We start from the raw sequence: 57,671 nt of genomic DNA, 5'->3' as shown, positions 1-57,671 counted from the left end.
TGGTAACCCAGGGCCAGGCCGTAGGCGCCGATGGCGTAGAACGCCACGTAACCCAGGTCCAGCAGGCCCGCCAGCCCCACCACGATGTTCAGCCCCAGGCCCAACAGTACGTAGATCAACCCGAGAATGACCACGGTCAGCAGGTACTTGTTGGCGAAGAACGGAAACACGATGGCGATCACGATCAGGGCCGGGATGATCCAGCGCAGCCGCGACTTGTAGTCCGGCGCCAGCACATGCACGCCGGAGCCGGTGCTTTCAAAGCCCTGGAGAATCTTCAGGCCCTTGGGGGTTTGCAGGAACAGGCTCAGGGCCAGCCGGCCGGCCATGACAATGGCTACCAACCAGGCCACGCGAGTCGGCTGCAGGTTGAAACTGTAGCCATCGAGCACCACACCCACGATGGGGCCAAACACGATCAGCGAGATCAGCCCGGCCAGCACGGCGTCGATGACGCTCTTTTTGATATCAATCGGTTTATTGGCAGCAGACATACTTACACCTTCGCCACGAGTGGGCGACCCAGCAGGCCTTGGGGACGGAAGATCAGGATCAGCACCAGCAGCGAGAAACTGAACACGTCTTTGTAGTCGGAGTTGATCAAGCCGGAGAACAGCGACTCGGAGATGCCGAGGATGATCCCGCCGAGCATCGCCCCAGGCAGCGAGCCGATGCCGCCGAGTACCGCCGCGGTGAACGCCTTGATGCCGATGACGAAGCCGGCATAGAAGTCGAACGTGCCGTAGTTCATGGTGATCAGCACACCGGCCAGGGCCGCCATGGCCGCGCCGATGACGAACACGTAGGAGATCACCCGGTCAGTGTTGATGCCGAGGATCGAGGCCATCTTGCGGTCTTGCTGAGTGGCCCGGCACATGCGCCCGAGCTTGGTGTACTTGATGATGTAGGTCAGCAGTGCCATGCCGGCGAACGCCGCCACCAGGATGAAGATCTTGGTGTAGGTGAGCTGCACGAAGCCTGTGCCGATATCGACTTTCCAGGCTCCGGCCAGCAGGGTCGGAACTCCTTGCTGCTTGGCGCCTTGGCTGATCTGCGCGTAGTTCTGCAGGATCAGCGAGATACCGATGGCGCTGATCAGCGGTGCCAGGCGGGTGGAGTTGCGCAGGGGTTTGTAGGCCACGCGCTCGATGACCCAGCCATAGATCCCCGTCACCACCACGGTGAAGATCAAGGTGCCGAGAATGAGTAGCGGGAAGGATTCAATGCCGAAATAGGCCAGCAGAGCCAGACTGATTGCCGCGAGGTAGGCGGAAATCATGTAAACCTCGCCGTGGGCGAAGTTGATCATGCCGATGATGCCATAGACCATTGTGTAGCCGATGGCGATCAGACCGTAGACGGACCCGAGGGTCAGCCCATTGATCAGTTGCTGCAGGAAAATACCATCCATAACGCAATCTCACGGACTTGAGAGACTGCACAGGCCGTCGACGCCGGACAGGGATCACCCGTCTGCGCAACACGTCCGTTGTGCAGCTCTACGAGAAAAGGCAAGTACTGCACGAGCAGGGACCGGTACCAGGGGGTGGTACCGGCCCGTTCGGACTCATGTCACTTCTGTTTTTCCAGCTGGTGGTACTTGCCGTCCTTGTCCCACTGATAGACCACGTAGTCGGAAACCTTGAGGTCACCCTTGGCGTCCCAGGACTTCTCGCCCATCACGGTTTTCACCGGATTGGCCTTGAGCCATTTGGCCGCATCTTCGCCCTTGTTGGACTTGGCGCCGCCGAAGCCGGCCGCCAGGGCCTGGATCGAGGCATAAGCGTACAGGGTATAGCCCTCGGGCTCGGTGCCGGCCTTGCGGAAGGCATCCACCACGGCCTTGCTGTCTGGCAGCAGGCGCGGGTCGGCGCCGAAGGTCATGTACACGCCGTCAACGTATTGCGGGCCACCGGCGGTGGTCACCAATTCGTCGGTAACGATGCCGTCGTCGGACATGAACTTGACGTCCTTCAGGCCCTGCTCGCGCAGTTGGCGTACCAGCGGACCGGCTTCCGGATGCAAGCCGCCGAAGTACACCACGTCGGCGCCGGCGGCGCGGATCTTGGTCACCACGGCGCTGAAGTCTTTCTCGCCACGGGTCAGGCCCTCGTACAGCACCGGGGTCACGCCGCGCTTGGTCAACTGTGCCTTGGTGGCATCCGCCAGGCCCTGGCCGTAGGTGTCCTTGTCGTGCAGCACCACGACTTTCTTGCCCTTGAGCACATCGATGATGTAGTCACCGGCGACGATGCCCTGCTGGTCGTCACGCCCGCACATGCGGAACATCGCGGAGAGGCCACGCTCGGTGACCTGGGGGTTGGTGGAGCCCGGGGTGATGGCAATCACACCGGCGTCGCTGTACACCTCGGAAGCCGGAATGGTCGACGAGGAGCAGAAGTGCCCGACCACGCCGGCCACCTTGTCCTGGTCCACCAGGCGGTTGGCCACTGCCACCGCCTGCTTGGGTTCACAGGCGTCATCGCCCTTGACCAGGACGATCTTCTCGCCGTTGACCCCGCCCTTGGCGTTGATCTCGTCAGCCGCTGCCTGTGCACCCTTCATGTACTGCTCGCCAAATGCCGCGTTGGCGCCTGTCATGGGACCCGCTACACCGATCTTCAGGTCGGCTTGAGCAAACGCAGAAACACCCAGCGCAGTTGCCACTGCGAGGGCCAGAAAGCCTTTCTTGTAAAACGTCTGGGACATGAGGTGGTGCTCCAAGGTTTTTTTAGTTGGCACTGCGACTTCACTAAGGTTGCTCAGAGCAAGCGCCGTGCCAGTGGTTTTTTATTCTGAAAAAAGTCGCTGTCTTATTGTTATTTCGACTGTTTCGAGCCCTTTTTCATTGGGCGTGCAACCGTCTAAACCGCGGAAGGTAAAACCCTGCTTTTTAATGGGCGCAACCCATGCGTGCCATCATTGCAACCGCGACACAATTCAACGTGCAACCCTGCTGTAACAGCTCGCGTCACCGAACTGCACACTGCTGGTGCGAGACTGCTACGAGCCGCACCATTACAGGCTAGTCGCTGCATCGAAAAGCGTCGTCGGCCGCCCACTATTTCCTTGTTCAGATCACAATTCGCAGGCACTGGCCCGCGTGGTAGAGGGAGAAGCCGGCTTCGTACAGGCAACTGCGCAAGCCCACGCCGGCCAGGGGCTGCATGGCTGCGAAGGGGATCGGCAGGGCCTGGGGATCGCCGTTGCACAGGTAGTCGGCGAAGGCCTTGCCCACCACGGTTCCGGTGGTCACGCCCCGGCCGTTGTAACCGGTGACAGCCACCAGGCCCGGGGCTGGCTCGAACAGGCGCATCAGGTGATCGGGGGTGAAGGCGATGCAGCCGGTCCAGGTGCATTCCCACTCCACCGGCTTGAGGTACGGGAAGTAATGCTGCTGTACGCGGTCGGCCCAGGCCTTGAGGAACCACAAGGGCTTCTGGCTGCCATTGCCCAGGCTGCCCAGCAACAGGCGGCCCTCGGCATCCCGGCGGATGCTGCTGAGCACCTGTCGGGTATCCCAGGAGCCCTGGCCCCCGGGCAGGATCTGCTGCGCCGCTTCTTCGGTCAGGGGCGCGGAAGCCACCTGGTAGTAGTAGCCGGGGAAGAAGTTGCGCCGCAGCTCGGTCCAGTCGCCCTCGGTGTAAGCGTTGGAGGCGATCACCACCTGCTCGGCCAGCACCGAGCCCTGCTCGGTCTGCACCGACCAGCGCTGGCCCTGGCGCTCCAGGCGGGTGACCGGGGAATGGTCGAACAGACGCCCGCCCAATTCCGTCGCCGCCCTGGCCAGGCCGCTGACGTAAGCCATGGGGTTGAGGGTTCCCGCCCGCCGGTCGAGCAGGGCCGCGGCAATCTTGCGAGTGCCGGTGGCCGCTTCGCACGCCACGCCGGTCAGCAACTCCACGGGGGCCCCGCGACGTTTCCACTGTTCTTCACGGCTGCGCAGATCGGCCTCGCCCCGGGCGTTGTGGGCCATGTGCAAAGTGCCTTCGCGGCGCAGCTGGCAATCGATGTGGTACTTGTCCACCAGGCTGAACACCAATGACGGCGCCGCGCCGAGCATGCGGTTGAGCTGGCTGCCCACCTGCTCGCCGAAACCGGCCTCGATCTCGTCCGGCGGGATCCACATGCCGGCGTTCACCAGCCCGACGTTGCGCCCTGAACCGCCGTGCCCCGCGCGGTGGGCTTCGACCACACAGACCCGCTTGCCCTGCTCCAGCAAATGCACGGCGGCCGACAGCCCGGTGAAGCCGGCGCCGATGATGCACACATCCGCCGTCAGCTCGCCCTTGAGCGGCGCTCTGTCAGGCCGTTGCGGGGTGAGTGTTTCCCACAGACATTGTTCTTGTAGCGCCATTGCCAGACTCCGAAATCAACGAACCACAGACGCTGAAACGCACTTGCCGCTGTTCGCCAGCAAGCTGGCTCCTACAAACCTCCCCGTAGGAGCGAGCGTGCTCGCGAAAAGACTCAATCGAAGGTGATGCCCTGGGCCAGCGGCAGCTCCCGGGAGTAGTTGACGGTGTTGGTCTGGCGCCGCATGTAGCCGCGCCAGGCATCGGAGCCGGATTCGCGACCGCCACCGGTTTCCTTCTCGCCGCCGAAGGCGCCGCCGATCTCTGCGCCGCTGGGGCCGATGTTGACGTTGGCGATGCCGCAGTCGCTGCCCACCGCCGACATGAACTGCTCGGCCTCACGCACGTCGGTGGTGAAGATGCAGGACGACAGGCCCTGAGGCACGGCGTTGTTCAGGCGCAGCGCTTCTTCGAAGTCGTTGTAGCCGATCACATAGAGGATCGGCGCGAAGGTTTCGCTGCACACCACCTCGCTCTGCTCGGGCATTTCGACGATGGCCGGCGACACGTAGTAGGCGTTGGGGAACTGGTCCTGCAACTGGCGCTGGCCGCCGAAGACCCGGCCGCCCTCGCTCAGAGCCTGCTCCAGGGCATCCTGCATGGCCTCGAAACTGTGCTTGTCGATCAGCGGGCCGATCAGGTTGCCTTCCAGCGGGTGGCCGATGCGCACCTTGGAATAGGCCGTCTTGAGGCGGCTGATGATTTCCTCTTTCACCGACTCGTGGGCAATCAGGCGACGCAGGGTGGTGCAACGCTGGCCGGCGGTACCCACGGCGCTGAACAGGATGGCGCGCACCGCCATGTCCAGATCGGCGCTGGGGCCGAGGATCATGGCATTGTTGCCGCCCAGTTCGAGGATGCTGCGGGCAAAACGTGCGGCCACTTTCGGCGCCACTTCGCGGCCCATACGGGTGCTGCCGGTAGCGCTGATCAGGGCCACCCGCGGATCGTCCACCAGGGCGGCACCGGCATCACGGCCGCCGATGATCACCTGGCTCAGGTATTCGGGAGCATCCTGGAAGTTCTTCAACACGCGCTCCAGCAGCGCCTGGCAGGCCAGGGCGGTGAGCGGGGTCTTTTCCGAGGGTTTCCAGATCACCGGGTTGCCGCAGACCAGCGCCAGGGTGGTGTTCCAGGCCCAGACCGCTACCGGGAAGTTGAAGGCGCTGATCACCCCAACAACCCCCAGGGGATGCCAGGTTTCACGCATGTGATGGCCCGGGCGCTCGGAGGCGATGGTCAGGCCGTAGAGCTGGCGCGACAGGCCGACGGCGAAGTCGCAGATGTCGATCATTTCCTGCACTTCCCCCAGGCCTTCCTGGGTGATCTTGCCGGCTTCCCAGGACACCAGCTCCCCCAGGTCGGCCTTGTACTCGCGCAGCACCTCGCCGAATTGCCGCACCAGCTCGCCGCGACGGGGTGCCGGCACCTTGCGCCACAGGGCGAATGCATGCTCTGCGCGACTGACCTGCTGCTCCACCTCGGCGGCGCCCTGCCAGTTCACCGCGGCGATCCGGCTGCCGTCGATGGGCGAGTGCACAGGCTGGGTGCCCGACTGGTACAGGGCCGGGTTGACACCCAGACGATCAAGCAATGCGGCAACCATGGGGTTACTCCTTACAGATGAAAGCGAAAGAACCAGGCCGCTGCGACGGCCATCAAGGCTAGTAGTTGTAGCTGGCCCGAGACTTGCCAACAAACGACCTTTAAGCGAGATATCATTCCGTTTATTCATGCTGAGCCGCTCGCTGGCACCCATAAGAACAAGGACCACCCATGCTCAACAAACGCTACTTGCCGTCGATCACCGCCCTGCAGTGCTTCGAGGCCGTGACCCGGCACCTGAGCTTCACCCGTGCGGCCGAAGAGCTCAACCTGACCCAGAGCGCGGTGAGCAAGCAAGTGGCGCAACTGGAAGAGCTGCTGCAACACCTGCTGTTTCGTCGGGTACGGCGGCGCCTGCAACTGACTCCGGCCGGCGACCTGTACCTGGTGGAGGTGCGCAAGATCCTCACCCAGGTGGAGATGTCTACCCATTACCTGCGTTCCTACGGCGGCGAGACCGAAGTCCTACGAGTCTCCACGCCTTACACTTTTGGCGCCCGCTGGCTGGTGCCGCGCCTCAAGGGCTGGCGACTGCGCCACCCGCACATCCACCTGGACCTGTGCAATGAGCAAGAGCCTGACGAACTGCTCCAGGGCCATGCCGACCTGGCCTTCTACTTTGGCCAGGGTTCACGCCCCGGCACCGAGAGCCTGAAGCTGTTCAGCGAAGAGCTGGTGGCGGTCTGCGCCCCTGACAGCCTGCCCGCCGAGCACTTGACCGACCCCAGGCAACTCACTGAACTGGTGCTGTTGCAGAACGCTTCACGGCCCCAGGGCTGGCACGAATGGTTCGACCAACAGGGCTACCAGACCGAGCACAGCTACCACGGCCCACGCTTCGAAACCTTCTATATGTGCATTCGTGCGGCCCAGGTCGGCTGCGGGGTCGCCCTGCTGCCACGTTTTCTGGTGGAAGAAGAACTGGCTGAAGGCAAGCTGGTGATCGCCTGGGAATACGCCATGCCCAGCCAGGACGCCTATTACCTGGCCTACCCCGAACACTCGGCGGAAGTGCCCAAGGTCCGGGACTTCGTGCGCTGGATGCTCGAACACAACGACTCGCCCCTCCCGTAGGAGCCGGCTTGCCGGCGATGGGGCCCTTGAGCCCTGCTCAAGACAGAAGATCCGTTCGCTGGCAAGCCAGCTCCTACGACCGGAGAATGGCCCGCCACAAAAAACACTGGCAAAGCGCTGCGCGTCTATGCGCCACTAGCGCCTTCATTGAAAGAGCTGAATGCCGCACTTGTCCGTCGCGGCCAGCATGGAGATTCCCGTTATGAGCGAGAGTGTGTTTGCCGATCGCATCGTGCAGAACCTGCTCGACACCGACTTCTACAAACTGACCATGATGCAGGCGGTGCTGCACAACTACCCCAACGTCGAGGTGGAATGGGAGTTTCGTTGCCGTAACAGCGAGGACCTGCGGCCCTATCTGGCAGAGATCCGCTACCAGTTCGAGCGCCTGGCGGAACTGAGCCTGAGCGCCGACCAGTTGGGCTTTCTCGAACGAATCAGCTTCCTCAAGCCGGATTTCCTGCGCTTTCTCGGGCTGTTTCGCTTCAACCTGCGCTACGTGCATACCGGCATCGAGGACGGCGAGCTGTTTATCCGCCTGCGCGGCCCCTGGCTGCACGTGATCCTGTTCGAAGTGCCGATGCTGGCCATCATCAGCGAGGTGCGCAACCGCTACCGCTATCGCGAGATCCAGCTGGTCCAGGCCCGCGAGCAGCTGTACCGCAAGTTCGACTGGCTGACCGCCAACGCCAGCAGCGAAGAACTTTCCGAGCTGCAAGTGGCGGATTTCGGCACCCGCCGACGCTTTTCCTACCGAGTCCAGGAAGAAGTAGTGAACGTGCTCAAGCACGATTTCCCCGGACGTTTTGTCGGCACCAGCAACGTGCACCTGTCCCGGGAACTGAACATGAAACCCCTGGGCACCATGGCCCACGAATGGATCATGGCCCACCAGCAACTGGGGCCGCGGCTGATCGACAGCCAGATCGCCGCCCTCGACTGCTGGGTCCGCGAATACCGTGGCTTGCTGGGCATCGCCCTGACGGATTGCATCACCACCGATGCCTTCCTCGGCGATTTCGACCTGTTCTTCGCCAAGCTGTTCGACGGCCTGCGCCACGACTCCGGCGACCCGATCCTCTGGGCAGAAAAGGCCATCGCCCACTACCACAAGCTGGGCATCGATCCGATGAGCAAGACACTGGTGTTCTCCGACAGCCTGAGCCTGCCGCGCGCCCTGGAAATATTCCGTGCGCTGCGGGGGCGGATCAATGTCAGCTTCGGCATCGGCACCAACCTGACCTGTGACATTCCCGGTGTCGAGCCGATGAGCATCGTGCTTAAAATGGCTGCCTGCAATGGCCAGCCCGTCGCCAAGATCTCCGATGAAGCGGGCAAGACCCATTGCAAGGATCCGAACTTCGTCGCTTACTTGCGCCACGTTTTCCAAGTACCTGCCCAACCTGGCAAGGAGTGAATCATGCAAGCCGTACAGCGTGAGATTGCGCAGCAGCTCAAGGTCCAAGCACCTTTTCCCGACCACGCCGCCCTTGAGGCAGAAATCGCCCGGCGCATCCGCTTCATCCAGGACTGCCTGGTCAATTCCGGGCTCAAGTCCCTGGTGCTGGGTATCAGCGGCGGCGTCGACTCCCTGACCGCCGGCCTGCTGGCCCAACGGGCGATGCGTGAATTGCGCGAACGCAGCGGGGACGATGGCTACCGCTTCATTGCCGTGCGCCTGCCCTATGAGACCCAGTTCGACGAGCACGATGCCCAGGCCTCGGTGGACTTCATCAACCCTGACGAACGCCACACCGTGAACATCGGCCCGGCGGTCAGGGCCCTGGCCAACGAAGTGGCGGCCTTCGAGGGGCAGCACGCGGTGTCCCGGGATTTCGTCCTCGGCAACACCAAGGCGCGGATGCGCATGGTGGCCCAGTACACCATCGCCGGCGCCGCCCATGGCCTGGTGATAGGTACCGACCACGCCGCCGAAGCGGTGATGGGTTTCTTTACCAAGTTCGGTGACGGCGCCTGCGACCTGGCGCCCCTGAGCGGCCTGGTGAAAAACCAGGTGCGCTCCATTGCCCGCTATTTCGGCGCGCCGGAGTCCCTGGTGGAAAAAGTCCCTACCGCCGACCTCGAAGACCTGTCGCCGGGCAAGCCGGACGAAGCGTCCCACGGCGTCACCTACGCCGAGATCGACGCCTTCCTGCATGGCCAGCCGGTACGTGAGGAAGCCTTCAAGATCATCTGCGACACCTACCGCAAGACCCATCACAAACGCGTCATGCCCTTCGCCCCATGACCCGCCTCGCTCTGTAGGAGCCGGCTTGCCGGCGAATGGGCCGCTTGTGCTGCACGAGGCTCGAGGGCCTCTTCGCGGGCAAGCCCGCTCCTACGGATGCACACAAAAAAAGCGCCCCTGGGGGCGCTTTCTTGTTGCAGCCGGGCCTGATGCTTACTTCAGGACCACAGCGCCTTTCATCATCGAGTTGTGGCCCGGGAACGAGCAGAAGAACTGGTAACTTTCGCCAGCGGTCAGCTTCGATACGTCGAAGGTCACCGAATCTTTCTCGCCGGCACCGATGATCTTGGTGTGGGCGATGACACGGGTGTCGCCTTCCTTCAGGTAGCTCTTGTCGATGCCGGCGGCCATGCCGTCGGTGGCGATGCCAGCCATGTCTGCGGTCTTGCTCAGTACCCAGTTGTGGCCCATGACGTTCTTCGGCAGGCTGCCGGAGTGGGTCAGGTTCACGGTGAAGGTCTTGCAGCTCTTGTCGATGGTGATTTCCTTAGTGTTGAAGGACATCTGGTCGGTAGAGTCGACATCGACCTTGCATTCGGCGGCCATCAGTTGGCTGCTGGCCAGTGTCAACAGGGATACCGCAACGAGTTTGGCAAACATGGTGAATCTCCAAGGCAGGGTTAACAAAATCCATCTGAATCCATGGGACGGAAGACTGCCTGAATTTCTCGCAAGTTCCTATGATTTGCATCAAAAAATTGTATACAACTCTCTGCTATCGACCTGATCAAGACAATCAACCGGCCAGCGGCATGGCACGCTTCTAGAATCACGCCATCGTCCCTGATCGGAGTCACCCTCATGCCGTTGAACAGCCTGTTTCGCAGCTTGCTCGCCGCCTACGCCTGTGGCGCCAGCGGTACCCATGAAACCCCGCAACGGGAGGTTTAATACTTGGAGCGAGGCCGGCGAGCCTTTACTCTGAGGCCATCAATGACCTCGGAGTAAGGCATGTCGTTAACTTCTGTCTGTGTATTCTGTGGCGCCAGCACCGGCGCCAACCCTCTCTATCGTGAAGCCGCCCAGGCCCTGGGCCGGGCCATCGCCGAGCGCAAGCTGACCCTGGTGTATGGCGGCGGCGCGGTAGGGCTGATGGGCATCGTCGCCGACGCGGCCCTGGCGGCCGGGGGCGAAGTCATCGGGATCATTCCGCAAAGCCTGAAGGACAAGGAAATCGGCCATCGCGGCCTGACCCGTCTGGAAGTGGTGGACGGCATGCACGCCCGCAAGGCGCGCATGGCCGAGCTCAGCGACGCCTTCATCGCCCTGCCCGGCGGCCTGGGAACCCTGGAAGAACTGTTCGAAGTCTGGACCTGGGGCCAGTTGGGCTACCACCACAAGCCGCTCGGACTGCTGGAAGTGAATGGCTTCTACGAAAAACTCAGCGGTTTTCTCGATCATATCGTCGGCGAAGGCTTCGTCCGTGCCCCGCACCGTGACATGCTGCAAATGAGCGAGTCGCCGGCCGGCCTGCTGGATGCGCTGGACGCCTGGCAACCGACGGTCCCGGACAAATGGGCCGAAGGCAAACCCAGCTAACCACCCGGCCCCGATAACAGGCAGAATACGCGCCGCTCAACCTCACCTTCGACCCCAGAGGATCGCCCATGGCCAAACCCAACTACTCCTTCGCCAAACGTCAACGTGACTTGGCCAAGGAACAGAAGAAAGAGGAAAAGCTGCAACGCAAGAAAGCCGCCGCTGAAGAAACCAGCGCACTGAACCCGGATGCAGAAGGTGAAGTGAGCGTCGACGACGCCGAGCCCGAGGCCCCCCAGGCCTGACCTGCCCCGTAGGAGCTGGCTGGCCAGCGAAAGCGCTCTCCAGCCCTACGCAATATCCGCAGGCCCCATCGCTGGCAAGCCGGCTCCTGCAAGGTCGGAGATGGCAGTGTCATGCCAGGGGCATGACGGTGACCCGAACATCCGGGTCATGGCTGCCCCCTCCCAGAATCACCCCACGTAACGGCGACACATCGGAAAAATCCCGGCCCCAGGCCAGGGTGATGTGCTCCAGCGCCGGCTGCACGTTGTTGGTCGGGTCGAAATCCACCCAGCCCAGCACCGGGCAAAACACTGAAACCCAGGCATGGGAAGCATCGGCGCCGATCAGCCGCGGCTGCCCCGGCGGTGGCTGGGTCAGCAGGTAGCCACTGACATAGCGCGCCGCCAGCCCTCGCGAGCGCAGGCAGGCCAGCATCAGGTGGGCGAAGTCCTGGCACACCCCGCGCCGGCGTTCCAGCACCTCCACCAGCGGCGTCGCCACCTGGGTGGCTTCGGCGTCGAAAGTGAACTCACTGAAGATCTTCTCCATCAACGCCTGGGCGCCCTGCAACAGCGGCCGCCCCGGTACGAAGCAACTGGCGCAGAACTCGACAAAACTCTGCTTCAGATGCACATAAGGCGATTCGAAACGGTAGCGACAGGCTTCCAGCAACGCCTCGGACAAGGGCTGGCCGCTGTAGGTCAGGGCGCCGCGGGCGGCATCCCAGGGCAGTGACGCGGCAAAATCCAGCGCCGGCCGCTCCAGCACCTCGACACTGAGCTGGGCATTGACCAGCAATTCGTAATGGGGCCGCTCGAAGGCCAGGCGGGTCAGCGGGTTGCCGAATACATCCTGCTCGTCACGACGGCTGGTAGGGTCGGGGCTGATCAGCAATTGCCGCTCGCTGCACAGTTGCCAGGCACAGGCCCGGGGCCACAGGTGCGCCAGTTGCTGGGCCAGGGACACCGGGCTGTCGTAGCGGTAGTGGGTGTCGTGGAACACCTGGTAGCGCGCGCTCATCAGACCGACACCGTTTGCTGGCTGACATCATCCACATGGGCGAAATGCCGCAGCGCCAGGCGGTCCGAAACCTGCCCGCTGACCTCGGCGATCTCCTGCAGCAGGTCCGCCAGGCCCTCCACTGCGGCGCGCACACTGGCCTCGCCGAACAGCGAGTTCTCCAGGCAGCCCAGGTCGAAATGCGCCAGGCGCTCCACCAGCCGCGGCAGCGCCAGCTCGCGGGGCACGCCGAAATCATCGTTGAGGCGCTTGAGGGTGCGGGTCACCAGCTTGAGCTGGAACAACACGGCGTGGGGGTTCTGTTCATCCAGCAGCAACAGGTCGAGGACCGGAATCAACTGCGCCACCGCCAGGTAGCGCGACCGGTAGGTGATGCTGCTGTTACCCAGCTCCAGCAGCCAGTCCAAGCCGGCCTGGTCGAAGGCCGCGGTGCCCCGCAGGAAGGCCGCGAGGCTGCTGCTGAGGAACTGCAGGCGCTCGATGCGCCGGCCAATCATCAGGAAGCGCCAGCCTTCGTCACGGGTCATGTCGTCCAGGGCGAACCCGGAGAGCGCCGCCAGGGACATCACCAGGCGGTTGAGAAAATCCAGCAGTTCGGCGAAATCCGGCTCCGGAGTGTCCAGCTCCTGGGCCTCGCGCTGCAGCTCCACCAGGGCCTGCCAGTTTTCCCGGGACAGCTTGCCGCGTACCTGGGAAGCCGCCCACTGCAAGCGTTGCAGGTTGGAGCGCAGGCTGAAGGACCAGTCCTCACCCAACAGGGCCGCCAGCAGGCGTTCGGGCAGCTCGCCCTCATCCGGCAGCAGCATCAGGCTTTCTCCCAGGTCCACCGCGGCCAGCAAGGCTTGCGGGTCATCGCCATCGACATAGCGCGCCAGCATGATCCGCAGCAGCCGCGCACTGTCGTCACAGCGCTCGCAATAACGGCCGAACCAGAACAGGTTTTCCACCACCCGCGACGGCAGGTAGGGATCGCGGCGCACCAGGTCATACACGCCGATGGTGCGCTGGGCCTTCCACTGCTCGCCGCTGGGCGCCCGCTCCCCGAGCACCCAGGTGTCCTTGCTGGCGCCACCGCGCTGCATCGACACCACTTCGGCACCGGCCTGGGCAGCGACCCGGGTCAGGCCTCCGGGCAGCACCCGGTAGCCGTCCTCGCTGGCCACCGCATACACCCGCATGCCGATGGCACGGGGCTGCAACTGCCCGTTCTCGGCCTGCCAGACCGGCGCCTGGGACAGTTGCGGCAATTCCTGGGCGACATAGGCATAGGGCCGCGCCCGCATGCGCTCAGCCAATCGCCGGCGTTGCTCGGGGTCCAGGTCGCGGCCCAGCACCGGGGTGAAGCTCTGGGAGGCGAAGGCCGGCTTGACCAGCAGATCCGGGAGTTTTTCCAGGGCCTGCTGCAGCACCGGGGCCTCGCCGCACCACCAGGTAGCGATGGACGGCAGAAGCAGTTCCTCGCCCAGCAGAAACTGGCTGATCTTCGGCAGGAAGCCCAGCAGGCCGGGGGACTCCAGCACCCCGCTGCCCAGGGCGTTGGCCACCAGCACCCGGCCCTGGCGCACCGCGTCCAGCAGCCCGGGAACCCCCAGGGCCGAGTCGGTGCGCAACTCCAGCGGATCGCAGAAATCGTCGTCCAGGCGACGCATGATGGCGTGCACCCGGCGCAGGCCGCTGAGAGTCTTGAGGTACACCGTGGCATCACGCACGGTCAGGTCGCCGCCCTCCACCAGCGGGTAGCCAAGCTGTCGCGCCAGGTACAGGTGCTCGAAATAGCTCTCGTTGAACCGCCCTGGCGTCAGCAGCACCACCAGCGGCGCTTCGCTGTCCCGGGGTGCCTGGCGGGCCAGGGTTTCCTGCAGGGTGCGGAAGAACCCGGCCAGGTGCTGCACTTGCAGGTCGCGGTACAGGTCGGGGAACGCCCGGGACACGCTCATGCGGTTCTCCAGGGCATAGCCGGCCCCGGAGGGCGCCTGGGTACGGTCGGCGGTGACCCACCAGCGCCCGTCCGGGCTGCGTGCCAGGTCCACGGCATACAGGTGCAGGAAGGTCTGTTCCGGCGGGCAGATGCCCTGGCACGGCCAGAGGAAATTGTTGTGGCCGAACACCAGTTCCGCCGGCAACAGCCCTTCACGGATCAACCGCTGCGGGCCATACAGGTCCGCCAGCACGGCATTGAGCAGGCGAGCGCGCTGGGCGATTCCGGTGGACAGCAACTGCCATTCATCCGCCGCGATCACATGGGGCAACAGGTCCAGTTCCCAGGGCCGGTCGGCGCCCTTGGGGTCGGCATAGACGTTGTAGGTGACGCCGTTCTCGTGGATCTGCCGGGTCAGCAGCGCCTGGCGCTGGGCCAGTTGACCGGGGCTGCTGCGCTGCAACTGTTCCAGCAGCCGCTGCCAGTGCGCCCGAACCTGGCCCTGGTCATCCAGCAACTCGTGGTAGGTACCCGCCGTCAGCGGGTAACGGTCTAGCAAGTCAGGCATGGAACACTCGGCAGACGGCAGGGAAAGTCAGATTAACGCACCGCCATGACGCCCGGATATGGCTATCTCACAGGCGTCGCAGGTGGATTAGAAACGTCGCAAATCCAGGGTCAGCGGCAGCTCGGCATTGATCACCACTGGCGGCACCTCCAGGCTTCCCGGGCTATGGCCCAGGCGGAAGAAGCGCGCCATGCGCCGGCTTTCCGCCTCGTTGGCATTCACCGGCAGGCTGTCGTAATTACGCCCGCCGGGGTGGGCCACATGGTATTGGCAGCCGCCCAGGGAGCGCTGCATCCAGGTATCGAGCAGGTCGAACACCAGCGGTGCATGCACCGGGATAGTGGGTTGCAGGCAATTGGCCGGCTGCCAGGCGCGGTAACGTACCCCGGCGACAAACTCGCCGACCCGCCCGGTGGGATGCAGGGGCAGCGCCACGCCATTGCAGGTCAGCACGTGGCGCTCGGGTACCAGGCCGCCGACCTTGACCTGCAGGCGCTCCAGGGAAGAGTCGACATAACGCACCGTGCCACCCGCCACGCCCTCCTCCCCCAGCACATGCCAGGGCTCCAGGGCCTGGCGCAGTTCCAGCTCGATGCCACTGACGGCGTAATCGCCGACCTTGGGAAAGCGGAACTCCAGGTGCGCGGCAAACCATTCGGCCCGCAGCGGGTAGCCGGCGGCATTCAGCTCCACCAATACATCAGCGAAATCCTGTTCGATAAAGTGCGGCAACAGAAAACGATCGTGCAGTTCGGTGCCCCAGCGCGCCAACCGGGCCGGCGCGTAAGGCTCGCGCCAGAAGCGCGCCACCAGCGCCCGCAACAGCAGCTGCTGGGCCAGGCTCATGCGCGCATGGGGCGGCATTTCAAAGGCTCGCAGCTCCAGCAGGCCAAGGCGCCCGGTGGCGCCATCCGGCGAATACAGCTTGTCGATGCAGAACTCGGCGCGATGGGTGTTGCCGGTGACATCGATCAGCAGGTTGCGCAGCAGGCGGTCCACCAACCAGGGCGCGCACTCCTGGCCGGGAGCCGGCATCTGCGCGAAGGCAATCTCCAGCTCGTACAGCGCGTCATTGCGTGCCTCGTCGACCCTCGGTGCCTGGGACGTGGGGCCGATGAACAACCCGGAAAACAGGTAGGACAGCGACGGGTGGTTGTGCCAGTAACTGATCAGGCTGCGCAGCAGGTCGGGGCGCCGCAGGAACGGCGAGTCGGCCGGGGTGGCTCCGCCAAGGACAAAATGGTTGCCGCCACCGGTGCCGGTGTGGCGCCCATCGATCATGAACTTCTCGCTGGTCAGGCGCGTCTGCCGGGCCTGCTCATAGAGAAACTCGGTGCGCTCCACCAACTCGTCCCAACTGACCGAGGGCTGCACGTTGACTTCAATCACCCCCGGGTCCGGGGTCACCCGGAAGTTGCACAGGCGCGGGTCCGCCGGCGGCTCGTAGCCCTCCAGCAAGACCGGGCAGCGCAGTTCCTCGGCCGTGGCCTCGATCACGCTGACCAGTTGCAGGTAATCCTCCAGACGCTCCAGGGGCGGCATGAACAGGTACAACCGCCCCTCGCGCGCCTCGGCGCAGAGTGCGGTACGGGTCAGCCAGTCGGCGGACTCGTCCACCTGGGGCACCCGCTCGTCCGCCACTGCCGACTCATCAATCGCTGCCAGCTGAGCCGCGCCCGCCAGTTCGGGAAAATCCTGGTTCGGATCGGTGGCATGAATGAACGGATACTCCGCCGCGGTCACCCAGGGCTGGGACGCCAGGGGCAAGCGATAGCCCAGGGGCGAATCACCCGGTACCAGCCGGCAATGGCTATCGCGCAGGTACCAGCGCCCGCTCTGCCACTGGTCGCCCTTGGCGGTACGGGCCAAGGGCAGGACCTGGCCGATGACCTTGGCCAGCCCCTGGCTGAAAACCTTGCGCAGGCGCTCCCGCTCCAGGGCATCCTCCAGCCGCGAATCCTCGGCGCTGACATTCAGCGGCAGGCTGCCTTCGCGCCACAGGTAGTAGAAATTGTCCTCGTAGGCGGGAAACACAAAACGCGCAGGCAGCTTCAGACGCTCGGCGACACTGGCCAGAAAACGTCCGGCCAACAGTGCATCGGCGGCGTAATCTTCATGCTCGTCGGCAATCAGCGCGTTGTTGCGCCACACCGGTACACCGTCACGACGCCAGTGGCAATTCAGCGACCAGCGCGGCAGTTGCTCTCCCGGGTACCACTTGCCCTGGCCGAAGTGCACCAGGCCCTGGGGCGCATAGTGCTGGCGCAGGCGCTGGAACAGCTCGCCGGCCAGGCGGCGCTTGTTCGCCCCCAGGGCTGCCGTGTTCCACTCCGGGCCATCGGGATCGTCGATGGCGACGAAAGTCGGTTCGCCGCCCATGGTCAGGCGCACATCCGCCTCCAGCAGGTCGACATCGATCTGCCGGCCCAGGGCCTGGATCGCCAGCCATTGCTCGTCGGTGTAGGGCTTGGTCACCCGGGGCGCTTCCCAGATGCGCTCCACACTCATCTCATGGCTGAATTCGCATTCACAGGGCTCCACCAGCCCGGTGATGGGCGCCGCTGAAGAGGGGTCGGGGCTGCAGGCCAGGGGAATATGCCCTTCCCCGGCGAACAGCCCGGACGTGGCATCCAGGCCGATCCAGCCGGCGCCCGGCAGGTAAACCTCGCACCAGGCATGCAGGTCGGTGAAGTCCACCTCGGTGCCGGAGGGGCCATCCAGGGATTTGACGTCCGCCGTCAGCTGGATCAGGTAGCCGGAGACAAAGCGCGCCGCCAACCCCAGGTTGCGCAGCAATTGCACCAGCAGCCAGGCCGAGTCCCGGCAGGAGCCGGAGGCGTTGAGCAGGGTCTGCTCCGGAGTCTGCACCCCGGGCTCCATGCGGATCAGGTAGGCGATGTCGGCACTCAACCGCTGGTTCAGGCCCACCAGGAAATCCACCGCCGGCAGCGGTGAGCGCGAAATGGCGTCCAGGTAAGCCTGGAACCTCGGCGTCAGGGGCAGGGTTTCCAGGTAGGGCGCCAGCTCGCGCTGTTCATCGGCGGCATAAGCGAAGGGAATCTGCTCGGCGTAGGGTTCGAGGAAGAAATCGAACGGGTTGAACACCGCCATTTCCGCCAGCAGGTCGACTTCGATCCGCAGCTCGCTGGTTTTTTCAGGGAACACCAGACGCGCCAGGTAATTGCCCTGCGGGTCCTGCTGCCAATTGATGAAATGCTGCTCGGGCTGGACCTTCAGCGCATAGGAAAGAATTCGCGTGCGGCTGTGGGCCGCCGGGCGCAGGCGAACGATCTGCGGGCCCAGTTCGACGGCGCGGTCGTAGCGATAGTGCGTGACATGGTGCAATGCGACATGAATCGACACGGCGTGCCTCCTGCGAGCCTGAACGGTGGGAGAACCTGCGCAAGACTTATGCCAGCGCGCAAGCCCATGGGGTTGTTCAGCGACCCTGGGCAGTACAGCACCAAAACCGCGCAATCGATGCATCCCGGTGCAGGCAATTGCACATAAATGCGCCAGAAGGCAGGCGACGAATCAGCCGCGCTTGCGCTGCTGCTTGAAGCGCTGGCGCTGCTGGCGGATCTGCAGCAGCCGTTCGCGCATTTCCCGGTGCCGCTTGCTGTTGAGCAGCAACAGCCCGAGCAGCGGCAGCAACACGCCGAACAGGTACACCCCCTGGTGCGGGTGATACTGAAACATCGGCACCACCCCAAGCAGGCAGGCGACAAAGTAGCCGGCCACCAACCATACCGCGCGGGAAATGCCACGCACTATCAGCAGGTTGCCCAGCACCAGCAGCGGGATCAGTACCAACAGGCCAAACAGCAGGTATTCGTCGCGCTGGGGCGGTGCCATGGCGCGCCAATAAGTGGTGCCGGCCAGGGACAGCAGGAGCGAGGCACTGAAGCAGCCCAGCAGCACGGTGAGCATGAAGGTCGGGAAATAACGTACCAGGAAGTCTCTCATGCGGCCGCCATCTATCACTCGTCGAACTCCTCGTAGAGCCCCACCGCAAGGGTTTTCACCTGGCCAAGAATGCCGGAGCTGATACTCCCGCTGGTACTCAGGGCAGCGCCCAGAGCATCCTGCATCTGGGTCAGGGTGGCGTGGCGGATCTGCGTCGACGAATAGCGCCTGGGCAACGCACCGGCACGCTGTTGCAGCTTCAGCAGCTTGGAGGTCAGGCTCGGGTCCCGCAGGGTCAACAGTTCCTTGGTCAGCTTGGCCCGTTCCTGGCGGTTGAGGCCCTTGAGCAACTGCATCCAGCTTTTGCCGGTGTTCGCCGCCTTGCTGGCCTTGAGCAGCCTGAGCGTGGTCAGCGCCGAACCGCCGACACCCACCAGGGAAATGCCATCGAGAATCGGCGTGACTATGTTGTACCACTCGGCATCGTCCATGCGGTCGTTGGCCGCCGGGTCCTGGATCTCGTTGATCACCCGCGCGCCGCCAATCACGCACTGAGCGGTGCCGGCCATCGCCGCCGAGGCCCCAAGCGCTACCACCCAGACACTGGCACCGGCGGTGAAGGGCACGGCGATGCTGCCGCTAAACACCACCAGCCAGCCGATCACTGCGGCCGTGCAGGCCAGGGTGGTGTTGAAGGATTCAGTGGCCAGCCGCGATTCGCGCGGGTTGTTCTTCACCTGGTCGACGAACTGCTGGGGCGCGATGTAGCGCTTGGCTTCGCGCAAGATCACCCGCTTGGGCACAATGCTGCAGATCGGCCTGAATTCGCGCAGGGTCACGACATTGAAGTCGGCATCGATGTACACCACCCCGGCACCGGCAATCGAGGGATCGGTGTCGATGGCGGCAAACAGACGCGGCAGGTTGATCTGGCTTTCGATTCGTTGGCGAGCAAGAACCTGGGTCAGGCTGAGGTCCCTGATCACTCCATCTAGTGGGCTGGTCACGCGATTCATCCTTGGTCTGACGATGTGAATCTGCCTGGTAGCCATGAGCCAGCCAGGCATCGCGGCAATGCAAGCCCGGCAACCTTAACAAAGCCCTGACCGTTTTTTGCTCGCCCGCCGGTAAAAAAATCGATCTCCATAAAAGCAAAACGCCAGCTCGGTGGCTGGCGTTTTGTGGGGTTTAGCGCGGCACTACCGGCTTGCGGGTCGGCTTCTTGCCCTTGCCCTTGGCCGCGTCGGCGCGTTCCTTGGCCGCCTGCTTGTTGCGGGCAAACGCTGCGGCCTTGGCCTGTTCGCGCTTGTCCCAGGCATTGCCGCCGTCGCTGCCGCGAGGAGGTAGCCCGGTGTGCTGGGTAAGGATCTTGGTTTCCTTGGCCACCTTGTGGCTGCCGGCCGGTGTCGAATTCTTACGACGGGCACTCTGGTAGCTGTCGGTAGCCGGCTGGTGGGTCGGAATCAGCTGGTTCTTGCCCGGACCGATCAGGTCGCCACGGCCCATGCGCAGCAGAGCCTCGCGCAGCATCGGCCAGCCCTTCGGATCGTGGTAGCGCAGGAACGCCTTGTGCAGGCGGCGCTGCTCCTCGCTCTTGACGATGGTCACGCCGTCGCTCTTGTAGGTGACCTTGCGCAGCGGGTTCTTGCCCGAGTGGTACATGGCCGTGGCGGTGGCCATCGGCGACGGGTAGAACGCCTGCACCTGGTCCGCGCGAAAGCCGTTGCCCTTGAGCCACAGGGCCAGGTTCATCATGTCTTCATCGGTGGTGCCCGGGTGGGCGGCGATGAAGTACGGAATCAGGTACTGCTCCTTGCCCGCTTCCTTGGAGTATTTCTCGAACATCCGCTTGAACTTGTCATAGCTGCCAATGCCCGGTTTCATCATCTGGTTGAGCGGACCTTCCTCGGTGTGTTCCGGGGCGATCTTCAGGTAGCCACCAACGTGGTGGGTCACCAGCTCCTTCACGTATTCCGGCGACTCGACCGCGAGGTCGTAGCGCAGGCCGGAAGCGATGAGGATCTTCTTCACACCCGGCAACGCACGGGCGCTGCGATACAGCTGGATCAGCGACGAGTGGTCGGTGTTCAGGTTCGGGCAGATGCCCGGGAACACGCAGGATGGCTTGCGGCACGCGGATTCGATTTCCGGGCTCTTGCAGGCGATGCGGTACATGTTCGCGGTCGGGCCGCCGAGGTCGGAAATGACCCCGGTAAAGCCGGGAACCTTGTCGCGAATTTCTTCGATCTCGCGAATGATCGACTCTTCGGAACGATTCTGGATGATCCGCCCTTCGTGCTCGGTGATGGAGCAGAAAGTACAACCGCCGAAGCAGCCGCGCATGATGTTCACCGAGAAGCGGATCATGTCGTAGGCCGGGATTTTTTCCTTGCCATAGGCCGGGTGCGGAATGCGCTGATAAGGCATGCCGAACACGTAGTCCATTTCCTCGGTGGTCATGGGAATGGGCGGCGGGTTGAACCACACGTCCACGTCGCCATGCTTCTGCACCAGGGCGCGGGCGTTGCCCGGGTTGGTTTCCAGGTGCAGCACGCGGTTGGCGTGGGCGTACAGGACCGGGTCGTTGCGCACCTTTTCCATGGACGGCAGGCGGATCACGGTCTTGTCCCGGGTCATGCGCGGGCTGGCAAGGATCTGCACCACCTTGGCTTCGCTTGGATCCTCAACCGGGCCCTTCTCCTGCTCGATGGCGCAGGCCTGGGTGTCCTGGGTGTTGACGTAGGGGTTGATGATCTTGTCGATCTTGCCCGGGCGGTCGATACGGGTGGAGTCCACTTCGTACCAGTCCTTGGGCGTGTCGCGGCGGATGAAGGCGGTGCCGCGCACGTCGGTGATGTCTTCGATCTTGTGGCCGTAGGACAGGCGCTGGGCCACTTCGACAATGGCTCGCTCGGCGTTGCCGTACAGCAGGATGTCGGCGCTGGCGTCGATCAGGATCGAGTTGCGTACCCGGTCCTGCCAGTAGTCGTAGTGGGCGATGCGGCGCAGGGACGCTTCAATGCCGCCGAGAACGATGGGCACGTGCTTGTAGGCTTCCTTGCAGCGCTGGCTATAGACCAGGCTCGCACGATCCGGGCGTTTGCCCGCCAGGCCACCGGGGGTGTAGGCGTCGTCGGAGCGGATTTTCTTGTCGGCGGTGTAGCGGTTGATCATCGAGTCCATGTTGCCGGCAGCGACACCGAAGAACAGGTTCGGCTCGCCGAGCTTCATGAAGTCGTCTTTGGACTGCCAGTTGGGCTGGGCGATGATCCCGACGCGAAAGCCCTGGGACTCCAGCAGCCGGCCGATGATCGCCATGCCGAACGACGGGTGATCGACGTAGGCATCACCGGTGACGATGATGATGTCGCAGGAATCCCAGCCGAGCTGATCCATCTCCTCCCTGCTCATGGGCAGGAATGGTGCTGGCCCGAAACATTCGGCCCAGTACTTGGGATAGTCAAATAACGGCTTGGCTGCTTGCATGTCGATGACCGGTGTTGGCTTGGATAGGGACGCGTTGATTCACAGGGAAATTCGCGGGCGCGGAATATAGCACAAAAAATAACCAATTCCGACCGTTATGGTCGGAATTCGGTGCAGCCGATTCGCCGGCGAGCCGGCTCCTACAGGCGCCGGCAGGCGGATGGCCGGCGAACGGGCGGGTTATTCGTCGTCGTCGAAGTTGTAGCTGCCCGGGGCGAGGTTCTCGAAGCGGGTGTACTTGCCGATGAACGCCAGGCGGATAAAGCCGATGGGGCCGTTCCGCTGCTTGCCGATGATGATCTCGGCAATGCCCTTGTGCTCGGTTTCCGGGTGATACACCTCGTCCCGGTAGACGAACATGATCACGTCGGCGTCCTGCTCGATCGCTCCGGATTCCCGCAAGTCGGAGTTCACCGGGCGCTTGTTGGGACGTTGTTCCAGGGAGCGGTTGAGCTGGGACAGGGCCACTACCGGGCAGTTGAACTCCTTGGCCAGGGCCTTCAGGGACCGGGAAATCTCGGAAATCTCGTTGGTCCGGTTGTCGCCGCTGGAGCCTGGAATCTGCATGAGCTGCAGGTAGTCGATCATGATCATGGCGATATCGCCGTGCTCACGCACCAGGCGCCGGGTCCGCGCACGCATCTCCGAGGGGCTGATGCCCGCGGTGTCGTCAATGAACAGCTTGCGGTCGTTGAGCAGGTTGACCGCCGAGGTCAGGCGTGGCCAGTCGTCGTCTTCCAGCTGGCCGGAACGGACCTTGGTCTGGTCGATGCGGCCCAGGGAGGAGAGCATACGCATGATCAGCGATTCACCTGGCATCTCCAGGGAGTACACCAGCACCGCCTTGTCGCTGCGCAGTACCGCGTTCTCCACCAGGTTCATGGCGAAGGTGGTCTTACCCATGGACGGACGGCCGGCGACGATGATCAAGTCGGCCGGCTGCAGGCCGCTGGTCTTCTCGTCGAGATCGGTATAGCCGGTGGACAGGCCGGTGATGGCGTTGTCCGTGTTGAACAGGGTATCGATGCGGTCGATGGCCTTGGTCAGCAGTTCGTTGACCCCCACCGGGCCGCCGGTCTTGGGCCGCGCTTCGGCGATCTGGAAGATCTGCCGCTCGGCCTCGTCGAGAATCTCTTCGGCGGTGCGCCCTTCCGGGTTGAAGGCACTGTCGGCGATCTCGGTGCTGATGCCGATCAGCTGACGCAGGGTGGCCCGCTGGCGAACGATCTGCGCATAGGCCTTGATGTTGGCCACCGACGGAGTGTTCTTCGCCAGTTCACCCAGGTAGCCCAGGCCGCCGACCTGCGAAGTCTGGCCTTCCTTGTCCAGTTGCTCGGACAGGGTGACCACGTCGATGGGCATGTTCTGGTCGGCCAGCTTGGCGATGGCGCGGAAGATCAAACGGTGGTCATGCCGGTAGAAATCGCCGTCGGACACTTGATCCAACACGCGTTCCCAGGCGTTGTTGTCCAGCATCAGACCACCGAGCACGGCCTGTTCGGCCTCGATGGAGTGCGGCGGCACCTTCAGGGCAGCGGTTTGCAGATCGTATTGCTCGGGAGCGGAGATATCGTTCATGGCCACTTGGAATTCGGGGGATGAAAATCAGGATCAGCAGAAAGACAAAGGGCACGACCTGTAAACAGGATCGTGCCCGATGTTAACCGTCAGCCACACAAGGTGCCAGACGATTTGGTACTGCTTAAGCAGCCACCACGACAACGCGTACGGTTGCTTCAACTTCAGCGTGCAGGTGCACGGCTACGTCGAATTCACCTACGTTGCGGATGGTGCCGTTCGGCAGACGAACTTCGCTTTTTGCCACTTCAACGCCCGAGGCGGTCAGTGCATCAGCGATGTCGTGGGTGCCGATCGAACCGAACAGCTTGCCTTCGTCACCGGCGGTGGCAGTGATGGTCACTTCCAGCTCAGCCAGTTGCGCAGCGCGAGTTTCGGCAGAAGCCTTCTTCTCTGCAGCCAGTTTTTCCAGCTCGGCACGACGCGCTTCGAACGCAGCCAGGTTGGCAGCGGTAGCAGCGGTGGCTTTGCCGAAAGGCAGCAGGTAGTTACGGCCGTAACCAGCCTTAACGTTTACCTTATCGCCCAGGTTGCCCAGGTTGGCGATTTTTTCCAGCAGGATCAGTTCCATTTGGTAATAACCTCTTAACTTTTAACCTTCACCGTTCGCAGAGCCGTTATCAGCGTCTTTCGGCGCCAAACGACCGCGAAAATCAACCAGACTGTCGACAATGGCCAGGACCACGAGCAACGGATAGATCAGTTGCATGAACGGCAACAGCGTGACGTACAACCCCACCAGCCAGAACCTGGCCAGTCGCCCTTGTGCCACCAGCCCGTGAATCAGGGCCAGCCCGGCAAAAGCCAGCGGGACACTGCACATCGGCGTCAGCATGGCCAGTTGAGGTCCGAAGTTCGGCCCTACCAGCATGCACGCCAGCAGCAACATCGCTGGCCCAAGAGGGATTCTGATGGCGCGAAACTCGCGACCAAAACCACCCGGGTTATACAACACAGCCTGCCAGTAACGCCCAAGAATCAGGCTCAGCACGCTGATGGCTTGCAACAGGGCCGCTATCAGGCCGGTCAGGATCGGTGCAATCAGTGTGGCAAGACGAGCTCGCTCTTCAACCGATAGCTGCTGGTAGACCTCACCCAAGGCCATCGGCAGGATTTTTATCAACTCCTGTGACAGCGCTTCGATCTGAGGGCGGAAAGCCGCACCCAGGACTCCAGCAAACACCAACCCCATCGCTATGCTGACCAGCAGCACGCGGCTCCAGGACTCGCTTGCGCGCAAAACCAACGCAAGACTCGAAGAACCCAGCAGCACCAAAAGTGCCCGCGGATCATCGAACGTCAGCCACCAGAGCAAAGCTGGCAGCACTCCCAGAGCGAGGACGCCAAGGGCATCCTTCAATCCGCGCCGCAGAAGCACCAGGCTCCCGGCGGCAGCACCCAACCAATACAACAACGGCAATGCCGAACAGCCAGCCACTACCAGAGTGGCCTGCATACGACCGCGCATGATGAACTCAGCTAAGGCGCGCATGCATTCAATCCCTTACTACTTGTCGACTGCCCGATCTCAGCGGCCGTGGCTGTCGGTGTAGGCCAGCAGGGCCAGGAAGCGGGCGCGCTTGATAGCGGTGGCCAGCTGACGCTGATAACGAGCTTTGGTACCGGTGATGCGGCTTGGAACGATTTTGCCGGTCTCGGATACGTAGGCTTTCAGAGTGTTGAGATCTTTGTAATCGATCTCTTTCACGTCTTCAGCGGTGAAGCGGCAGAATTTACGACGACGGAAGAAACGTGCCATGTAATTGGCTCCTCAAAAGGTCCGTGGATTACTCGTCAGCGTTATCGCTGGCGTCGCTGTTGTCGCTGTCATCGCCATCGGCGCTGTCAGCATGCTCAGGACGGTCACGACGCTCACGGCGCTCACTGCGGTTTTCTTCAGCCTTGAGCATCTCGGATTGGCCAGTGATGGCTTCTTCGCGACGGATGACCAGGTTACGGATCACAGCATCGTTGTAACGGAAGTTGTCTTCCAGCTCAGCCAGGGCTTTACCGGTGCACTCAACGTTCAGCATCACGTAGTGAGCCTTGTGAACATTGTTGATTGCGTAGGCCAGTTGACGACGGCCCCAGTCTTCCAGACGGTGGATTTTGCCGCCGTCTTCTTCGATCAGCTTGGTGTAACGCTCAACCATGCCGCCGACTTGCTCGCTTTGATCCGGGTGGACCAAAAAGATGATTTCGTAATGACGCATGAATGCTCCTTACGGGTTGTAGCCTGCCGCCTATAAGCGGTCAGACAAGGAGTGAATGACACTGGTGTGTCTTGCCTGGTAGTAGGCACATATGCGCCTGCCGTCACGGCAAGGGGCGCAATTGTAGAGAAGGGGGAACAGCGGCGCAAGGCAATTGGTGATTATTTGAACAACCACCTGCGGGAGCCGGCGTGCCGACGATGGACGGCAGCACGCGCCTCGCCGGCAAGCCGGCTCCTGCAACTGCGGGTCAGGCTTTCTTAGCGCCGGCCTTGGCCTTGGCACCGCGCTGGCGCATGGCTTCGAACAGGCACACGCCAGTGGCCACGGAGACGTTGAGGCTGCTGACGCTGCCGGCCATCGGCAGGCGTACCAGGTAGTCGCAGTGCTCGCGGGTCAGGCGACGCATGCCCTTGCCTTCGGCCCCCATGATGATGATGGTCGGGCCGGTCAGGTCCTGGTCGTACAGTTCCTGTTCGGCCTCGCCGGCGGTGCCGACGATCCACAGCCCGCGCTGCTGGAGCTTCTCCAGGGTGCGGGCCAGGTTGGTCACGGCTACCAGCGGAATCACTTCGGCGGCGCCGCAGGCCACTTTGCGCACGGTCGGAGTCAGGGTCGCCGACTTGTCCTTGGGCACCAGCACTGCCAGGGCACCGGCCGCATCGGCAGTACGCAGGCAGGCCCCGAGGTTATGCGGGTCGGTCACACCGTCCAGCACCAGCAGCAACGGCGCGCCTTCGGTACGGTCCAGCAGCTCGTCGAGCATGGCCTCGCCCCACACCTGGCTCGGGCTGACTTCCGCCACTACGCCCTGGTGCACGCCTTCAACCCATGCGTCCATCTCACGACGCTCGGCCTGGCCAACCGAAACACGGTTCTGCGCAGCCAGGTCCACCAGCACCTGAACCCGTGGATCACTGCGCCCTTCAGCCAACCAGATCTGCTTGACCCGCTTGGGATGGTGACGCAGCAACGCTTCTACGGCATGCACGCCGTAGATCTTTTCCAACTGACTCATGACTTGGCCTTAGGTTTGCGCGCCCCGCCGCTTTTAGCGCCGGAAGCGGAGCCCGCCTTGGGCGGACCTTTACGATGTTTGCTCGGCTTGGCGGGCTTTTCGCCAGCGCGCGAGGGCGCCGGCTTACCGGACTTTCCCGCAGACGTCGCTTTACCACCGCCCTTGGCTTCGGCCAGCAGCGCTCGCTTCATTTCACGGCTTTTGCGCACTTCGGCGTTTTTCGCTGCAGCGTCGCTTGGACGATAAGCCTCGACCGCCTTTTCCTTGGCGGAGCTGCGACGCCCCGCCTTGGCTGGAGCCGGCTCTTCCACGACCTTGCTGGCAGGTACGTCCGCGGCGCCACGCTTCTTGCGGCCGATCGGTGCGTTGATGGTCTTCTCGGCCATTTCGAAATCGATCTTGCGCTCGTCCAGGTCGACGCGCATGACCCGCACTTCCACAGTATCGCCCAGGCGGAAGCTGCGACCGGTGCGTTCGCCCGCCAGGCGGTGATGCACAGGGTCGAAGTGGTAGTAGTCCCCCGGCAAGGCGGTGACGTGCACCAGGCCCTCGACGTAGATGTCGGTCAACTCGACGAACAGGCCGAAACCGGTCACCGCGGTGATCACACCCGGGAAGGACTCGCCCACACGATCCTTCATGAACTCGCACTTGAGCCAATTCACTACGTCCCGCGTAGCCTCATCGGCACGACGCTCGCTCATCGAGCACTGCTCGCCGAGCTGCTCCAGGGTCGCTTCGTCGTACGGATAGATACGCGCCTTCGGAATGGTCATCGCCCCGGCGCGACGCACGTGCGGCGTGTCCTGCTTGGAGTGGATGACGCTGCGGATGGCCCGATGGGTCAACAGGTCCGGGTAGCGACGGATCGGCGAAGTGAAGTGGGTATAGGCTTCGTAATTCAGGCCGAAGTGGCCCTGGTTATCAGCGCTGTACACCGCCTGGCTCAGGGAGCGCAGCATCACGGTCTGGATCAGGTGGTAATCCGGACGGTCCTTGATGGTTTCCAGCAATGCCTGGTAGTCCTTCGGCGTCGGGCCATCCTTGCCTTTATGCAGGGACAAGCCCAGTTCGCCGAGGAAGGCGCGCAGTTTTTCCAGACGCTCCGGCGGCGGACCATCGTGCACCCGGTACAGGGCCGGAATCTCGTGCTTCTTGAGGAACTCGGCGGTGGCCACGTTGGCCGCCAGCATGCATTCCTCGATCAGCTTGTGCGCATCATTGCGTGTAGTCGGACGAATTTCGGCGATCTTGCGCTCGGAACCGAAGATGATCCGGGTTTCCTGGGTCTCGAAGTCGATGGCGCCCCGGGTATGACGAGCCCCCAGCAAGACCTTGTACAGCGCATACAGCTGCTTCAGGTGCGGCAGGACATCGCCGTATTCACCGCGCAACTGCTTGGCTTCGCTGGTTTTCGGCTGCTCGAGCATGGTGCTGACCTTGTTGTAGGTCAGACGCGCCTTGGAGTGGATCACCGCTTCGTAGAACTGGTAATCGGTCATCTCGCCGGACTTGGAGATGGTCATCTCGCAAACCATGGCCAGGCGATCGACTTTCGGGTTCAGCGAGCACAGGCCGTTGGACAGTTGCTCGGGCAGCATCGGGATCACCCGCTCGGGGAAGTACACCGAGTTGCCGCGCACCTGGGCTTCGGCATCCAGAGCCGAACCGATCTTCACGTAACTGGAGACGTCGGCAATCGCCACATACAGCTTCCAGCCACCACCAAACAGGCGCAGCTTGCCGGGCTTGGCTTCGCAGAAAACAGCGTCGTCGAAGTCGCGGGCGTCTTCGCCGTCGATGGTGACGAAAGGCAGATCACGCAGATCGATGCGCTTCTCTTTGTCCTTCTCTTCCACTTCGGGCTTGAGCTTGCCGGCTTCCTTGAGCACCGCCTCTGGCCAGACATGAGGAATATCGTAGGTGCGCAGGGCAACGTCGATTTCCATGCCCGGTGCCATGTAGTTGCCCACCACTTCCACCACATCACCTTGCGGCTGGAAGCGCGGCGTCGGCCAGTGAGTGATCTTCACTTCGACGAACTGACCGATCTTGGCATTGGCATTGCGCCCCGGCGTTACCAGCACTTCCTGCTGGATCTTCGGGTTGTCTGCCACCACGAAACCGATGCCACCTTCTTCGAAGTAGCGACCGACGATGCTTTCATGGGCACGGGACACCACTTCGACGATCACGCCTTCGCGACGGCCGCGGCGATCCAGGCCGGAAACCCGGGCCAGGGCGCGGTCGCCATCGAATACCAGGCGCATTTGCGCCGGGCTCATGAACAGGTCGTCGCTACCGTCATCCGGCACCAGGAAGCCGAAGCCGTCGCGGTGACCGCTGATACGGCCGAGAATCAGGTCGAGCTTGTCCACCGGCGCATAGGTGCCGCGGCGGGTATAGATCAGTTGAGCGTCGCGCTCCATGGCGCGCAGGCGGCGGCGCAGGGCTTCCAGCTGGTCTTCCGTGGTCAGACCGAACTCTTCGACCAACTGCTCGCGACTAGCAGGCGAACCCCGGTCAGCAAGGTGCTGAAGGATGAGTTCGCGGCTAGGAATAGGGTTTTCGTATTTTTCCGCTTCACGAGCGGCCTCGGGATCGAGGGACTGCCAATCGGCCATTAGATAAATTTCACCTTGTCTATATGCGGGTTAGTTTGGCATACGCGTATTGAAACGGGAAATTTCAGGCTCAGACAACCTGGGAATAATCCTCGCCATCGCCTCAGAAACATCGTCACGCATACCGCCGGAGACTTTTTTCAAACTTTTTTGAAATCTGGGGTTTACAGCTCAAAAGAGCCTCCGTATAGTGCGCGCCATCGACGACGGAGACGTCAGCGATACTGCCCAGATGGTGAAATTGGTAGACACGCCAGCTTCAGGTGCTGGTGGCCGCAAGGCCGTGGAAGTTCGAGTCTTCTTCTGGGCACCAATTCAAGAGCTTGAGATTAGATCAGTTTCAAGGCTCGAACAAAAACCCGCGAAAGCGGGTTTTTGCATTCTAAGTGTTTGATTTAATAAAACCAAAACAGGGGTTTACAGATCAAAACGCTGTCCGTATAGTGCGCTCCATCGACACGGCGACGACGTCGATACTGCCCAGATGGTGAAATTGGTAGACACGCCAGCTTCAGGTGCTGGTGACCGCAAGGTCGTGGAAGTTCGAGTCTTCTTCTGGGCACCAATTCAAAACTTGAGAGCATCGCTTTCAAGTCTCACAAAAACCCGCGAAAGCGGGTTTTTGCGTTTCTGCCCCCTGATATTTCCCCGCGCCATCGCCTTCCTCCGCATCAGCAAAGCGCACATGAGAAACGATATCGTTTATGATTGTTACAAGTTTTTGCGGCACTACAGTGAGGAAACCTGCGAATGATGTTCAGAAATACCCTCCTTCCAACATCCCTTCTGCGTGGCTTGACCATCACTTTGCTGGGGCTGACCCTGGCATCCCCCTTCACCCAGGCAGCCGATCCGGTTTCCCTGACCCTGTACAACGGTCAGCACAAGGAAGTCGGCGACGCGGTAGCCAAGGCTTTCGAAGCCAAGACCGGCATCCATGTGAATGTCCGCAAGGGCAGCAGCAATCAACTGGCCAGCCAGGTTGTCGAAGAAGGCGACCGCTCCCCAGCTGATGTGATCTACACCGAAGAATCCCCTCCCCTGAACAAACTCGGCGAGCAGGGCCTGCTGGCCCAGACCGACGCCACGACCCTGGCCGTGCTGCCCAAGGAATATGTTGCGGGCAACGGCACCTGGATCGGTGTCACCGCGCGCGTACGAGTCGTCGCCTTCAACCCGAAACTGATCGACGAAAAAGACCTGCCCAAGTCGGTGATGGAATTCTCCCAGCCGCAGTGGCAAGGCAAGGTTGGCTTCGTGCCCACCAGTGGCGCCTTCCAGGAACAGGCCGTGGCCATCATCAAGATGCACGGCAGGGATGCTGCCGAAGAATGGCTGACCGGCCTGCGGGCTTTCGGCAAGGTCTACAGCAACAACATGGTGGCCCTCAAAGCCGTGGAAAACGGCGAAGTGGCCACGGTCCTGGTGAACAACTACTACTGGTTTGCCCTGCAACGGGAAAAAGGCCAGCTCGACTCGAAACTGCACTACTTCACGGGCGGCGACGTCGGCGGCCTGATCACCGTGTCCAGCGCAGCCGTACTCAAGTCCAGCAAGCATCCGAAAGAGGCCCAGCAGCTTCTGGCCTACATGGCCAGCGAAGAAGGCCAGCGGGTGATTACCCAGACCACGGCCGAGTACCCGCTGCATAAAGGCATGCAGTCCGATCGCGGACTCAAGCCCTTCAATGAACTGGAAGCCCCGAAGGTGACCCCAGCCGATCTCGGCAATGCCGAGGAAGCCCTGGACCTGGAACGTGACGTCGGCCTGAACTGATGAATCCATCGCCATCCGCTTCCGCCTTGCGCACCACCTTCGTGCCGAGGCGCAAGCGGCCTTCGATCTGGCTACTGCTGCCAGTCCTGCTACTGGTCTGCCTGAGCCTGTTGCCACTGTTATATGTCGGCCTCAAGGCCTGGCAGGCCGGCTGGGCTGAAGCCCTGCACCTGCTGTGGCGCCCCTATGTGTTGCGCCTGCTGAGCAATACCCTGCTGCTGATGCTCGGTGTGACCCTTGCCTGCGCCGTGCTCGGCCTGTCCCTGGCCTGGCTGCTGGAACGCAGCGATTTGCCGGGAAGGCGGATCTGGGGCGTGGTGCTGTGCTTGCCCTTCGCCGTACCGGCCTTTGTCAGCAGCTTCACTTGGGTATCCCTGAGCGCCGGGTTCGAAGGACTGGGCGGCGCGATCCTGGTGATGACCCTGTCCAAATACCCGCTGGTGTTCCTGCCGGTGGCGGCCACCCTGCGTAATCTCGACCCCTCCCTGGAGGAATCGGCGCGGACCCTGGGGCAAAATCGCTGGGGCGTGTTCTTCAAGATAACCCTGCCCTTGCTCTGGCCTTCATTGCTGGCCGGCTCGCTGCTGATTGCCCTGCATATGCTGGTGGAGTTCGGCGCCCTGTCGATCATCGGCCTGCAGACCTTCACCACCGCCATCTACCAGCAATTCGAGCTGGAGTTCAGCAATGCCAACGCCGCCATGCTGTCGGCCGTGTTGCTGGCGCTGTGCCTGCTGCTGCTGGGGCTGGAACTGCGCGTCCGTGGCAAGGGCCGCCATGTACGCACCGGCCAGGGCGCAGCCAGGCACGCCGAACAGGTACGCCTGGGGCGCTGGAGCATCGGCGGACAGCTTTACTGCCTGATGCTGGCGCTGATCGGCAGCGGTGTCCCCCTGGGCATGCTTGCCTATTGGCTGGCCGTCGGTTCATCGGCAGCCTTCCCCGTCGCGGCAATCAGCGAAGCATTGCTGTCTTCACTGGCCCTGTCCCTGGGCGGCGCCGGCCTGTGCCTGGTGCTGGCAGTGCCGGTGGGCCTGCTGGTGGTGCGCTACAAGGGGCGCCTGGCCATCTGGGCAGAGCGCCTGCCCTATCTGCTGCATGCCCTGCCAGGGCTGGTGATCGCCCTGACCCTGGTGTATTTCGCGCTGCACTATGTGCCGGTGCTGTACCAGACCTCGGCGCTGCTGCTGATTGCCTATGCCCTGCTGTTCCTGCCCCTGGCCCAGGCGCCGATCCGCACCGCGCTGAACAAGGCCGCGCCACAGCTGGAAGAGGCAGCAAGAACCCTCGGCGCATCGTCGTTCAGCGCCTTTTGCCGAGTGACCCTGCCGATCATCTTCCCGGCGCTGGGCGCGGCTTTCGCCCTGGTCTTTCTGGATGCGATGAAGGAACTGACAGCGACCCTGCTGCTCAGCCCAACCGGGCTCAACACCCTGGCCACAGAAGTGTGGGCGCATACGGCGAATGTGGAGTTTGCAGCGGCGGCACCTTATGCGGCGCTGTTGATACTGGTGTCAGGGCTACCGGTCTATCTGCTGACAACGCGGATGTATTTGAGTCGCTGAGAGGTGGCAAGCCGGCTCCTGCAGTAAGGTGGCAGGAGCCAGCTTGCCGGCCAGGCATCAGGCGCGGAACTGACCGAGGCTGGCCTTGAGCTGCGCCGCCAGGCTGTCCAGTACCTTGCCGCTGGCGGTGGTTTCTACCACGGCCTGAGCCGCTCGCTCGGCCTGGGCATGGATGGTTTCCACCCGCCCACGCACCGCCTGCGCGCCCTGCGCCTGATGGGCCGCAGCCTGGGTGGCCAGGCCAATCGCGGCGTGCACCTGCTCTACCGAAGACTGCACCGATTGTTGCAGGCGAGCACTGTCGCGCAGCACCAGCAAGCCCTCGCTGGCCTGACGCCCGGCCTGACCGATAGCCGCTACGGCCTCCCGCGCCCCCTGCTGCAGGGCACCGATATGAGCCTGGATATCGCCAGTGGAGCTTTGCGTCTTGCTGGCCAGGGCCCGTACCTCATCCGCCACCACGGCAAATCCGCGCCCGGTCTCGCCGGCGCGCGCGGCCTCGATCGCAGCGTTCAATGCCAGCAGGTTGGTTTGCTCGGCAATGCCATGGATCACCGTCAGCACCACCTCGATCTGCTCGCTCTGCTGGGCCAGGCGCTCGATCACCTTGGCCCCGGTATCCACTTGCCCCGCCAGCGCCTCGATCAGGCTGCCGACCTGCTCGGAGGTGCGGGTAGTCTCGTCCGTCGCCTGACGAATCTCCACCACCTGCTGCAGTGCGGCCTGCATCGCCTGGCTTTCCGCCTGGGCTTCATCGGCCATCTGCGACAACGCCCGCAGGCTCTCTGCCACCTCATCACGCTGCGCTTCGGCTGCGGCATCAGCCCCGGCATTACGCTGGCTCATGGCGCCGATCTCGACGCCTGTGCGCTGGGCCACATCCCCCGCTTCCCGCACGATGGGCTGCAACTTATCCACAAAGCGATTCACCGCCGAGGCCATGTCGCCAATCTCATCATTGCTGTTGAGCGGCACACGCTTGGTCAGGTCACCTTCGCCCGCTGCCAGGTCATTGAGCGCAGCGATCAGCAAATGCAGCTTGCTCACCACGCGACGCCCCAGCACCACTGCCAGCAACAGCAGCAGGGCCAGGCCAACCAGCGCCAGGCCGACGCCGATCTGCCAGCGCAAGGTGGCCGCCGCCTCCTGCACCGTGCTCGCGGTATTGGCCTGCATCTGTGCCGCCGTCCCCTGGGCCGACTGCAAGCGCGAGCGCATGGCCGCCGAGCTGTCGGCAGAAGCTCCCTTGAGGCTGTCGCCAACCAACTGATCGCTGCTGGCAATCAAGGCACTGAAACGCTGATCCAGGGCGGCGATATCGGCCTCCACCGACGCGGTGGAGACTCCCATCAGCACCTTGCCGATTTCCACGCCATTGGGATTGATCGAGGCTTCAAGGTAGTACACCGAAGGATCGTTCTTCGCTGCATCCAGGACCTTGTCCAGCGCCCGGTCGCCCTTGCCCTTTTCCAGCAGCGCCTTGTTGATCGGGTTTTCACGATTCAGGTAGCGGGTCAGGTGCTCTCCCGCCGCATCGTCATAAACCACGAACAACACATTGGGGTTGCGCTGAGCCCGTCGGGCGAACTCGGACAAGGTCGGCACATCACTGTCCCACATGGCGCGAGGCGCCACGGAGGCCAGCAATTGAGCCATGTCATTGGCAGAGTCCTTCAGGTCCTTCTCCAGCGCCGCACGCAGCTGTACCTGTTCTTCCTTGAGACGCGAAGACAGGCCGGCCGTGAGGCGTTGGCGGGTACTGCTGGAAAGACTCTCCAGACTGGAGGTGACTTCTTTGCCCGCTTGCTCGAGCTCGCCAGCCAATTTCTGGCTGTCGCCGCCCAGGCGCGAAGCCAGATCCGCCTCGAGTGCGGTCACTGTGCTCCGAGTCAGGGCAACCGCTACCAGCACTTGCACCAAAAGGGCGATACCGAGAGTAACGAACACAGGCCGTAGTAAACGGCTTTGTAACAGTGAGAGAACGGCCGACACAGGAAATCCCTCTACTTTTGACGCCATTATTCTGATGGCACTCTAGAAGTGGATTTCACAGCAAGGGTCGTGCCGCGTGGCAGGCAGAAACGACAAAGGGCCCGATTAAGGGCCCTTTGTTTTTTACATCAACGACTTATCAAGCGAACGGATGACGCAGAACGATGGTCTCGTTGCGGTCCGGGCCTGTCGAAATAATGTCGATCGGCGCGCCGACCAACTCTTCGATGCGCTTGATGTAGGCCTGGGCGGCGGCAGGCAGCTCTTCCAGGGTCTTGGCACCCAGAGTCGACTCGCTCCAGCCCGGCATCTGCTCGTACACCGGCTCCAGGCCGATGTAGCTGTCGGCGTCGGTTGGCGCGTCGATGACTGCACCATCCTGGTTCTTGTAGCCGACACAGATATTGATGGTTTCCAGGCCGTCCAGAACGTCCAGCTTGGTCAGGCACAGGCCCGAGATGCTGTTGACGTCGATGGCGCGACGCAGGATCACGGCATCGAACCAGCCGCAGCGACGAGCGCGGCCGGTGGTGGCGCCGAACTCATGACCACGCTTGGCCAGGAAAGCGCCGATGTCGTCGAACAGCTCGGTCGGGAACGGGCCCGAGCCTACGCGAGTGGTATAGGCCTTGGTGATGCCCAGGATGTAGTCCAGGTACATCGGACCCACGCCCGAACCGGTGGCGATACCACCAGCAGTGGTGTTGGAGCTGGTGACGTACGGGTAGGTGCCGTGGTCGATGTCCAGCAACGAACCCTGGGCGCCTTCGAACATGATGTCCTTGCCGGCGCGGCGCAGCTGGTGCAGCTCGGCAGTCACGTCGAGCATCATCGGCTTGAGCAGTTCGGCGTACTCCATGCACTCGTCCAGGGTCTTCTGGAAGTCGATGGCCGGCTCTTTGTAGTAATTCACCAGAACGAAGTTGTGGTAGTCCAGCAGCTCGCCCAGCTTGGCGGCGAAACGCTCGCGGTGGAACAGATCGCCGATGCGCAGGCCACGACGTGCAACCTTGTCTTCGTAAGCCGGGCCGATGCCGCGGCCGGTGGTACCGATCTTCTGCTCGCCACGGGCTTTCTCGCGGGCCTGGTCCAGGGCCACGTGATAGGACAGGATCAGCGGGCAGGACGGGCTGATACGCAGGCGCTCGCGCACCGGCACACCCTTCTCTTCCAGCTTGACGATTTCACGCATCAAGGCATCCGGAGCTACCACCACACCGTTACCGATCAGGCACTGCACGCCTTCGCGCAGCACACCGGACGGAATCAGGTGCAGGACGGTCTTCTCACCGTCGATCACCAGGGTGTGGCCAGCGTTGTGGCCACCTTGGTAGCGCACTACGGCGGCGGCATGTTCGGTCAGCAGATCAACGATCTTGCCTTTGCCCTCATCACCCCATTGGGTGCCCAGGACTACGACATTCTTACCCATAACACTTGTCCTCATTCGCGCAAACTTGGTGCCGGCAGCCGCCGGCAGGAAAACTCAAGAAGCCAGCGGCAATACTTGCCAAAGCCCATTCTGCTGAATCAATTGCCGGTCGCAGTCCGCTTCACGGGCGGCGGCCAAAGGCTGCCCAGGCAAGGCCTGAACCACACGCTGACCCTCACTGCGCAAGCGGCAGACGGTCTGCCAGAGTGCCGCGTCAGTGTTGTCTGGCATCCAGATACCGCCAGACGGTAGCTCGACTTCAGCACGCCCCAGGGTCACCAGGGTTTTCAAATCGGTGGAGAAACCAGTCGCGGGACGGGCACGCCCGAAATCCGCGCCGATGTCATCGTAGCGCCCGCCCTGGGCGATGGATTGGCCCACGCCTGGAACAAATACCGCGAACACCACACCGGTGTGGTAGTGATAGCCGCGCAACTCGCCAAGGTCGAAATACAGCGGCAAGTCCGGGAACCGCACGGACAGGCGCTCGGCAATGGTCAGCAATTCATCCAGCGCCAGCAGCACAGATGTCGGCGCACCGGCCAGGCGACGGCGGGCATCGCCCAGCACTTCGCGGCTGCCGCACAGGTCCACCAGGGAGCGCAACATGTCCGCCAGGTCGGCCGGCAGGCCTTCCGTCAGGCTGATGACCTCGTCGATCGCCTTGCGCTGCAGGGCATCGAACAGTTGCTGTTCAACAGCACCGGACAAGCCGGCGGCCTGTGCCAGGCCACGGTAGATGCCAACATGTCCCAGATCCATGTGCACATCGGGCACGTCGGCCAGTTGCAGCATGGCCAGCATCAGGCTGATGACTTCAACGTCGCTGCTCGGGCTGGCATCGCCATACAACTCGGCCCCCAGCTGGATCGGGCTGCGCGAGGACGACAAGGCCCGCGGCTGCGCATGCAGCACACTGCCGGCGTAGCACAGGCGGCTCGGCCCTTCGCGGCGCAGGGTGTGGGCATCAATACGCGCCACCTGCGGCGTGATATCGGCCCGAAACCCCATCTGCCGGCCCGACTGCGGGTCGATGACCTTGAAGGTACGCAGATCCAGATCCTGGCCTGCACCTGTCAACAGGGATTCCAGGTATTCGATATGGGGAGTAACGACGAACTCGTAACCCCAACTCTGAAACAGATCCAACACCTGACGACGCGCCACTTCGATGCGCGCCGCTTCCGGCGGCAATACTTCTTCGATGCCATCTGGCAGCAGCCAGCGGTCTACCGTTGCCATTACGCCATTCCCCTATGGTCCGGGCGGCAAGCCTGGGGCCAGCCTTAGAGTGAAGCAGAAAACAGTCGCATCCGACGCGAGCTCAGCCGGACAGGCAGCCAGGAATCAGCTGTACACACCATTTTCCTCGAAAAATCTTGCCGGACTCTTGAACGAGCCACGGCCAATCAAAGATGCAGACGCAAAAAAGCCGGGAATTTCCCGGCTGCCGCATCATACACCCGTTTTCCCAAAGGATCACCCCGCGAGGCGTTTTAGCCGCCCGGCGGGGTGCTCCAGGGTCAGGGCCTGATCAAGGCTTGGACTTTTCCAGGTAGTGGAAGAAGTCGCTGCTTGGGTCCAGAACCATGACGTCGGATTTGTTCGCGAAGCTTTCACGGTAGGCACGCAGGCTACGGTAGAACGCGTAGAACTCCTGGTCCTGGCCGTAGGCCTTGGCATAGATCGCCGCTGCCTGGGCATCACCGTCACCGCGAGCCTCTTCAGACTCCCGATAGGCCTCAGCCAACAGCACGCGACGCTGACGATCGGCATCGGCACGGATGCCTTCCGCCAGTTCGTTACCCTTGGCCCGGTGCTCGCGAGCCTCACGCTCACGCTCGGTGCTCATGCGCTCGAACACGCTGCGGTTCACTTCCTTGGGCAAGTCGATGGCCTTGACCCGGACATCGACCACTTCGATACCCAGCTCCTTTTCCGCCATCTTGTTCAGCGAAGCCGTGATATCCGCCATCAGCGCGTCACGCTCACCGGAAACCACTTCGTGCAGGGTGCGCTTACCGAACTGGTCACGCAGGCCCGACTCCAGGCGACGGGAAAGACGCTCGTCGGCAATCTGCTTGAGGCCGGAAGTCGCGGTGTAGAAACGCTCGGCATCCTTCACCCGCCACTTGGCGTAGGCATCCACCATCACGGCTTTCTTTTCCAGGGTCAGGAAGCGCTGCGTCGGTGCATCCAGGGTCATCAGGCGTGCGTCGAACTTACGCACCTGATTCACGTAGGGCACTTTCACATGCAGGCCAGGCTGGACATCCGCCTGAACCACACGACCGAACTGCAGCAACACCGCACGCTCGGTCTGAGCGACGATGTAGAAGCTGTTCCAGGCAACCACCGCCACGACAACGCCCACGATCAGGGCGATCAGCGATTTATTGCTCATCAGCGAGTCTCCCTAGAACGCGTCTGCTGCTGTTGCTGCATATGGTCAGCCGCCGCGCGCGCATTCGCTTCATTGCTGGCCGCCGACGCTGCGCCCGTTACCGGAGCACTGCCGCTACGACCACTGTCGATCATCTTGTCCAGCGGCAGATAGAGCAGATTGTTCTGCCCGCCCTTGCTGCCAGTCACCAACACCTTGCTGGTGTTGCTGAAGACTTCCTGCATAGTGTCCAGGTACAGGCGCTGACGGGTGACCTCAGGAGCCTTGCGGTACTCGGCAACCAGTTTGGTGAAGCGATCTGCCTCACCCTTGGCCCGGGATACCACTTCGTCACGGTAACCGTTGGCATCCTCGAGGATGCGCTGGGCCTGACCACGGGCTTCCGGCACAACGCCGTTGGCATAGGTTTCAGCCTGGTTGCGCGAACGCTGTTCATCTTCACGGGCACGGATCACGTCATCGAAGGCTTCTTGTACTTCACGCGGTGCCGCTGCGCTCTGTACGTTCACCTGGGTCACGGTGATACCGGTGCGATAGTTGTCCAGGAAGCGTTGCAGACGCTCCTTGATCTCACTGGCCATCAATTCACGACCTTCGGTCAGCACCTGGTCCATGGCGGTGGAACCCACCACGTGGCGCAGGGCGCTGTCGGTCGCATGCTGCAGGCTGATTTCCGGCTGATCGACGTTCAGCACGAAATCCTGCAGGTTGCTGATCTTGTACTGCACGGTCAGCGGCACTTCGACGATGTTCTCGTCCTCGGTGAGCATCTGGCCCTGCTTGGTGTAGGCACGCTCGCGCGTGACGTTTTCCATGTACTTGCGATCGATCGGCGGGAAGTAGATGTTCAGACCCGGGCCGACGGTTTCGTAGTATTTGCCGAAGCGCAGCACTACGGCCTGCTCCTGCTCGTCTACTACATACACCGCGCTGTACAGCCACACGGCAGCCAGCACGACAAGACCGATACCCAGCAGGCCGAAACCACCGCCCTTGCCGGAACTACCGCCGTCATCACCACGTTTCTTACCACCACCGAACAACCCATTCAGGCTTTCCTGCAGCTTACGGAAGGCCTCGTCGAGATCTGGTGGCCCCTTGCGATCGCCATTATTGCGGCGCTTACCACCCCAAGGGTCCTGATTATTCGAGTTGCCACCCGGCTCATTCCAAGCCATAGCGCTCTCCATCTGATAAAGCAAAGACGCACCCACGGCGCGCCGACCAATGCTACAGAATGCCTGCTACAGCGGCACAACCGCTTGCCCAGGCTTTTATTGCAAAGTGTGTTGCTCGATGAATTCCGACGGCTGCATGCCTTCGCGACTGACCAGCCGGTTCAACTCGGCCCGTGGCAGGCGAACAGCAAGCAGGCTGACACCTTCGTCGTCGTGATCTTCTTTCTGCACAGCGTTCAACTGGAAAAACTGTGCTCGCAGTCGAGCAAAACGCTGAGGCAAGCGCAAGGTGCCTACAAACAAATCTTCACCCAGCAGCTCGGCGATGGCCTGCTTGAGCAGATCCAGCCCCTGGCCATCACGGGCCGACAGCCAGACCCGCTGTGGCTTGCCGTCGGGGTCGCGCTGGATCTGCGGCTCCACACCCTCGAGCAAATCGAGTTTGTTATAGACCTCCAGGATCGGCAAGTCTTGAGCCCCGATCTCCCCCAGCACCACCATCACCTGCTCGATCTGTGCCATGCGCTCGGGCTCATGGGCATCGATCACATGCAGCAGCAAATCGGAGTTGCTCGATTCTTCGAGGGTAGCCCGAAACGCCTCCACCAACTTGTGCGGCAGGTGGCGAATGAACCCCACGGTATCGGCCAGCACAATCGGCCCCAGGTCATCCAGCTCAAGCCGGCGCAGGGTGGGGTCGAGGGTGGCGAACAATTGGTCGGCAGCGAAAACATCGGACGCAGTGACCGCATTGAACAGCGTGGACTTGCCGGCGTTGGTGTAGCCCACCAGGGACACTGAAGGGATATCCGCACGCTTGCGGCCACGACGGGCCTGCTCACGCTGGCTGCGAACCTTCTCCAGGCGCGCCTTGATCTGCCGCAGACGCACTCGCAACAGGCGCCGGTCGGTTTCCAGCTGGGTTTCACCGGGCCCGCGCAGACCGATACCGCCTTTCTGCCGTTCAAGGTGAGTCCAGCCACGAACCAGACGGGTGCTCATGTGCTCAAGCTGGGCCAGTTCAACCTGGAGCTTGCCTTCATGGGTGCGCGCGCGCTGAGCGAAGATATCGAGAATCAGACCCGTGCGGTCGATCACGCGACACTCGAATACACGTTCGAGGTTACGTTCCTGACTGGGTGTGAGGATGTGATTGAAAATCACCAGGTCTACCTGTTCGGCTTTGACCAGGTCGCGTAACTCCTCGACCTTGCCGCTGCCAACCAGGTATTTGGCGGTTGGCCGATGACGCGGCACGCTAACAAACGCGACGGTCTCGGCGCCGGCCGATAATGCCAGCTCCTGAAACTCCTGCGGATCTTCGCGCGCCTCAGGGTCCTGACCATCCAAGTGAACGAGAATGGCCCGTTCACCACCACCGTGGCGCTCAAAGAACAAAGGAGACTCCTATCAGGCGTTACCTGGCTCAGCGTCACCCTGTTCGGATTCGGAAGCGCTAGGCAGGCGAATCGGGCGAACTGGAACCACTGTCGAGATAGCGTGCTTGTAAACCATTTGGCTGACGGTGTTCTTCAGCAGGATGACGAACTGGTCGAAAGACTCGATCGTACCTTGCAGCTTGATCCCGTTGACCAGATAGATGGAAACCCCAACCTTCTCTTTACGCAATGTATTCAAGTAAGGGTCTTGTAGCGAATGCCCTTTTGACATGTGCCGCACTCCTTTAAGGATCAATAATAAAAATCAGAAAACAGATGGCCAAAGCCGTCACACCCCCAAGGATAGACGGCAATTGCAAGGACTCAGCTCAATATGGAGATCGTCCCCAAGTATTTCAAGGCGCGTGGCAGATTGTCGCAATCCAGGCTGTCCAACCATTGCAGGTCAGCCCAACTACGTAACCAGGTGAACTGGCGTTTCGCCAATTGGCGCGTGGCAATGATGCCCCGCTCCTGCATTTCGGCTGACGTCAGCTTGCCATCCAGATGATCCCAGACTTGGCGGTAGCCCACTGCACGTATAGACGGCAACCCGGCATGCAGGTCACTTCTGGAACGCAGAGCTACGACCTCGTCAATGAATCCCTGTTCCAACATTTGTGTGAATCTTTGTGCAATACGCTGGTGCAGTACCTGGCGATTCGCCGGAGCGATGGCCAGATTGGCGACAGTATAGGGCAATTGACTGCGTCCCGATGCGCCTGCTTCAGTACTTTGCGCCAATTGACGCTGGCGATGGGCGGTCATTGTCAGGCCACTGACCCGATAGACCTCAAGCGCCCGGGTCAGACGCTGGGGGTCGTTGGGGTGGATCCGCGCCGCCGACTCGGGGTCCACCGCCGCCAGCTGGTCGTGCAGGGCCTGCCAGCCAAGGCGTGCAGCCTCCTCCTCCAGCTCGGCACGTACCTGCGGATCCGCCGCGGGCATGTCCGCCAGGCCTTCAAGCAGCGCCTTGTAATACAGCATGGTGCCGCCCACCAACAGCGGGATCTTGCCCCGGGCGGTGATATCGGCCATGGCCGCCAGCGCATCGGTACGGAAATCCGCCGCCGAATAGCTCTCGGCAGGGTCGAGAATATCGATCAGGCGGTGGGGAAACTCCGCCAGCAGCTCCCTGGAAGGCTTCGCGGTACCGATGTCCATGCCGCGGTAGACCAACGCCGAGTCGACACTGATCAGCTCGCAAGGCAGCACCTTGGTCAGCTCGATGGCCAGATCGGTCTTGCCCGCAGCGGTCGGGCCCATCAGGAAAATCGCTGGAGGAAGCTGGGTCATCAACGGCCGCGCAGAAAGAGTTTGTCCAGATCGTCCAGGCCCATTTGGGTCCAGGTCGGTCGACCGTGGTTGCATTGGCCACTGCGCTCGGTGTTTTCCATGTCCCGCAGCAAGGCGTTCATTTCCGGCAGGGCCAGGCGTCGATTGGCGCGGATCGCGCCGTGGCAGGCCATGGTGCCGAGCAGCTCATTGAGGTGAGCCTGGATCCGGTCACTGGTGCCGTACTCCATCAGGTCCGCCAGTACGTCGTGCACCAGGCGATTGGCTTCCGCCTGCTTCAACAATGCCGGGATCTGGCGGATCGCCAGGGATTCCGGGCCCAGGCGCTGCAGCTCGAAGCCCAGGCGCTGGAACCAGCCCATGTGTTCTTCAGCGCAATCGGCCTCACGCTGGCTGACGGCAATCGACTCCGGCACCAGCAACGGCTGGCCACTCAGGCCTTCGCTGGCCATGGCCACCTTCAAGCGCTCGTACATGATCCGCTCGTGAGCCGCGTGCATGTCCACCAGCACCAGACCCAGGGCGTTTTCCGCCAGGATGTAGATCCCCTTGAGCTGGGCCAGGGCATAGCCCAGGGGCGGAATGTCCTCCTGGCCGTCCGGCAAGGCCGCCCCCGGCAACGGGGCAAAGAACTCGCGGTACACGCCCTGGCTCTCGGCGGCCGGCAACACTGGCTGTGGCCGTGGCGTGTACTGATATTGATAGCCACTGCCGGCTCCCGCGCCCGGCGCATTGAAGCTCGGCTGGGATTGGGGCTGCTCCAGAGCCAGGTTCGCGGCCAGGCGCATCTCACCCTGAGGCCCGAACTCACCGGCCTCGATACCTGTCGGGCGCACGATGCCGGCGACCGCCGCCGGCGCCGCCAACTGATCCTCGGGCCGCACATCACCCAGGGCCCGGTGCAAGGTGCCATAAAGGAAGTCGTGCACCATGCGCCCGTCACGGAAACGCACTTCGTGCTTGGTCGGGTGCACGTTGACGTCGACCACCGACGGGTCGACTTCGAAAAACAGAACAAAGGTCGGGTGTCGACCGTTGAACAGAACATCGCGATAAGCCTGGCGTACCGCGTGAGCCACCAGCTTGTCCCGTACTGCGCGACCGTTGACGTAGAAGTACTGCAGGTCCGCCTGGCTGCGGGAGAAGGTCGGCAAGCCCACCCAGCCCCACAGATGCAAGCCGTTGCGCTCGACTTCAATGGGCAACGCCTGCTCCAGGAAGCCCGAACCGCACACCGCCGCCACACGACGGGCACGAGCGGCGTCGTCCTTGGCCTCGTGCAGGCTGAGGATGCTCTTGCCGTTGTGCCGCAAGTGGAAGGCCACGTCGAAACGCGCCAGGGCCAGGCGCTTGATCACTTCCTGCAGGTGATCGAACTCGGTCTTTTCCGCCTTGAGGAACTTGCGTCGTGCCGGCGTATTGAAGAACAGGTCGCGGACTTCCACCGAAGTGCCTACCGGGTGCGCCGCCGGCTGCACCCTTGGTGCCATGTCCCGGCCTTCGGTTTCCACCTGCCAGGCCTGCTCGGCATCCCGGGTACGGGACGTGAGGGTCAGGCGCGCCACGGAGCTGATGGAAGCCAGGGCCTCGCCGCGAAACCCCAGGCTCATCACCCGCTCCAGGTCCTCCAGGTCGCGGATCTTGCTGGTGGCGTGCCGGGCCAGGGCCAGCGGCAAGTCGTCGGAGGAAATGCCGCTACCGTCGTCACGTACCCGCAGCAGCTTGACCCCGGCCTGCTCCACATCCACATCGATGCGCTTGGCGCCGGAGTCCAGGCTGTTTTCCAACAGCTCCTTGATCACCGAAGCCGGGCGCTCGACCACCTCGCCCGCGGCAATCTGGTTGGCCAGGCGCGGGCTGAGCAGCTCGATGCGCGCGCTACTGATTACCGATTCACTCATTCCTTGGCCGCCAGTTCTGTACCGGGGATGGTCAACACCTGCCCCACTTTCAATTCATCGCTTTTCAGGTTGTTGGCACTGCGTAGCGTGGCTGCGGAGACCTGATAGCGCACGGCGATCATGGCCAGGGTTTCCCCCGGATTGACCCGGTGATCACGCGGCCCCTGGGCGATCTTCCCGGAATCGCGCAGCCAGGCAATATAGGTGCCCGGTGGCGGGTTCTGCTGGAAGAACTGCCGCACGCCGCTGCTGATGGAGCGCGCCAGGGCCTGCTGATGGCTGGCGGTGGCCAGCTTCGAGGCCTCGTTGGAGTTGGAGATAAAGCCGGTTTCCACCAGGATCGACGGAATATCCGGGGATTTGAGCACCATGAACCCGGCCTGTTCCACCCGCTGCTTGTGCAACGGAGTCACCCGGCCGATGTTGTTCAGGACTTTCTGCCCGACATTCAGACTGGAGGTCAGGGAAGCTGTCATCGACAGGTCCAGCAGCACCCCGGCCAGCATCCGGTCCTTGTCATCCAGGCTGACGTTGCCAGCCCCGCCGATCAGGTCGGAACGGTTCTCGCTGTCCGCCAGCCAGCGCGCGGTTTCCGACGTGGCACCACGTTCAGACAAGGCAAACACCGACGCGCCAAAGGCCGCGGCCGAAGGCGCAGCGTCGGCATGGATCGAGACGAACAGGTCGGCGCCCTTCTTGCGGGCGATCTCGGTACGACCGCGCAATGGAATGAAGTAGTCGCCAGTACGGGTCAGCTCGGCGCGGAAACCCTTGAGGCCATTGACCTGACGTTGCAATTCGCGAGCAATGGCCAGCACCACGTCTTTTTCATGCTGCCCGCGGGAGCCGGAGGCACCCGGGTCTTCGCCGCCGTGGCCGGCATCGATCACCACAATGATGTCGCGCTTGCCCGCCGGGGCTGGCGGCAGCTTGATCGCCGGCTCCGCCGGAGTGACGGGCACTGCTGGGACAGTGGCCACAGTAGGTGGCGGCGCAGCAGGTGGCGCGGCGTCAGCCGGGTTGTCGAACAGATCGACCACCAGGCGATTGCCGTACTGAGCGTTGGGCGCCAGGGTGAAACTCTTCGGCGTAACGGCCTTTTTCAGGTCGATGACCACCCGCAGGTCACTGGGCGTGCGCTGTGCCGAGCGCATGGCGGTAATCGGTGTATTGGCCGTGGCGACGTTCAGCGGACCGCCAAGGGTCGCGCCATTGATATCGATCACCAGACGATCCGGGGCCGTCAGGGTAAAGACGCTGTGCTGAACCGGGCCGGACAGGTCGAATACCAGTCGCGTGTTATCCGGTGCCCGCCACAGGCGGACGCTGCGAACCTGTGTAGCGGCCACAGCATCGACGGCCAATGCCGTAAGCAACAGTCCTACGACAGCAACCAACGCGCGAATGCGCATACCTAACCCCATCAATTATTTGAATTCCAACGCCAAAGCGGCACACCAGGACTCGCCACGCGAGCCTTGAGACAACAGATGCACAGAACGCCCATTGTTATGCGGGGTAATGGTAATGGTCAGGTCAGGCTTTGGCAAAAAGCCTGCACCACGCTGGGGCCACTCCAGCAGGCACAGAGCATCGCCCTCGAAGTAGTCGCGAATCCCCAGGAACTCCAGCTCCTCAGGATCCACCAGGCGGTACAGGTCGAAGTGGAAAGCCCGCACTGAGCCGATCTCGTACGGTTCGACCAGGGTAAAGGTCGGGCTCTTCACTGCCCCCGCGTGCCCCAGGCCACGGATGATCCCTCGCGACAAGGTGGTTTTGCCCGCTCCCAGGTCGCCCTCGAGGAAGATCACCCCCACGCCTTGGGTCACCTGGGCAATACGTGCACCAAATTCCACCATGGCCTGTTCGTCGGCCAGAAAAAGGGTTAACTCAGACACGGTGATTGTTCCTCCAACAACTGACGAATGGCTGGAATCAGATCACTGGCCGCCAGCCCTCGGCCCAATTTGCCTTGCAGCTCGCCCGCGCTGGCATGCAGCCAGACCGCCAGGCAGGCGGCATCGAATGCCGACAAGCCTTGCGCCAGCAAGGCGCCGATCAGGCCAGCCAGCACATCACCCAAGCCTGCCGTGGCCATCGCCGGATGCCCTACGTCACAGCGGGCCAGCCGCCCATCGGCAGTGGCGATCAGGCTACCGGCCCCCTTGAGTACCGCAACCGCTGCGTATTTTTTGCTCAACGCCAGGGCCGCTGCAGGGCGATCCGCCTGCACCTCGGCGCTGGAGATACCCAGCAGCCGCGCCGCCTCTCCCGGATGGGGAGTGATGACACTCGCGGCAGGCAGTTGCAGCCCGCCCTCGGCCAGCAGGTTCAAGGCATCGGCATCCCACACCTGGGGCAACGGCGCATTGGCCGCCGCCGACAGCAGACTGCGCCCCCAGGCGCCCTGCCCCAACCCCGGCCCGACCACCAGCACCGTGGCCCGAGCCAGCAACCCCATCAACTGGTTGGCCGAATGAGTGCCCTGGGTCATGACCTCAGGCAAGCGCGCCGCAGCGGCAGCCACATGCTCACTGCGGGTCGCCAGGGACACCAGCCCCGCGCCACTGCGCAAGGCACTTTCCGCACTCAGCAAGGCGGCGCCGGCAAAACCTCGATCGCCCCCAATCAGCAACAGGTGCCCGAACTGGCCCTTGTGGGCATCGCGAAGTCGTCCATTCAGATGTGGCAAATGGCCAGAAGTCAGCAACTGAACGTCAGGTAGAGGGTGTTTTGTCTGCGGCATGCGTCTTCGAGCTCCGATGTCTGGCAGAATTATACGCACCTCAGCCCCGGTTTCTCTCGCCTCATGCCCGCTATTACCCAGGATCTTCCCGCTCTCGCCCAATCGATCAAGGACTGGGGCCGCGAACTGGGCTTTCAACAAGTCGGCATCAGCGGCCTGGACCTGGCCGAGCATGAGCAGCACCTGGAACGCTGGCTCGCCGCCGGCTACCACGGCGAGATGGAATACATGGGCGCCCACGGCAGCAAACGCTCCCATCCCGACCAGTTGGTGCCTGGCACCCTGCGGGTGGTTTCGCTGCGCATGGACTACCTGCCCGGCGACACCCAGATGGCCCAGCGCCTGGCCCAGCCTTCCAAGGCCTACGTTTCGCGCTATGCCCTGGGGCGCGATTATCACAAGCTGATCCGCAAGCGCGTACAGCAACTGGCCGAGCGCATCCAGCAAGCCATCGGCCCCTTTGGCTACCGCGCCTTCGTCGATAGCGCTCCGGTGCTGGAAAAAGCCATCGCCGAACAGGCCGGGCTCGGCTGGATCGGCAAGAACACCCTGGTGCTGAATCGCAAAGCCGGCAGCTACTTCTTCCTCAGCGAACTGTTCGTCGACCTGCCCCTGCCGGTGGACGCGCCCCACGCCACGGAGCACTGCGGCCGCTGCACCGCCTGCCTGGACATCTGCCCGACCAACGCCTTCGTCGGCCCCTATGTGCTGGATGCCCGACGCTGCATTTCCTACCTGACCATCGAGCTCAAAAGCGCCATCCCCGAAGACCTGCGCCCGCTGATCGGCAACCGGGTATTCGGCTGCGATGACTGCCAGATCGTCTGCCCCTGGAATCGCTTCGCCCGCTCAACGGCCGAGGGCGACTTCAAGCCCCGGCACAACCTGGACAATGCCGAACTGGCAGAGCTGTTCATGTGGGACGAGGACAAATTCCTCAGCAATACCGAAGGTTCACCCTTGCGCCGCGCCGGCTACGAGCGCTGGCTACGCAACCTGGCGGTGGGCCTGGGCAACGCCCCCTCTAGCATTCCGGTGCTGGAAGCCCTCAAGGCCCGCCAGGACTACCCCTCGGAACTGGTTCGCGAACATGTGCAATGGGCCCTGGACCAGCACACCAACCGTCAGTGTTCGTCGTTGTAGACGAACTTGGGCATTTCCCAGTGAAAACGGATCGCCAGCAGGCGCAATAGAAAGCCGCCGAACAGGGTGACCAGGATCGACTGCTCGCTGGGCAGTTGCAGGTAGATGCACAGCATGTAGCACCAGGCCGCGGCGAAGGACACGCTGGCGTACAGCTCGCGGCGAAAGATCAGCGGGATATCGTTGCAGAAGATGTCCCTGAGGATGCCGCCAAAGACCCCGGTGATCACCCCGCTGACTGAAGCCACCAGCATGCCGTGGCCCATTTCCAGGGCAGTCATGCAGCCGATCAGGGTAAAGGCCACCAGGCCCACGGCGTCGAGCACCAGAAACAGCGAGCGCAGGTGACGCATCAAGGGCGCGATGAAGATCGTCACCAACGCCGCCACCGACGTCAGCACCAGGTATTCCGGGTGCTTGACCCAGGTCAGCGGATAGTGGCCCAGCAGCACATCACGCACCGAACCGCCGCCGAGTGCGGTGACGCAGGCAATCAGCACCACACCGAACCAGTCCATGCCGCGCCGGCCGGCAGACAGGGCGCCGGTCATGGCTTCGGCGGTAATGGCAATCAGATAAAGCATCAACAGCATGATGGCGGTCCTTGCAGGAAGGCGCGCAGTCTACTCAGTTGAAGCGGGCACCAAAAGGGGGCGGGTACGGGCGCCGAGTCGCAGCGGGCGCCCGTTCGCCGGCAAGCCGGCGCCTGCGGGTCAGAACTTGATGAAGTGCTTGCGGTAGTGCTGGAGCTCGGCAATGGACTCGCGAATATCGTCCAGGGCCAGGTGGGTGCTGCCTTTCTTGAAGCTGTCGCGCACGTCCGGCGCCCAGCGGGCGGCCAGTTCCTTGAGGGTCGAGACGTCCAGGTTGCGGTAGTGGAAGTAGCTTTCCAGAGCCTTCATGTGGCGGTACAGGAAGCGCCGGTCCTGGCAGATGCTGTTGCCGCAGATCGGCGATTTGCCCTTGGGTACCCACTGCTCCAGGAAGGCAATGGTCTGGGCTTCTGCTTCGGCCATGCTGATGCGGCTTTCGCGAACCCGCTGGGTCAGACCGGAACCGCCGTGCTGGCGGGTGTTCCATTCATCCATGCCGGCGAGGATCTCGTCGCTCTGGTGGATGGCAATGACCGGTCCTTCAGCCAAGGTGTTGAGGTTGCTGTCAGTGACAATGGTGGCCATCTCGATGATGACGTCGGTGTCAGGGTTCAGACCGGTCATTTCCAGGTCGATCCAAATCAGGTTCTGCGGGTTTTGCATGGGTGGGCTCCTCGGCGTAGTTGCGCAGTTTAGCCTAGAGGGCCTGCCCGGCGTGCTAAACTCGCCGCCGTTTTACCTATCCGCCGTAATTATCGACACGGAACACCAATGGCCAAACGCCAGCTCAATCGCCGCCAAAACTGGCGCATCGAAAAGATCCAGGGTGAGCGCGCCGCCCGCGCCGCCAAACGCGAGTCCTCTGCCGTCGAGGCGCTGGAAGGTGGCGACCTGGGCCCGGAACAGACCGGCCTGGTCATCGCCCACTTCGGCGTCCAGGTCGAAGTCGAGGCTCGCGAAGGCGAAACGGCCGGCCAGGTGTTCCGCTGCTACCTGCGGGCCAACCTGCCGGCCCTGGTGACCGGCGACCAGGTGGTCTGGCGCGCCGGCAACCAGGGCATCGGGGTGATCGTCGCGCAACTGCCGCGCAGCACCGAGCTGTGCCGCCCGGACAGCCGCGGCCAACTCAAGCCGGTGGCCGCCAACGTCGACATGATCGTGATCGTGTTTGCGCCCATGCCCGAGCCCCACGCCAACCTGATCGACCGCTACCTGGTAGCCGCCGAGCATGCTGGAATCCGGCCGTTGCTGCTGCTGAACAAGGCCGACCTGATCGATGAGCAGAACGCCCCTGCGCTCAACGCCCTGCTCGCGGTCTACCGCCAGCTGGGCTACCCGCTGCTGGAGGTCTCGGCTCATCACGGCGACGGCATGGAGCAGTTGCAAGCCCTGCTGGACGGGCGCATCAGTGTATTCGTCGGCCAGTCGGGGGTGGGCAAGTCGTCCCTGGTCAACAGCCTGCTGCCGGAAGTCGAAACCCGCGTCGGCCCGCTGTCGGAGTTCTCCGGCCAGGGCACTCACACCACCACGACCGCGCGCCTGTTCCACTTCCCCGGTGGCGGTGAGCTGATCGACTCCCCCGGTATCCGTGAGTTCGGCCTCGGCCATGTCAGCCGCGCCGATGTCGAGGCGGGGTTCATCGAGTTCAATGACTTGCTGGGCACCTGCCGCTTCCGCGATTGCAAGCACGATCGCGAGCCGGGCTGTGCCTTGCTCAAGGCCCTGGAAGACGGGCGCATCCAGCAGCAACGGATGAACAGCTACCGCTCGATCCTCGCCAGCCTGCCAGACAACAGTTACTGATTGACCTGACCCAGATACGACAAGGCCGCGATCTTCGCGGCCTTGTCGTTTGTCACTTCGCCGTGCCCGGCGTAGCGGGCGGCGTCACCGGAGCAGTGGGAGCTGGAGCCGGAGCCGGAGCCGGAGCCGGAGCCGGAGCCGGAGCGGAAGACTGGCCCGCCGCACCCTGCTCGTCCATCTTCAGCACACCGTCCTCGAAGATATTCATACGTTGACGCACCTCGTGCGCCGGCAGCGGTTCGCTACCGGGCGGCAAGGCATTCGGGTCGGCTGCCGCCCCCGGTACTTCACCGGGCGCACCGCTACCCTGGGTCGGTACCGGAGCATTGGGATCGGTCTGCTCACCCTCGATGGCACGCTGGGCCTTCTTGGTCAGCACGACGATATCGATGCGCCGGTTGACCGGGTTGAACGGGTCCTTGCGATCGAATAGAGCCGACGAAGCAAAGCCCACCACACGCGCGACTTGCGGATCAGGATAACCACCCGCCACCAGCGCCCGACGCGCAGCGTTGGCCCGGTTGGCCGACAGTTCCCAGTTGCCGAAGTCGCCAGTGCCCGAATAGGGCTTGGCGTCGGTGTGACCGCTGATGCTGATCTTGTTCGGCACGGTCTTGATGGTGTCGGCCATGGCCAGCAGGATGTCTTCGAAATACGGCTTCAGACGTGCACTGCCAGAGTCGAACATCGGCCGGTTCTCAGCGTCCATGATCTGGATCCGCAGGCCGTCCGGGGTGATCTCGAAGAGGATCTGGTCCTTGAACTTCTGCAGTTGCGGGCTCTCTTCAACCTTGTTCTGCAACTCTTGCAACAGCAACTCGAGACGCTCGCGCTCGACCTGCTCGGCCATGCCCTCCACCTGGTCGGCATCCACCGTGACCTTGTCCGGTTGTGGCTGGGACTTGATCTCGGGGTTGAGGGTGTTGTCCGGCGCCAGCTCAGGGGAGCCGCCCAGGTCGATGATGTAGGGCGTACCGCTTTCCGAGAAGCCGATCGGATCCTTGAAGTAACCGGCGATGGCGATCTTCTGTTCCGGGGTGGCCGTGGACAGCAGCCACAAAACCAGGAAGAACGCCATCATCGCCGTGGCGAAGTCGGCGAAGGCGATTTTCCAGGCGCCCCCGTGATGTCCGCCAGCGAAGCGCTTGACGCGCTTGATGATAATCGGCTGATTATTTTCCATGACTTAGCGACCGCGAACCGCTTGTTCCAGCTCGGCGAAGCTAGGACGGTGCGCCGGGTACAGAACCTTGCGCCCGAACTCCACGGCCAGGGACGGCGGCATGCCGGAAGCCGAGGCCACCAGCGATGCCTTGATGGCTTCGTAGACGTTCAGTTCTTCCTTGGCGTCGTGGGCCAGGGAGTGGGCCAGCGGGCCGAAGAAACCATAGGCCGCGAGAATACCGAAGAAAGTACCCACCAGTGCCGCACCTACGTGCAGGCCGATGGACTTCTGGTCGCCATCGCCCAGGGAAGCCATGGTCACCACGATCCCCAATACCGCCGCGACGATACCGAAACCGGGCATGCCGTCGGCAATCCCGTTGACCGCATGGGATGGATGCTCAAGGTCTTCCTTGAGGCTGAACAGCTCCATGTCGAACAGGCCTTCCAGCTCGTGGGGAGCCATGTTGCCGGAGGACATGATGCGCAGATAGTCACAGACGAAGGCGGTCATGCGTTCATCTTTGAGCACCGCCGGGTACTTGGCGAAAATCGGGCTGGCCGCGGCGTCCTCGATATCGCCTTCGATGGCCATCATGCCTTCGCGACGACTCTTGTTGAGGATCTCGTAGATCAGGCCCAGCACTTCCAGGTAGAAGGTGTGGGTGAAGCGCGAGCTGAACATGCCCAGGGATTTCTTGACGACGTGCATCGTCATGTAGCCCGGGTTGGCCTGGAGGAATGCGCCAAAGGCTGCGCCGCCGATGATCAGCACTTCGAAAGGCTGGATCAGTGCCGCGATTTTGCCGTGGGAAAGCACGTATCCGCCGAGCACGCTCGCGAATACGACGATGATGCCGATAATTTTAGCCATAGGTAGGGGAGTACTTATTGAGTCGGGTTCAAGGTCATATTCGGAAGTTCTTAAAACTCTTCTTCTACTTATCGGCAAAACTGCGCCAGACTATAGCCAGTTAAGGCGAAAAGCCAGTTTGGCCCGCTCTGGGCGTGTTCACAGCAGACGATGATTGCGCCCGACCATGTCTAATGAAACCAGCGTCCCACATTCTCCGCCCGCCTCTCTCGACGCCTGGGTAAAGCTCCTCAATGGCGTGCGCCTGCCGGTGCCCCAGGCCAGCCATGACCGGGTCTGCCGCGCCATCGCCAACAACCGCAGCTCGCTGCGGGAGATTGTCGATCTGATGCAAAACAGCCCGGCACTGGCCTTGAGCGTGATCCGCGAAGCCAACCGGCATTCCCACGGCAGCATGAGCGAACCGGCGGAAAACCTGGAGATCGCGGTCAACCGCCTGGGCCTCAAGCGTACCGAGGAGTTGCTCGAGCAACTGCCGACGCTGCCTGAAGAGCAGATCCCCCAGGCATTGCGCCAGTTCCAGCTGATCAGCCAGCACGCCAGCCAGCAAGCCAATGGCTTCTTTGCCGGACGCCTGGCGCGACTCTGGCAGGACATCCACTGGGGCAGCCTGCTGTTTCTCTCGCCGCTGTGGGCCATGGCCCTGGTCTATCCCAAGCTGCTGGAAGAGTGGGAACTGCGGGTCATCTACAAGCACGAATCCGCACACGACGTTGAACTGCAACTGTTCGGAGTGCGGCTGATGGAAATGTGCCAGGCCCTGGTCCTGGCCTGGCACCTGCCGATCTGGGTCCAGCAGGGCTATCGCCTGCTGACCCAGGAGCAGCACCTGCTGGCCAAGGTCATGCTGATTGCCCGCGACAGCGACAACCCGCTGCGCCAGCAACAACGCCTGGACGCTGAACCGGATCTGCGGCGCTGGCTGAACCAGCCGGCAAACACTGTGTTGCTGGCCAACGGCCTGGCGCTGGCGGCGCAACAGTCCTGGAACAGTCCCCATGGCCGGCGCTGGCAGAACCTTACCGCTCTTTATCTGCAGATCCCCCTGGACCAGGTCCAGCAACAGTTGCACCAACAGGCAGCACAAAGCGCCCGCAACGACACCCAGCCCGATCTCTGGCACCCGGCCCAGGCCCTGCTCTGGCCTTGGGATGCCCGACGCCTGCATCACGGCGAGCAACCAGCCCCGGCGCCCACCGCACTGGAACTGACCAAGTGGCGCAAGCTCTGCGGCGAACTGTTGCTGGACCCCAGCCCCTTTACCAACGCCGTGCACCTTACCGGCTTTGCCCGGGATGCCCTGGCGGCGTGCGGCATGCATCGGATCATGCTGCTGATGGTCGATCGCAGCCTGAGCCACCTGCGAGTGCAACAGCTTTACGGCCTGCCCAGGGAAGCGGCCAGCCTGACCCTGCAGGCCAAGCAGAGCCCGCTGTTGCAACGCCTGCTGGAAAAATCCGCGCAGATCCGCCTGACCCCGGCCAACCGGGCCCAGTTCGCCCCTCACCTGCCAAGCTCGCTGCGCCAGCTGTTTCGCGGCGAACACCTGCTGATCCGCTCACTGTCGTGCAATGGCCGGGTACTGATGCTGGCGATCGCCGACCAGGGCGGCGTGCCGTTCTCGGAAATTAGCGTCCAGGCCTTCGGCAAGACCGCCCAGTGCATCGAAAAAGCCTTGCACAGCTTTACCAACCGCAGCCAATGACGCTTGCGCTACAATCCTTCCCTTTGCGCCCTGGGGACCTGACATGTCTGACTTCTCTGGCTTGCCGCTGGTCATTGAACCGAGCGACCTGCTCGCCCGCCTGAACGCCCGCGAACTGATCCTGGTCGACCTGACCAGCGCTGCCCGCTATGCAACCGGGCATATTCCCGGGGCGCGCTTCGTCGACCCCAAGCGCACTCAGCTGGGCCAGGCGCCGGCTCCCGGGCTGCTGCCGCCGCAAGCGGCGCTTGAAACGCTGTTCGGCGAACTCGGGCACAACCCGGACGCGGTCTATGTGGTCTACGACGATGAAGGCGGTGGCTGGGCCGGGCGCTTCATCTGGCTGCTGGACGTGATCGGCCACCACCGCTACCACTACCTCGACGGCGGCCTGCCGGCCTGGCTGGCGGAAGGCCTGCCCGTGTCTACCGAAGTCCCGGCCGCGGTCGGCGGCCCCGTGGCACTGGCCCTGCATGACGAGCCCACCGCCACCCGCGAATACCTGCAAAGCCGTCTCGGCGCGGCGGACCTGGTGATCTGGGACGCCCGCGGACCGCTGGAGTACTCCGGCGAAAAAGTCCTGGCAGCCAAGGGCGGGCATATCCCCGGCGCGGTGAATTTCGAATGGACCGCCGGCATGGATCAGGCACGCCACCTGCGCATCCGCCGCGACATGCCACAGATCCTTGCGGACCTGGGCATCAGCAAAGACAAAGAAGTGATCACCCACTGCCAGACCCACCATCGCTCCGGCTTCACCTATCTGGTGGCCAAGGCGCTGGGCTACCCACGGGTCAAGGGCTACGCCGGCTCCTGGGGCGAATGGGGCAATCATCCCGATACGCCCGTAGAGATTTAAGGTTTTTAAGGACACCCAATGAAAAAGCGTTTGTTCATCATCAGCCAGTACCTGCTGCCTCATCACCTGCTGTCGCGCCTGGCCGGCTGCATTGCCGAGTGCCGCGTGCGCTGGTTCAAGAATGCCTTCACCCGCTGGTTCGCCAAGCAGTATCAAGTGGATATGTCCGAGGCCCAGGTCGAGGACGTGACCGCCTACGAGCATTTCAACGCCTTCTTCACCCGCGCCCTCAAAGACGGCGCGCGGCCGCTGGACCCGACCCCGGGCGCGGTGCTCAGCCCTGCCGACGGCGCGGTCAGCCAACTGGGCCCGATCGAACACGGCCGAGTGTTCCAGGCCAAGGGCCACAGCTACAGCGTGCTGGAACTGCTGGGCGGTGACCCGGCCCTGGCACAGCCGTTCATGGGCGGCGACTTTGCCACCATCTACCTCTCCCCCAAGGACTACCACCGGGTGCACATGCCCCTGGCCGGCACCCTGCGGGAAATGGTCTATGTGCCGGGCCGGATCTTCTCGGTCAACCAGACTACCGCTGAAAACGTACCCGAGCTGTTCGCACGCAACGAGCGCGTGGTGTGCATCTTCGATACCGAGCGCGGCCCGATGGCGCTGGTGCTGGTGGGCGCGATGATCGTCGCTTCAATCGAAACCGTCTGGGCTGGCCTGGTAACGCCGCCCAAGCGCGAACTCAAGACCGTGCGCTACGACGAAGCCGCCCGCGCTCCGATCCACCTGGAGAAAGGCGCCGAAATGGGCCGCTTCAAGCTGGGCTCCACGGCCATCGTGCTGTTTGGCCCGGACCAGGTGCAGTGGGCCCAAGAGCTGGCTGCCGGCTCGCCCGTGCGAATGGGCCAGGGCCTGGGCCTGCCCAAGGCTTGAGGCCTGAATGCCGGACATAAAAAACGCCGCTGATCAGCGGCGTTTTTTATGGGCGGGGATTTTCCGGCGGCTCAGAGCTGCCCGTCGCGGTCACGGAACCCCAGCAGGTACAGCACGCCATCCAGGCCCAGGGTCGAGATCGCCTGCTTGGCCGACTGCTTGACCAGCGGCTTGGCGCGGAATGCCACGCCCAGGCCGGCAATGCCGAGCATCGGCAAATCGTTGGCGCCATCGCCGACAGCGATGGTCTGCTCCAGGCGCAGGCCTTCCTTGTGCGCCAGCTCACGTAGCAGATCGGCCTTGCGCTGGGCGTCGACAATCGGCTCCACCGCCACGCCAGTGACCTTGCCGTCCACCACTTCCAGCTCGTTGGCGAACACGTAGTCGATACCCAGCTTGGCTTGCAGCTGCTTGGCAAAGTAGGTGAAGCCGCCGGAGAGGATCGCGGTCTTGTAGCCCAGGCGCTTGAGCTCGGCGAACAGGGTTTCGGCGCCCTCGGTCAGGCGCAGGGAGGCGCCGATGGCGTCCAGCACATTGACGTCCAGGCCCTTGAGTAGCGCCAGGCGCTCCTTGAAACTGGCGCGGAAGTCCAGCTCGCCGGCCATCGCCCGCTCGGTGATTTCCGCGACCCGATCGCCGACACCGGCCGCCTTGGCCAGCTCGTCGATGACTTCGGCCTCGATCAGCGTCGAATCCATGTCGAACACCGCCAGGCGCCGGTTACGGCGGAACAGCGAGTCTTCCTGGAACGCGATATCGACGTTCAGCTCCTGGGCCACGCTGAGGAACTCGGCCCGCAGGGCTTGCGGATCGGCGGCTTCGCCACGTACCGAGAACTCGATGCAGCCCTTGCCCTGGTCGGCTGGCATGTCCAGGGGCATGCGCCCGGACAGGCGATCGATATGGTCGATGTTCAGGCCGTACTTGGCGGTGATGGAGCTCACGCGCTGCAACTGTTCGGCGGTAACCTTGCGCGTCAGCAGGGTCACGATATGGCGCTTCTTGCCCTGCCCGGCGACCCACTGCTGGTAATCCTGCTCGGACACCGGCGTGAAGCGCACCTGCTGGTCGAGCTTGTAGGCGGTGAACAGGATGTCCTTGAGCACCGACGAGCTCTGCTCGTTGCTGGGAATTTCAACCAGGATGCCGAACGACAAGGTGTCGTGGATCACCGCCTGACCGATGTCGAGAATGTTCACACCACCCTGGGCCAGAACGCCGGTAATGGCCGCAGTCAGACCGGGACGATCTTCGCCGGTGATGTTTATCAGGACAATTTCGCGCAAGGCGCACCCCCGAGGTGGAAAAAAAGCGCATTCTACCCACTTTCGGTGACCATCGGGCACAGCCAGCGCTTTGCCGGTCTAGGGCCTGTCGCTATACTGCGCGTCAACTTCACGGACAAAAGAGCCGAGCTCAGTGAACCGGCCCACGCCAGTTAAAACCGATAACTTCTTCCTGCTGATCTTCCGTGCACTGCGCCACCGCCGTGTGCCGATTGCATTGCGCATTGCCAGCCATAACGTGATCCTGGTCGCCCTGGCC

At 62.8% G+C, this 57,671-nt stretch carries 49 protein-coding genes and 2 tRNA genes (2 of these 51 cut by a window edge); 15 read left to right on the top strand and 36 right to left on the bottom strand.

Features of this window, described 5'->3' with window-relative positions:
* The 5 genes from livM to A9971_RS13520 all read right to left on the bottom strand — a co-directional run.
* Positions 1-494 carry the 5' portion of a high-affinity branched-chain amino acid ABC transporter permease LivM gene (livM, locus tag A9971_RS13540; RefSeq protein ID WP_011058968.1) on the bottom strand. It extends 802 nt beyond the left edge of the window, so only the first 494 of its 1,296 coding nucleotides appear in the window; the start codon lies at positions 492-494; its stop codon lies beyond the left edge, outside the window.
* A 2-nt stretch (positions 495-496) separates the two neighbouring features.
* Positions 497-1,411, bottom strand: a complete 915-nt coding sequence (locus tag A9971_RS13535; protein WP_011058967.1) for an ABC transporter permease subunit — start codon at positions 1,409-1,411, stop codon at positions 497-499.
* 161 nt (positions 1,412-1,572) lie between these two features.
* Positions 1,573-2,709, bottom strand: a complete 1,137-nt coding sequence (locus A9971_RS13530; RefSeq protein WP_011058966.1) for a branched-chain amino acid ABC transporter substrate-binding protein — start codon at positions 2,707-2,709, stop codon at positions 1,573-1,575.
* 364 nt (positions 2,710-3,073) lie between these two features.
* Entirely contained in the window at positions 3,074-4,357 is a 1,284-nt protein-coding gene (locus A9971_RS13525) for an FAD-binding oxidoreductase (RefSeq protein WP_123431195.1), read from the bottom strand.
* Between the two features lie 113 nt (positions 4,358-4,470).
* Entirely contained in the window at positions 4,471-5,961 is a 1,491-nt protein-coding gene (locus tag A9971_RS13520; RefSeq protein ID WP_011058964.1) for an aldehyde dehydrogenase family protein, read from the bottom strand.
* A 170-nt stretch (positions 5,962-6,131) separates the two neighbouring features.
* Here A9971_RS13520 and A9971_RS13515 point away from each other — a divergent pair, with 170 nt between their 5' ends.
* The 3 genes from A9971_RS13515 (at position 6,132) to nadE (ending at position 9,282) form a co-directional block, all read left to right on the top strand.
* Positions 6,132-7,034, top strand: a complete 903-nt coding sequence (locus A9971_RS13515; protein WP_183000705.1) for a LysR family transcriptional regulator — start codon at positions 6,132-6,134, stop codon at positions 7,032-7,034.
* A 202-nt stretch (positions 7,035-7,236) separates the two neighbouring features.
* Positions 7,237-8,451 carry a nicotinate phosphoribosyltransferase gene (gene pncB / locus A9971_RS13510; RefSeq protein ID WP_015633947.1) on the top strand — a complete coding sequence of 405 codons (1,215 nt, stop codon included), beginning with the start codon at positions 7,237-7,239 and terminating at the stop codon, positions 8,449-8,451.
* Between the two features lie 3 nt (positions 8,452-8,454).
* Positions 8,455-9,282, top strand: a complete 828-nt coding sequence (gene nadE / locus A9971_RS13505; protein ID WP_053148788.1) for an ammonia-dependent NAD(+) synthetase — start codon at positions 8,455-8,457, stop codon at positions 9,280-9,282.
* A gap of 153 nt (positions 9,283-9,435) precedes the next feature.
* On the opposite strand, the gene azu is transcribed toward nadE, so the two are convergent.
* Positions 9,436-9,882 carry an azurin gene (gene azu, locus A9971_RS13500; protein WP_011058960.1) on the bottom strand — a complete coding sequence of 149 codons (447 nt, stop codon included), beginning with the start codon at positions 9,880-9,882 and terminating at the stop codon, positions 9,436-9,438.
* 351 nt (positions 9,883-10,233) lie between these two features.
* On the opposite strand from azu, the gene A9971_RS13495 reads away from it, so the two are divergent.
* On the top strand, positions 10,234-10,821 hold the full coding sequence (locus A9971_RS13495; protein ID WP_019096143.1) for a TIGR00730 family Rossman fold protein: 588 nt from the start codon (positions 10,234-10,236) through the stop codon (positions 10,819-10,821).
* A gap of 68 nt (positions 10,822-10,889) precedes the next feature.
* Positions 10,890-11,066, top strand: coding sequence for a hypothetical protein (locus A9971_RS13490; RefSeq protein WP_011058958.1), 177 nt, complete (start codon positions 10,890-10,892; stop codon positions 11,064-11,066).
* Positions 11,067-11,175: 109 nt separating this feature from the next.
* Here A9971_RS13490 and A9971_RS13485 read toward each other — a convergent pair whose 3' ends face one another.
* From A9971_RS13485 to rnr, 13 genes are all read right to left on the bottom strand, one after another.
* Positions 11,176-12,066, bottom strand: a complete 891-nt coding sequence (locus tag A9971_RS13485) for a transglutaminase family protein (protein WP_183000704.1) — start codon at positions 12,064-12,066, stop codon at positions 11,176-11,178.
* Positions 12,066-14,552, bottom strand: coding sequence for a circularly permuted type 2 ATP-grasp protein (locus A9971_RS13480; protein WP_183000703.1), 2,487 nt, complete (start codon positions 14,550-14,552; stop codon positions 12,066-12,068). Before A9971_RS13480 ends, A9971_RS13485 begins: the two co-directional genes overlap by 1 nt.
* An 87-nt stretch (positions 14,553-14,639) precedes the next feature.
* Complete coding sequence (locus A9971_RS13475; RefSeq protein ID WP_183000702.1) at positions 14,640-17,915, bottom strand: DUF2126 domain-containing protein; 3,276 nt, start codon at positions 17,913-17,915, stop codon at positions 14,640-14,642.
* 171 nt (positions 17,916-18,086) lie between these two features.
* Positions 18,087-18,536 (bottom strand): hypothetical protein, encoded by a 450-nt coding sequence (locus A9971_RS13470; protein WP_011058954.1) that lies wholly within the window; start codon positions 18,534-18,536, stop codon positions 18,087-18,089.
* Positions 18,533-19,474 carry an NAD synthetase gene (locus A9971_RS13465; protein WP_220802981.1) on the bottom strand — a complete coding sequence of 314 codons (942 nt, stop codon included), beginning with the start codon at positions 19,472-19,474 and terminating at the stop codon, positions 18,533-18,535. Before A9971_RS13465 ends, A9971_RS13470 begins: the two co-directional genes overlap by 4 nt.
* A gap of 172 nt (positions 19,475-19,646) precedes the next feature.
* Positions 19,647-21,944 carry a YgiQ family radical SAM protein gene (locus A9971_RS13460; protein WP_183000701.1) on the bottom strand — a complete coding sequence of 766 codons (2,298 nt, stop codon included), beginning with the start codon at positions 21,942-21,944 and terminating at the stop codon, positions 19,647-19,649.
* A 180-nt stretch (positions 21,945-22,124) separates the two neighbouring features.
* Positions 22,125-23,522, bottom strand: coding sequence for a replicative DNA helicase (gene dnaB / locus A9971_RS13455; RefSeq protein ID WP_011058951.1), 1,398 nt, complete (start codon positions 23,520-23,522; stop codon positions 22,125-22,127).
* 124 nt (positions 23,523-23,646) lie between these two features.
* The gene (rplI, locus tag A9971_RS13450) at positions 23,647-24,093 is read right to left on the bottom strand and encodes a 50S ribosomal protein L9 (RefSeq protein ID WP_007921484.1); all 447 of its coding nucleotides are present in this window, start codon (positions 24,091-24,093) and stop codon (positions 23,647-23,649) included.
* Positions 24,094-24,114: 21 nt separating this feature from the next.
* On the bottom strand, positions 24,115-25,014 hold the full coding sequence (locus A9971_RS13445) for a hypothetical protein (RefSeq protein WP_011058950.1): 900 nt from the start codon (positions 25,012-25,014) through the stop codon (positions 24,115-24,117).
* Positions 25,015-25,050: 36 nt separating this feature from the next.
* Positions 25,051-25,281 (bottom strand): 30S ribosomal protein S18, encoded by a 231-nt coding sequence (gene rpsR / locus A9971_RS13440; protein ID WP_002551829.1) that lies wholly within the window; start codon positions 25,279-25,281, stop codon positions 25,051-25,053.
* A gap of 28 nt (positions 25,282-25,309) precedes the next feature.
* Positions 25,310-25,735 (bottom strand): 30S ribosomal protein S6, encoded by a 426-nt coding sequence (gene rpsF / locus A9971_RS13435; protein ID WP_011058949.1) that lies wholly within the window; start codon positions 25,733-25,735, stop codon positions 25,310-25,312.
* 250 nt (positions 25,736-25,985) lie between these two features.
* A complete protein-coding gene (rlmB, locus tag A9971_RS13430; RefSeq protein ID WP_015633942.1) occupies positions 25,986-26,753 on the bottom strand; it encodes a 23S rRNA (guanosine(2251)-2'-O)-methyltransferase RlmB in 768 nt (255 codons plus the stop codon).
* Positions 26,750-29,377: a ribonuclease R gene (rnr, locus tag A9971_RS13425; RefSeq protein WP_015633941.1), complete on the bottom strand. Its 2,628-nt coding sequence runs from the start codon at positions 29,375-29,377 to the stop codon at positions 26,750-26,752. The genes rlmB and rnr overlap by 4 nt, the downstream gene beginning before the upstream one ends.
* Before the next feature lie 226 nt (positions 29,378-29,603).
* On the opposite strand from rnr, the gene A9971_RS13420 reads away from it, so the two are divergent.
* The 4 genes from A9971_RS13420 to A9971_RS13405 all read left to right on the top strand — a co-directional run bounded on the left by A9971_RS13420 (position 29,604) and on the right by A9971_RS13405 (position 32,718).
* Positions 29,604-29,690, top strand: a tRNA-Leu gene (locus tag A9971_RS13420).
* Positions 29,691-29,855: 165 nt separating this feature from the next.
* Positions 29,856-29,942, top strand: a tRNA-Leu gene (locus A9971_RS13415).
* 185 nt (positions 29,943-30,127) lie between these two features.
* The gene (locus A9971_RS13410) at positions 30,128-31,153 is read left to right on the top strand and encodes an extracellular solute-binding protein (RefSeq protein WP_065364885.1); all 1,026 of its coding nucleotides are present in this window, start codon (positions 30,128-30,130) and stop codon (positions 31,151-31,153) included.
* A complete protein-coding gene (locus tag A9971_RS13405; protein WP_011058945.1) occupies positions 31,153-32,718 on the top strand; it encodes an iron ABC transporter permease in 1,566 nt (521 codons plus the stop codon). Before A9971_RS13410 ends, A9971_RS13405 begins: the two co-directional genes overlap by 1 nt.
* Before the next feature lie 57 nt (positions 32,719-32,775).
* Here the strand turns inward: A9971_RS13405 and A9971_RS13400 are convergent, their stop codons facing one another.
* The 12 genes from A9971_RS13400 to A9971_RS13345 form a co-directional block, all read right to left on the bottom strand.
* Positions 32,776-34,710, bottom strand: coding sequence for a methyl-accepting chemotaxis protein (locus tag A9971_RS13400; protein WP_011058944.1), 1,935 nt, complete (start codon positions 34,708-34,710; stop codon positions 32,776-32,778).
* 139 nt (positions 34,711-34,849) lie between these two features.
* The gene (locus A9971_RS13395) at positions 34,850-36,142 is read right to left on the bottom strand and encodes an adenylosuccinate synthase (RefSeq protein WP_011058943.1); all 1,293 of its coding nucleotides are present in this window, start codon (positions 36,140-36,142) and stop codon (positions 34,850-34,852) included.
* A 54-nt stretch (positions 36,143-36,196) separates the two neighbouring features.
* The gene (locus A9971_RS13390; protein ID WP_011058942.1) at positions 36,197-37,384 is read right to left on the bottom strand and encodes an ATP phosphoribosyltransferase regulatory subunit; all 1,188 of its coding nucleotides are present in this window, start codon (positions 37,382-37,384) and stop codon (positions 36,197-36,199) included.
* Positions 37,385-37,676: 292 nt separating this feature from the next.
* Complete coding sequence (hflC, locus tag A9971_RS13385) at positions 37,677-38,546, bottom strand: protease modulator HflC (protein WP_011058941.1); 870 nt, start codon at positions 38,544-38,546, stop codon at positions 37,677-37,679.
* Positions 38,546-39,724, bottom strand: coding sequence for an FtsH protease activity modulator HflK (gene hflK, locus A9971_RS13380; RefSeq protein ID WP_011058940.1), 1,179 nt, complete (start codon positions 39,722-39,724; stop codon positions 38,546-38,548). Before hflK ends, hflC begins: the two co-directional genes overlap by 1 nt.
* 96 nt (positions 39,725-39,820) lie before the next feature.
* Positions 39,821-41,122, bottom strand: coding sequence for a ribosome rescue GTPase HflX (gene hflX / locus A9971_RS13375; protein ID WP_011058939.1), 1,302 nt, complete (start codon positions 41,120-41,122; stop codon positions 39,821-39,823).
* Positions 41,123-41,134: 12 nt separating this feature from the next.
* Complete coding sequence (gene hfq / locus A9971_RS13370; protein WP_007921378.1) at positions 41,135-41,395, bottom strand: RNA chaperone Hfq; 261 nt, start codon at positions 41,393-41,395, stop codon at positions 41,135-41,137.
* Between the two features lie 92 nt (positions 41,396-41,487).
* Positions 41,488-42,459: a tRNA (adenosine(37)-N6)-dimethylallyltransferase MiaA gene (gene miaA, locus A9971_RS13365; protein WP_183000700.1), complete on the bottom strand. Its 972-nt coding sequence runs from the start codon at positions 42,457-42,459 to the stop codon at positions 41,488-41,490.
* A complete protein-coding gene (gene mutL / locus A9971_RS13360; protein WP_183000699.1) occupies positions 42,459-44,360 on the bottom strand; it encodes a DNA mismatch repair endonuclease MutL in 1,902 nt (633 codons plus the stop codon). Before mutL ends, miaA begins: the two co-directional genes overlap by 1 nt.
* Positions 44,357-45,784 carry an N-acetylmuramoyl-L-alanine amidase gene (locus tag A9971_RS13355; protein WP_198409248.1) on the bottom strand — a complete coding sequence of 476 codons (1,428 nt, stop codon included), beginning with the start codon at positions 45,782-45,784 and terminating at the stop codon, positions 44,357-44,359. The genes mutL and A9971_RS13355 overlap by 4 nt, the downstream gene beginning before the upstream one ends.
* A gap of 3 nt (positions 45,785-45,787) precedes the next feature.
* Entirely contained in the window at positions 45,788-46,258 is a 471-nt protein-coding gene (gene tsaE / locus A9971_RS13350) for a tRNA (adenosine(37)-N6)-threonylcarbamoyltransferase complex ATPase subunit type 1 TsaE (RefSeq protein ID WP_015633937.1), read from the bottom strand.
* Positions 46,246-47,106: an NAD(P)H-hydrate dehydratase gene (locus A9971_RS13345; protein ID WP_053148772.1), complete on the bottom strand. Its 861-nt coding sequence runs from the start codon at positions 47,104-47,106 to the stop codon at positions 46,246-46,248. Before A9971_RS13345 ends, tsaE begins: the two co-directional genes overlap by 13 nt.
* A 63-nt stretch (positions 47,107-47,169) precedes the next feature.
* Between A9971_RS13345 and queG the strand changes: the two genes are divergently transcribed.
* Positions 47,170-48,249, top strand: a complete 1,080-nt coding sequence (queG, locus tag A9971_RS13340; protein ID WP_053148769.1) for a tRNA epoxyqueuosine(34) reductase QueG — start codon at positions 47,170-47,172, stop codon at positions 48,247-48,249.
* Here queG and A9971_RS13335 read toward each other — a convergent pair.
* Both A9971_RS13335 and orn read right to left on the bottom strand, forming a co-directional pair.
* Positions 48,231-48,845 (bottom strand): trimeric intracellular cation channel family protein, encoded by a 615-nt coding sequence (locus tag A9971_RS13335; protein WP_169893104.1) that lies wholly within the window; start codon positions 48,843-48,845, stop codon positions 48,231-48,233. The two genes, queG and A9971_RS13335, sit on opposite strands and share 19 nt — an antisense overlap.
* A 117-nt stretch (positions 48,846-48,962) precedes the next feature.
* Complete coding sequence (gene orn, locus A9971_RS13330; RefSeq protein WP_011058931.1) at positions 48,963-49,505, bottom strand: oligoribonuclease; 543 nt, start codon at positions 49,503-49,505, stop codon at positions 48,963-48,965.
* 108 nt (positions 49,506-49,613) lie between these two features.
* Here orn and rsgA point away from each other — a divergent pair, with 108 nt between their 5' ends.
* On the top strand, positions 49,614-50,645 hold the full coding sequence (gene rsgA / locus A9971_RS13325; RefSeq protein ID WP_011058930.1) for a small ribosomal subunit biogenesis GTPase RsgA: 1,032 nt from the start codon (positions 49,614-49,616) through the stop codon (positions 50,643-50,645).
* Positions 50,646-50,697: 52 nt separating this feature from the next.
* Here the strand turns inward: rsgA and motB are convergent, their stop codons facing one another.
* Together motB and motA are read right to left on the bottom strand one after the other, a co-directional pair.
* Positions 50,698-51,828 carry a flagellar motor protein MotB gene (gene motB, locus A9971_RS13320; RefSeq protein ID WP_183001972.1) on the bottom strand — a complete coding sequence of 377 codons (1,131 nt, stop codon included), beginning with the start codon at positions 51,826-51,828 and terminating at the stop codon, positions 50,698-50,700.
* A 3-nt stretch (positions 51,829-51,831) separates the two neighbouring features.
* Positions 51,832-52,683, bottom strand: coding sequence for a flagellar motor stator protein MotA (gene motA / locus A9971_RS13315; RefSeq protein ID WP_011058928.1), 852 nt, complete (start codon positions 52,681-52,683; stop codon positions 51,832-51,834).
* 166 nt (positions 52,684-52,849) lie between these two features.
* Between motA and A9971_RS13310 the strand changes: the two genes are divergently transcribed.
* From A9971_RS13310 to asd, 3 genes are read left to right on the top strand one after another with little or no spacing between them, the layout of a single operon-like run.
* Positions 52,850-54,388, top strand: coding sequence for an HDOD domain-containing protein (locus A9971_RS13310; protein WP_183000697.1), 1,539 nt, complete (start codon positions 52,850-52,852; stop codon positions 54,386-54,388).
* Positions 54,389-54,431: 43 nt separating this feature from the next.
* Positions 54,432-55,247, top strand: coding sequence for a thiosulfate sulfurtransferase (gene rhdA / locus A9971_RS13305; protein WP_015633933.1), 816 nt, complete (start codon positions 54,432-54,434; stop codon positions 55,245-55,247).
* An 18-nt stretch (positions 55,248-55,265) separates the two neighbouring features.
* Positions 55,266-56,126: an archaetidylserine decarboxylase gene (gene asd, locus A9971_RS13300; protein WP_015633932.1), complete on the top strand. Its 861-nt coding sequence runs from the start codon at positions 55,266-55,268 to the stop codon at positions 56,124-56,126.
* Between the two features lie 71 nt (positions 56,127-56,197).
* Here the strand turns inward: asd and serB are convergent, their stop codons facing one another.
* Entirely contained in the window at positions 56,198-57,412 is a 1,215-nt protein-coding gene (gene serB, locus A9971_RS13295) for a phosphoserine phosphatase SerB (protein ID WP_015633931.1), read from the bottom strand.
* A gap of 133 nt (positions 57,413-57,545) precedes the next feature.
* On the opposite strand from serB, the gene A9971_RS13290 reads away from it, so the two are divergent.
* Positions 57,546-57,671 carry the 5' end (the start) of an AhpA/YtjB family protein gene (locus tag A9971_RS13290; RefSeq protein WP_015633930.1) on the top strand. 1,401 nt of this gene lie beyond the right edge of the window, so 126 of the gene's 1,527 nt are visible here — the first part of the coding sequence; its start codon is at positions 57,546-57,548; its stop codon lies beyond the right edge, outside the window.

The sequence above is a fragment of the Pseudomonas sp. UME65 genome (genome assembly GCF_014170225.1).
GTDB lineage: Bacteria > Pseudomonadota > Gammaproteobacteria > Pseudomonadales > Pseudomonadaceae > Aquipseudomonas > Aquipseudomonas protegens.
The sequence above is the reverse complement of the archived record's forward strand: the minus strand, read 5'-3'. Positions and strand labels throughout refer to the sequence as shown.

What these genes read in the sequence shown, in the direction of transcription:
- A9971_RS13535 (WP_011058967.1), bottom strand. Translation starts at nt 1,411, where the DNA reads ATGGATGGTATTTTCCTGCAGCAACTGATCAATGGGCTGACCCTCGGG.
- A9971_RS13530 (WP_011058966.1), bottom strand. Translation starts at nt 2,709, where the DNA reads ATGTCCCAGACGTTTTACAAGAAAGGCTTTCTGGCCCTCGCAGTGGCA.
- A9971_RS13525 (WP_123431195.1), bottom strand. Translation starts at nt 4,357, where the DNA reads ATGGCGCTACAAGAACAATGTCTGTGGGAAACACTCACCCCGCAACGG.
- A9971_RS13520 (WP_011058964.1), bottom strand. Translation starts at nt 5,961, where the DNA reads ATGGTTGCCGCATTGCTTGATCGTCTGGGTGTCAACCCGGCCCTGTAC.
- A9971_RS13515 (WP_183000705.1), top strand. Translation starts at nt 6,132, where the DNA reads ATGCTCAACAAACGCTACTTGCCGTCGATCACCGCCCTGCAGTGCTTC.
- pncB (WP_015633947.1), top strand. Translation starts at nt 7,237, where the DNA reads ATGAGCGAGAGTGTGTTTGCCGATCGCATCGTGCAGAACCTGCTCGAC.
- nadE (WP_053148788.1), top strand. Translation starts at nt 8,455, where the DNA reads ATGCAAGCCGTACAGCGTGAGATTGCGCAGCAGCTCAAGGTCCAAGCA.
- azu (WP_011058960.1), bottom strand. Translation starts at nt 9,882, where the DNA reads ATGTTTGCCAAACTCGTTGCGGTATCCCTGTTGACACTGGCCAGCAGC.
- A9971_RS13495 (WP_019096143.1), top strand. Translation starts at nt 10,234, where the DNA reads ATGTCGTTAACTTCTGTCTGTGTATTCTGTGGCGCCAGCACCGGCGCC.
- A9971_RS13490 (WP_011058958.1), top strand. Translation starts at nt 10,890, where the DNA reads ATGGCCAAACCCAACTACTCCTTCGCCAAACGTCAACGTGACTTGGCC.
- A9971_RS13485 (WP_183000704.1), bottom strand. Translation starts at nt 12,066, where the DNA reads ATGAGCGCGCGCTACCAGGTGTTCCACGACACCCACTACCGCTACGAC.
- A9971_RS13480 (WP_183000703.1), bottom strand. Translation starts at nt 14,552, where the DNA reads ATGCCTGACTTGCTAGACCGTTACCCGCTGACGGCGGGTACCTACCAC.
- A9971_RS13465 (WP_220802981.1), bottom strand. Translation starts at nt 19,474, where the DNA reads ATGAATCGCGTGACCAGCCCACTAGATGGAGTGATCAGGGACCTCAGC.
- A9971_RS13460 (WP_183000701.1), bottom strand. Translation starts at nt 21,944, where the DNA reads ATGCAAGCAGCCAAGCCGTTATTTGACTATCCCAAGTACTGGGCCGAA.
- dnaB (WP_011058951.1), bottom strand. Translation starts at nt 23,522, where the DNA reads ATGAACGATATCTCCGCTCCCGAGCAATACGATCTGCAAACCGCTGCC.
- rplI (WP_007921484.1), bottom strand. Translation starts at nt 24,093, where the DNA reads ATGGAACTGATCCTGCTGGAAAAAATCGCCAACCTGGGCAACCTGGGC.
- A9971_RS13445 (WP_011058950.1), bottom strand. Translation starts at nt 25,014, where the DNA reads ATGCGCGCCTTAGCTGAGTTCATCATGCGCGGTCGTATGCAGGCCACT.
- rpsR (WP_002551829.1), bottom strand. Translation starts at nt 25,281, where the DNA reads ATGGCACGTTTCTTCCGTCGTCGTAAATTCTGCCGCTTCACCGCTGAA.
- rpsF (WP_011058949.1), bottom strand. Translation starts at nt 25,735, where the DNA reads ATGCGTCATTACGAAATCATCTTTTTGGTCCACCCGGATCAAAGCGAG.
- rlmB (WP_015633942.1), bottom strand. Translation starts at nt 26,753, where the DNA reads ATGAGTCAGTTGGAAAAGATCTACGGCGTGCATGCCGTAGAAGCGTTG.
- rnr (WP_015633941.1), bottom strand. Translation starts at nt 29,377, where the DNA reads ATGGCCGATTGGCAGTCCCTCGATCCCGAGGCCGCTCGTGAAGCGGAA.
- A9971_RS13410 (WP_065364885.1), top strand. Translation starts at nt 30,128, where the DNA reads ATGATGTTCAGAAATACCCTCCTTCCAACATCCCTTCTGCGTGGCTTG.
- A9971_RS13405 (WP_011058945.1), top strand. Translation starts at nt 31,153, where the DNA reads ATGAATCCATCGCCATCCGCTTCCGCCTTGCGCACCACCTTCGTGCCG.
- A9971_RS13395 (WP_011058943.1), bottom strand. Translation starts at nt 36,142, where the DNA reads ATGGGTAAGAATGTCGTAGTCCTGGGCACCCAATGGGGTGATGAGGGC.
- A9971_RS13390 (WP_011058942.1), bottom strand. Translation starts at nt 37,384, where the DNA reads ATGGCAACGGTAGACCGCTGGCTGCTGCCAGATGGCATCGAAGAAGTA.
- hflC (WP_011058941.1), bottom strand. Translation starts at nt 38,546, where the DNA reads ATGAGCAATAAATCGCTGATCGCCCTGATCGTGGGCGTTGTCGTGGCG.
- hflK (WP_011058940.1), bottom strand. Translation starts at nt 39,724, where the DNA reads ATGGCTTGGAATGAGCCGGGTGGCAACTCGAATAATCAGGACCCTTGG.
- hfq (WP_007921378.1), bottom strand. Translation starts at nt 41,395, where the DNA reads ATGTCAAAAGGGCATTCGCTACAAGACCCTTACTTGAATACATTGCGT.
- miaA (WP_183000700.1), bottom strand. Translation starts at nt 42,459, where the DNA reads ATGACCCAGCTTCCTCCAGCGATTTTCCTGATGGGCCCGACCGCTGCG.
- mutL (WP_183000699.1), bottom strand. Translation starts at nt 44,360, where the DNA reads ATGAGTGAATCGGTAATCAGTAGCGCGCGCATCGAGCTGCTCAGCCCG.
- A9971_RS13355 (WP_198409248.1), bottom strand. Translation starts at nt 45,784, where the DNA reads ATGGGGTTAGGTATGCGCATTCGCGCGTTGGTTGCTGTCGTAGGACTG.
- A9971_RS13345 (WP_053148772.1), bottom strand. Translation starts at nt 47,106, where the DNA reads ATGCCGCAGACAAAACACCCTCTACCTGACGTTCAGTTGCTGACTTCT.
- queG (WP_053148769.1), top strand. Translation starts at nt 47,170, where the DNA reads ATGCCCGCTATTACCCAGGATCTTCCCGCTCTCGCCCAATCGATCAAG.
- orn (WP_011058931.1), bottom strand. Translation starts at nt 49,505, where the DNA reads ATGCAAAACCCGCAGAACCTGATTTGGATCGACCTGGAAATGACCGGT.
- rsgA (WP_011058930.1), top strand. Translation starts at nt 49,614, where the DNA reads ATGGCCAAACGCCAGCTCAATCGCCGCCAAAACTGGCGCATCGAAAAG.
- motB (WP_183001972.1), bottom strand. Translation starts at nt 51,828, where the DNA reads ATGGAAAATAATCAGCCGATTATCATCAAGCGCGTCAAGCGCTTCGCT.
- motA (WP_011058928.1), bottom strand. Translation starts at nt 52,683, where the DNA reads ATGGCTAAAATTATCGGCATCATCGTCGTATTCGCGAGCGTGCTCGGC.
- A9971_RS13310 (WP_183000697.1), top strand. Translation starts at nt 52,850, where the DNA reads ATGTCTAATGAAACCAGCGTCCCACATTCTCCGCCCGCCTCTCTCGAC.
- rhdA (WP_015633933.1), top strand. Translation starts at nt 54,432, where the DNA reads ATGTCTGACTTCTCTGGCTTGCCGCTGGTCATTGAACCGAGCGACCTG.
- asd (WP_015633932.1), top strand. Translation starts at nt 55,266, where the DNA reads ATGAAAAAGCGTTTGTTCATCATCAGCCAGTACCTGCTGCCTCATCAC.